49 protein-coding genes and 1 pseudogene (2 of these 50 running past the window's edge) are annotated in these 57,671 nt (G+C 62.8%); 38 read left to right on the forward strand and 12 right to left on the reverse strand.

Going from position 1 to position 57,671, the window contains the following annotated elements:
* On the reverse strand, window positions 1–522 hold the beginning of the coding sequence (locus BUS12_RS31385) for a sensor histidine kinase (RefSeq protein ID WP_074301213.1). It extends 975 nt beyond the left edge of the window; 522 of the gene's 1,497 nt are visible here — the first part of the coding sequence; the start codon lies at window positions 520–522; its stop codon lies beyond the left edge, outside the window.
* Window positions 523–679: 157 nt separating this feature from the next.
* Complete coding sequence (locus BUS12_RS31390; RefSeq protein WP_074262960.1) at window positions 680–1,366, reverse strand: response regulator transcription factor; 687 nt, start codon at window positions 1,364–1,366, stop codon at window positions 680–682.
* Between the two features lie 120 nt (window positions 1,367–1,486).
* Between BUS12_RS31390 and BUS12_RS31395 the strand changes: the two genes are divergently transcribed.
* Window positions 1,487–1,711, forward strand: coding sequence for a DUF3717 domain-containing protein (locus BUS12_RS31395; protein WP_074301214.1), 225 nt, complete (start codon window positions 1,487–1,489; stop codon window positions 1,709–1,711).
* Between the two features lie 79 nt (window positions 1,712–1,790).
* On the opposite strand, the pseudogene BUS12_RS31400 reads toward BUS12_RS31395, so the two are convergent.
* Together BUS12_RS31400 and phhA are read right to left on the reverse strand one after the other, a co-directional pair.
* Window positions 1,791–2,117: pseudogene (locus tag BUS12_RS31400) on the reverse strand (4a-hydroxytetrahydrobiopterin dehydratase); the annotation flags it as partial.
* A gap of 159 nt (window positions 2,118–2,276) precedes the next feature.
* Window positions 2,277–3,167: a phenylalanine 4-monooxygenase gene (phhA, locus tag BUS12_RS31405; protein ID WP_074301216.1), complete on the reverse strand. Its 891-nt coding sequence runs from the start codon at window positions 3,165–3,167 to the stop codon at window positions 2,277–2,279.
* A gap of 138 nt (window positions 3,168–3,305) precedes the next feature.
* Here phhA and BUS12_RS31410 point away from each other — a divergent pair, with 138 nt between their 5' ends.
* Entirely contained in the window at window positions 3,306–3,797 is a 492-nt protein-coding gene (locus BUS12_RS31410) for an Lrp/AsnC family transcriptional regulator (RefSeq protein ID WP_074301217.1), read from the forward strand.
* Window positions 3,798–3,818: 21 nt separating this feature from the next.
* On the opposite strand, the gene BUS12_RS31415 is transcribed toward BUS12_RS31410, so the two are convergent.
* Together BUS12_RS31415 and BUS12_RS31420 are read right to left on the reverse strand one after the other, a co-directional pair.
* A complete protein-coding gene (locus tag BUS12_RS31415; protein WP_074301218.1) occupies window positions 3,819–4,355 on the reverse strand; it encodes a class IV adenylate cyclase in 537 nt (178 codons plus the stop codon).
* A 212-nt stretch (window positions 4,356–4,567) separates the two neighbouring features.
* Window positions 4,568–5,467 (reverse strand): LysR family transcriptional regulator, encoded by a 900-nt coding sequence (locus BUS12_RS31420; protein ID WP_074301219.1) that lies wholly within the window; start codon window positions 5,465–5,467, stop codon window positions 4,568–4,570.
* A gap of 788 nt (window positions 5,468–6,255) precedes the next feature.
* Here BUS12_RS31420 and BUS12_RS31425 point away from each other — a divergent pair.
* The 27 genes from BUS12_RS31425 (at window position 6,256) to BUS12_RS31550 (ending at window position 35,717) form a co-directional block, all read left to right on the forward strand.
* Window positions 6,256–7,962 (forward strand): GMC family oxidoreductase, encoded by a 1,707-nt coding sequence (locus BUS12_RS31425; protein WP_074301220.1) that lies wholly within the window; start codon window positions 6,256–6,258, stop codon window positions 7,960–7,962.
* 243 nt (window positions 7,963–8,205) lie between these two features.
* Window positions 8,206–8,985, forward strand: a complete 780-nt coding sequence (locus tag BUS12_RS31430) for an ABC transporter ATP-binding protein (protein ID WP_074301221.1) — start codon at window positions 8,206–8,208, stop codon at window positions 8,983–8,985.
* The gene (locus BUS12_RS31435; RefSeq protein WP_074301222.1) at window positions 8,982–9,740 is read left to right on the forward strand and encodes an ABC transporter ATP-binding protein; all 759 of its coding nucleotides are present in this window, start codon (window positions 8,982–8,984) and stop codon (window positions 9,738–9,740) included. Before BUS12_RS31430 ends, BUS12_RS31435 begins: the two co-directional genes overlap by 4 nt.
* 49 nt (window positions 9,741–9,789) lie before the next feature.
* Complete coding sequence (locus BUS12_RS31440) at window positions 9,790–11,004, forward strand: ABC transporter substrate-binding protein (RefSeq protein ID WP_074301223.1); 1,215 nt, start codon at window positions 9,790–9,792, stop codon at window positions 11,002–11,004.
* Between the two features lie 153 nt (window positions 11,005–11,157).
* Complete coding sequence (locus BUS12_RS31445) at window positions 11,158–12,042, forward strand: branched-chain amino acid ABC transporter permease (RefSeq protein ID WP_074301224.1); 885 nt, start codon at window positions 11,158–11,160, stop codon at window positions 12,040–12,042.
* The gene (locus tag BUS12_RS31450) at window positions 12,042–13,013 is read left to right on the forward strand and encodes a branched-chain amino acid ABC transporter permease (RefSeq protein ID WP_074301225.1); all 972 of its coding nucleotides are present in this window, start codon (window positions 12,042–12,044) and stop codon (window positions 13,011–13,013) included. The genes BUS12_RS31445 and BUS12_RS31450 overlap by 1 nt, the downstream gene beginning before the upstream one ends.
* Before the next feature lie 185 nt (window positions 13,014–13,198).
* A complete protein-coding gene (locus BUS12_RS38505; protein WP_143788513.1) occupies window positions 13,199–13,522 on the forward strand; it encodes a hypothetical protein in 324 nt (107 codons plus the stop codon).
* Window positions 13,523–13,556: 34 nt separating this feature from the next.
* Window positions 13,557–14,723 carry an ABC transporter substrate-binding protein gene (locus BUS12_RS31455; protein WP_074301226.1) on the forward strand — a complete coding sequence of 389 codons (1,167 nt, stop codon included), beginning with the start codon at window positions 13,557–13,559 and terminating at the stop codon, window positions 14,721–14,723.
* A gap of 217 nt (window positions 14,724–14,940) precedes the next feature.
* Window positions 14,941–16,101 (forward strand): ABC transporter substrate-binding protein, encoded by a 1,161-nt coding sequence (locus tag BUS12_RS31460; protein ID WP_074301227.1) that lies wholly within the window; start codon window positions 14,941–14,943, stop codon window positions 16,099–16,101.
* Between the two features lie 181 nt (window positions 16,102–16,282).
* Window positions 16,283–17,338, forward strand: a complete 1,056-nt coding sequence (locus tag BUS12_RS31465; protein WP_074301228.1) for a branched-chain amino acid ABC transporter permease — start codon at window positions 16,283–16,285, stop codon at window positions 17,336–17,338.
* A gap of 4 nt (window positions 17,339–17,342) precedes the next feature.
* Window positions 17,343–19,127 (forward strand): branched-chain amino acid ABC transporter ATP-binding protein/permease, encoded by a 1,785-nt coding sequence (locus BUS12_RS31470; RefSeq protein ID WP_074301229.1) that lies wholly within the window; start codon window positions 17,343–17,345, stop codon window positions 19,125–19,127.
* 11 nt (window positions 19,128–19,138) lie between these two features.
* Window positions 19,139–19,891 (forward strand): ABC transporter ATP-binding protein, encoded by a 753-nt coding sequence (locus BUS12_RS31475; protein ID WP_171991761.1) that lies wholly within the window; start codon window positions 19,139–19,141, stop codon window positions 19,889–19,891.
* Window positions 19,892–20,065: 174 nt separating this feature from the next.
* On the forward strand, window positions 20,066–22,033 hold the full coding sequence (gene mnmG, locus BUS12_RS31480; RefSeq protein WP_074301230.1) for a tRNA uridine-5-carboxymethylaminomethyl(34) synthesis enzyme MnmG: 1,968 nt from the start codon (window positions 20,066–20,068) through the stop codon (window positions 22,031–22,033).
* Entirely contained in the window at window positions 22,030–22,725 is a 696-nt protein-coding gene (gene rsmG / locus BUS12_RS31485) for a 16S rRNA (guanine(527)-N(7))-methyltransferase RsmG (protein WP_074301231.1), read from the forward strand. Before mnmG ends, rsmG begins: the two co-directional genes overlap by 4 nt.
* A gap of 76 nt (window positions 22,726–22,801) precedes the next feature.
* Window positions 22,802–23,575, forward strand: coding sequence for a ParA family protein (locus tag BUS12_RS31490; protein ID WP_074301232.1), 774 nt, complete (start codon window positions 22,802–22,804; stop codon window positions 23,573–23,575).
* 38 nt (window positions 23,576–23,613) lie between these two features.
* On the forward strand, window positions 23,614–24,501 hold the full coding sequence (locus tag BUS12_RS31495; RefSeq protein ID WP_074301233.1) for a ParB/RepB/Spo0J family partition protein: 888 nt from the start codon (window positions 23,614–23,616) through the stop codon (window positions 24,499–24,501).
* A gap of 13 nt (window positions 24,502–24,514) precedes the next feature.
* Window positions 24,515–25,666: an SLC13 family permease gene (locus tag BUS12_RS31500; RefSeq protein WP_083640686.1), complete on the forward strand. Its 1,152-nt coding sequence runs from the start codon at window positions 24,515–24,517 to the stop codon at window positions 25,664–25,666.
* Between the two features lie 279 nt (window positions 25,667–25,945).
* A complete protein-coding gene (locus tag BUS12_RS31505) occupies window positions 25,946–26,488 on the forward strand; it encodes an ATP synthase subunit I (RefSeq protein ID WP_074301234.1) in 543 nt (180 codons plus the stop codon).
* 154 nt (window positions 26,489–26,642) lie between these two features.
* Entirely contained in the window at window positions 26,643–27,494 is an 852-nt protein-coding gene (gene atpB / locus BUS12_RS31510) for a F0F1 ATP synthase subunit A (protein ID WP_074301235.1), read from the forward strand.
* Window positions 27,495–27,588: 94 nt separating this feature from the next.
* A complete protein-coding gene (gene atpE / locus BUS12_RS31515; protein WP_007180033.1) occupies window positions 27,589–27,858 on the forward strand; it encodes a F0F1 ATP synthase subunit C in 270 nt (89 codons plus the stop codon).
* A gap of 138 nt (window positions 27,859–27,996) precedes the next feature.
* Complete coding sequence (locus BUS12_RS31520) at window positions 27,997–28,467, forward strand: F0F1 ATP synthase subunit B (RefSeq protein ID WP_074301236.1); 471 nt, start codon at window positions 27,997–27,999, stop codon at window positions 28,465–28,467.
* Window positions 28,468–28,469: 2 nt separating this feature from the next.
* Window positions 28,470–29,009, forward strand: a complete 540-nt coding sequence (locus BUS12_RS31525) for a F0F1 ATP synthase subunit delta (RefSeq protein ID WP_074301237.1) — start codon at window positions 28,470–28,472, stop codon at window positions 29,007–29,009.
* A gap of 58 nt (window positions 29,010–29,067) precedes the next feature.
* Window positions 29,068–30,609 carry a F0F1 ATP synthase subunit alpha gene (atpA, locus tag BUS12_RS31530; RefSeq protein WP_074301238.1) on the forward strand — a complete coding sequence of 514 codons (1,542 nt, stop codon included), beginning with the start codon at window positions 29,068–29,070 and terminating at the stop codon, window positions 30,607–30,609.
* 140 nt (window positions 30,610–30,749) lie between these two features.
* Complete coding sequence (gene atpG, locus BUS12_RS31535) at window positions 30,750–31,634, forward strand: F0F1 ATP synthase subunit gamma (RefSeq protein ID WP_074301239.1); 885 nt, start codon at window positions 30,750–30,752, stop codon at window positions 31,632–31,634.
* An 86-nt stretch (window positions 31,635–31,720) separates the two neighbouring features.
* On the forward strand, window positions 31,721–33,115 hold the full coding sequence (gene atpD, locus BUS12_RS31540) for a F0F1 ATP synthase subunit beta (protein WP_074301240.1): 1,395 nt from the start codon (window positions 31,721–31,723) through the stop codon (window positions 33,113–33,115).
* 195 nt (window positions 33,116–33,310) lie between these two features.
* Window positions 33,311–33,736, forward strand: coding sequence for a F0F1 ATP synthase subunit epsilon (locus BUS12_RS31545; protein ID WP_012434800.1), 426 nt, complete (start codon window positions 33,311–33,313; stop codon window positions 33,734–33,736).
* A 250-nt stretch (window positions 33,737–33,986) separates the two neighbouring features.
* Entirely contained in the window at window positions 33,987–35,717 is a 1,731-nt protein-coding gene (locus tag BUS12_RS31550; RefSeq protein ID WP_074301241.1) for an AMP-binding protein, read from the forward strand.
* 851 nt (window positions 35,718–36,568) lie between these two features.
* Here the strand turns inward: BUS12_RS31550 and BUS12_RS31555 are convergent.
* Entirely contained in the window at window positions 36,569–37,378 is an 810-nt protein-coding gene (locus BUS12_RS31555) for a transporter substrate-binding domain-containing protein (protein ID WP_074301242.1), read from the reverse strand.
* Window positions 37,379–37,568: 190 nt separating this feature from the next.
* Here BUS12_RS31555 and hemE point away from each other — a divergent pair, with 190 nt between their 5' ends.
* The 7 genes from hemE to BUS12_RS31600 all read left to right on the forward strand — a co-directional run bounded on the left by hemE (window position 37,569) and on the right by BUS12_RS31600 (window position 50,289).
* Window positions 37,569–38,681 carry a uroporphyrinogen decarboxylase gene (gene hemE / locus BUS12_RS31560; RefSeq protein ID WP_074301803.1) on the forward strand — a complete coding sequence of 371 codons (1,113 nt, stop codon included), beginning with the start codon at window positions 37,569–37,571 and terminating at the stop codon, window positions 38,679–38,681.
* 456 nt (window positions 38,682–39,137) lie between these two features.
* Entirely contained in the window at window positions 39,138–41,393 is a 2,256-nt protein-coding gene (locus BUS12_RS31565) for a primosomal protein N' (RefSeq protein WP_074301243.1), read from the forward strand.
* Window positions 41,394–41,594: 201 nt separating this feature from the next.
* Window positions 41,595–43,034, forward strand: coding sequence for a YeiH family protein (locus BUS12_RS31570; RefSeq protein ID WP_074301244.1), 1,440 nt, complete (start codon window positions 41,595–41,597; stop codon window positions 43,032–43,034).
* The gene (locus tag BUS12_RS31575) at window positions 43,031–43,270 is read left to right on the forward strand and encodes a hypothetical protein (RefSeq protein WP_074301245.1); all 240 of its coding nucleotides are present in this window, start codon (window positions 43,031–43,033) and stop codon (window positions 43,268–43,270) included. Before BUS12_RS31570 ends, BUS12_RS31575 begins: the two co-directional genes overlap by 4 nt.
* A 455-nt stretch (window positions 43,271–43,725) precedes the next feature.
* Complete coding sequence (gene putA, locus BUS12_RS31585) at window positions 43,726–47,676, forward strand: trifunctional transcriptional regulator/proline dehydrogenase/L-glutamate gamma-semialdehyde dehydrogenase (protein ID WP_074301247.1); 3,951 nt, start codon at window positions 43,726–43,728, stop codon at window positions 47,674–47,676.
* An 88-nt stretch (window positions 47,677–47,764) separates the two neighbouring features.
* A complete protein-coding gene (locus tag BUS12_RS31590) occupies window positions 47,765–48,913 on the forward strand; it encodes a branched-chain amino acid ABC transporter substrate-binding protein (protein ID WP_074301248.1) in 1,149 nt (382 codons plus the stop codon).
* A gap of 240 nt (window positions 48,914–49,153) precedes the next feature.
* Window positions 49,154–50,289, forward strand: a protein-coding gene (locus BUS12_RS31600; RefSeq protein WP_253190019.1) for an IS3 family transposase whose coding sequence is annotated in 2 segments (ribosomal slippage) — window positions 49,154–49,412 and window positions 49,412–50,289 — 1,137 coding nt in all. Because the reading frame shifts where the segments join, the coding sequence is not laid out codon by codon here.
* A 118-nt stretch (window positions 50,290–50,407) separates the two neighbouring features.
* Here the strand turns inward: BUS12_RS31600 and BUS12_RS31605 are convergent.
* Window positions 50,408–51,547, reverse strand: a complete 1,140-nt coding sequence (locus tag BUS12_RS31605; protein WP_074301249.1) for an IS481 family transposase — start codon at window positions 51,545–51,547, stop codon at window positions 50,408–50,410.
* A 173-nt stretch (window positions 51,548–51,720) separates the two neighbouring features.
* Between BUS12_RS31605 and BUS12_RS31610 the strand changes: the two genes are divergently transcribed.
* Both BUS12_RS31610 and BUS12_RS31615 read left to right on the forward strand, forming a co-directional pair.
* The gene (locus tag BUS12_RS31610) at window positions 51,721–52,095 is read left to right on the forward strand and encodes a hypothetical protein (RefSeq protein WP_083640689.1); all 375 of its coding nucleotides are present in this window, start codon (window positions 51,721–51,723) and stop codon (window positions 52,093–52,095) included.
* 8 nt (window positions 52,096–52,103) lie between these two features.
* Window positions 52,104–52,724, forward strand: a complete 621-nt coding sequence (locus BUS12_RS31615) for a hypothetical protein (RefSeq protein ID WP_074301805.1) — start codon at window positions 52,104–52,106, stop codon at window positions 52,722–52,724.
* Between the two features lie 65 nt (window positions 52,725–52,789).
* Here the strand turns inward: BUS12_RS31615 and BUS12_RS31620 are convergent, their stop codons facing one another.
* From BUS12_RS31620 to gcvP, 4 genes are all read right to left on the reverse strand, one after another.
* A complete protein-coding gene (locus BUS12_RS31620; RefSeq protein ID WP_074301806.1) occupies window positions 52,790–54,490 on the reverse strand; it encodes a thiamine pyrophosphate-binding protein in 1,701 nt (566 codons plus the stop codon).
* A gap of 174 nt (window positions 54,491–54,664) precedes the next feature.
* Window positions 54,665–56,053, reverse strand: a complete 1,389-nt coding sequence (locus BUS12_RS31625) for an L-serine ammonia-lyase (protein ID WP_074301250.1) — start codon at window positions 56,051–56,053, stop codon at window positions 54,665–54,667.
* A 30-nt stretch (window positions 56,054–56,083) separates the two neighbouring features.
* Window positions 56,084–57,175 (reverse strand): alginate lyase family protein, encoded by a 1,092-nt coding sequence (locus tag BUS12_RS31630; RefSeq protein ID WP_429307638.1) that lies wholly within the window; start codon window positions 57,173–57,175, stop codon window positions 56,084–56,086.
* A 166-nt stretch (window positions 57,176–57,341) separates the two neighbouring features.
* Window positions 57,342–57,671: the final stretch of an aminomethyl-transferring glycine dehydrogenase gene (gene gcvP, locus BUS12_RS31635; protein ID WP_074301252.1), read on the reverse strand. Its footprint extends 2,601 nt past the window's final position; 330 of the gene's 2,931 nt are visible here — the last part of the coding sequence; its start codon lies off the right edge, out of view; the stop codon is at window positions 57,342–57,344.

Consider the following 57,671-nt stretch of genomic DNA (forward strand, 5'->3'; position numbering starts at 1 on the left):
GGCAAGCAGCAACAGCAGCAGCGGCATCATGATCGCCACGAGGAACTCGGCGGCGATTTCAATGCGGTGCTCGACCGGCTGTCCCACCTCGACGACGATCGGATTGCCTTTGGGCTGGTCGACTCGCACTTGCGCGACGCGCATGGTGACGCCCGCGTGCTGCGTCTCGAACACGTAGGCGTAGTGCATGATGCGCACGTTCTTGCCCTGCAGCGGCAGCGACGGGTCGCCGGCGATTTCGGTTTCGCCGTCGCTGATCCGGTAGATGAGATGTTCGACCGGATCGGAGAACATGGCCTGGGCGAGCGGCCGCACGCTGCTCGACGCACTCGGGCCGGCAATCTGGATCTGCCGGGAAATGGCGGTGGCGAGGTCGGCCAGCGACCGGTCGACCACATGCTGCGTGTATTGCCACGCGAGCCAGTAGGCGATCAGGCCGCTCATCAACGCGAGCAGGGAAAGGGGGGCGGCCAGGCGGCGCAGCAGCGTGCGGCGCAGGCTATTCGCGGCCGGGTGGGGCATGGTCGAACGCGATCAAAGAGGCAAAGCGAGAGCGGCAATGGCGCCGCTAAAAGCCGCTGGATGACGGCACACGGCGCATCCATGCGATGAATGTGCGGTGCCGGCCCAGCGCCGTCAGGTCATCGGGCCGTCAGCGCGGCCCGAGCCTTCATGGCCATTATGCGGCCTGACGGATTTCCTGCAACAGGTAGCCGAAACCGCGCACCGTGACGATTTCGACGCGGCAGTTTTCGAGCTTTTTGCGTACGCGGTGCACGTAGACTTCGATCGCGGTGTCGCCGAGGTCGCCGCCGAAGTGCGTCAGGTGGTCCTGCAGTTGGGCCTTGCTGACCACGCGGCCGTGGCGCAGCAGCAGCATTTCGAGCACGGCGAATTCGCGCGGCGACAGTTCGAGCGGCTTGTCGTCATTGAAGATGCGGCGATCGACGCCCGACAGACGCACGCCGCCCAACGACACTTCCGGGCGCGGCATGTCGCCGTGCGGGCCGCTACGGCGCATCACGGCACGGATGCGCGCTTCGAGTTCAGCCGGTTCGAAGGGCTTCAGCATGTAGTCGTCGGCGCCGGAATTCAGGCCCTGGACGCGGTCGTTCAGTTCGTCGCGCGCGGTCAGCACGATCACAGGCGTGTGCCGGTTGCTCTGACGAAAGCGCGAGAGCAGCGTCATGCCGTCGATGCCGGGCAGACCCAGATCGAGGATCACGAGTTCGTGGCGGTTTTGCGTGAGGGCCTGTTCGGCGAAAATGCCGTCGTGGACCATGTCGACCGTGAAGCCGGCTTGTTCGAGACTGCTTTGGATGCCGCGTGCGATGGGGCGGTCATCTTCGATCAGAAGGAGTCGCATGGGTTTCGCTCAAGTACAATGGGTTTAGACGTTCGGGCTCGCGGTTCGCCGGGGCGCCTGCTGCACAGGATGCCGGGTGGCGTCGCCGTGGCTGCGCGACAGGGAGCAATCACGAAAGTCATGTCCGATATTTCGATCCACGAACTGGAAGCCGCGATCAACTTCTGGCGCGCCCGCTCACCTTCGAGCGGCGACGAACTCGTTCTGTGCAAGGAGGCAAGCGCGCTCTCCAAGCCGTATGCGCTGATGATTGTACAGCGTCAGACCGCGCTACCACCGGAAGGTTTGGATGCGACCGCACGGGAAGCGTGGAATTCTTACGTTCGCCTTAAGAATGGCCTGTAGAAGTGAAGGTTAGCGCCCTCCAATACCTGCAAAGCCCTTTCATGGTACTGCAAAGACAGTTTCCAGCGCACTTTGATACCTAGCCCTTCTGAGCGTCCTTGCCGGCCTGATCGATAAAACGGGCCAGTTTGATATCGCGTTCGGTGAGGCCGTTCGCCTCGTGCGTCGAGAGCGTGATTTCCACCTTGTTGTAGACGTTGAACCACTCCGGGTGATGGTCCATTTCCTGGGCCTTGATCGCGACCCGCGTCATGAAACCGAACGCCTCGTTGAAATCGGCAAACTTGAAATGCCGCTGGATCGCATCGCGGCCGGCGACGGCAACCCAGCCGTGAAGCTGCGCCAATTGCGTCGAACGTTCTTCGGAAGTCAGTTTGTGAATCATGGAAGTGCCTCGCTTGTCTGCTCGCTTGGATCGGCGCGCCGGGGTGCGTCCGTCTGGTTGACCGGCCGGCGCGTGCGGAGTGAAACGGCGCGCAAGGCGCGGACATGTGGCTATTTTTTCACGGATCGGGTCGCGCCGCTGCCGGGCGCGGCCTGACCCGAATCCGCCGGATCCGCCGGTTCAGACGTCGCCGTCGGTTTGCCAGCCTTGCTGGGTGCCGCGATTGATCACGCGATCGGACGCAAGCACGGCGCCTGCCGCGAACGGCGCGGCGTCGGCGAGTGTCGCGAGGAGCGGGCCGAGATCGGTGCGGGCCAGCTCGAACAGTTGCGCGAAATCGTCGAGCACGAAGTACGTCTTCTGAAACGTGTCGATCCGGTAGCGGGTCTGCATGACGCGCGCGAGGTCGAAGCCGAGCCGGTTGGGCGCCGCGCTTTCGAGGCTGTAGAGCGTCTCGCTCTTGCTCGACACAATCCCCGCCCCGTAGATCTGCACGCCGCTCGGGCTGGCCGCATCGCGGATCAGGCCGAACTCGACGGTGTACCAGTAGAGCCGCGCGAGCAGCGGCAGGGCGCCGACGTTATCCGCCGCCAGCGCCGCGCGGCCATAGGCCTGCATGTAGTCCGCGAATACCGGGTTGATCAGCAGCGGCACGTGGCCGAACAGGTCGTGGAAGCAGTCCGGTTCCTGCAGGTAATCGAGCTGGTCGGGACGGCGCATCCACCACGTGACCGGAAAGCGGCGGTTCGCCAGATGCTCGAAGAACACCTGCTCCGGCACCAGTCCCGGCACCGCGACGATCTCCCAGCCGGTTGCGGGCGTAAGCTGTGTGTTGATGGCGGCAAACGACGGCACATGCTCGCTCGAGAGATTCAGCCGCGCCACGCCGTCCAGAAACGCCTCGCAGACCCGGCCCTTCAGCAAAGCCGTCTGGCGTGTGTAGAGCTGCTTCCAGACTGCATGATCGACGGCGCCGTAAAGATGCAGCGGCTGGTCGAGGGTGAAGTCGGCGCGGGTGGCGAGGCCGGCGTCGAAGGGTTCCTGCAGGTTGACGGGGTTCGGACTGGACATGATGCTGCGCTCGTATGCGGTGTGTCGGTCCAGTCAGTGTAGAGCGGGTAAGCTGCGGAAAGGGCGCAAAGAGCGCGCCGATATACCGACATATGCAATAATCGTGCATCACAACGTAAATTGGTGCGGGGATCAATCATGCTGGAACTCGATCACTTCGATCTCGCGCTGCTGGAGGTGTTGCAGCGCTTCGGCCGGGCGACGCATCAGCAGCTCGGCGAGCAGGTGCCGCTCTCGCCGTCGCAGATCGGCCGGCGGCTGCAGCGGCTCGAACAGGTGGGCGTGGTGGACGGCTATCGGGTCGTGTTGCGCCCGGAGAAGCTCGGGCTTGGCGTGACCGCGTTCACCAGTCTCAAGCTCAAGCATCACGGCGACTCGATTATCGAACAGTTCCAGCAGCAGATCGACGTGCTGCCCGAGGTGCTGGAGTGCCACGCGGTGGTGGGGGATGCGGATTATCTGCTGCGCATTGTGGCGCCGGATCTGAATGCGCTGTCGTCGTTCGTGATGAAGAAGTTGATGCGGGTGCCGGGGGTGGACAGTGTGCGCTCGAACATCGTGTTGACCACGTTCAAGCGCAATGGGCCGTTGCCGTTGGGGCACCTCGCGCCCGGCGCCGCCGCTACCTGAAGCGGCGCCGATACATTTCACTCACGCCGCTTGCCGCGGCTCGCTGTCCGGGCTGAGCAGGTCCACATACGCAACGGCGACCAGATCCGTTTCCGGCACGCCCAGCTTCGCAAACATCGCGTGCGCTTCGGCGTGACCGCCTTCCTCGTCGTCGTCCTGGGCGAGGAGCACTTCCAGTTCGATAAAGTCACCGAGACCGTCCACCCGGTCGAGGTGAATCCGCGTGCGTCCGGTCGTGTAGACGTGGCGTTCCTTGGTGACGATGCCGCGCGTGGTCAGCGCGGTGGCGAGTAGCGCGTGCATGGCTTCCGGGTTGGTCACGGGGCTGCGCGTGTAGTAGGACGCCTTGGGGCCGTCGCGATCGTCGCGTTGATAGAAGATCAGTTCGGCCGGGGTACCGTCGTCGAACTGACGCAGCTTGAGGCGTCCGCGCGGCACATCGTAGAAGAAGTCCTGCTGGCGGAAGATCAGCGGAGCCTCGGGCGAAAGTTCGGCGGCGCGTTCGCGGAGTTGCTCGAATTGCTGTGCGCGGGCTTTGATTTCGATGTTGCGTGCCATGTCAGGCTCCTCGGGAAGGATGGATTGTCGGCGGCTTCAGAGGCATGTGACAGGGGCGAAGCGCGCCAGGAAGGACAAACTCGAACGAAACTCAAACAAAGGCGGGCGCAAACCAGACGCGCGAACCTCGAATCTAGCAAAAAGCGCGTGACGGTGGTGTTAAGCCGCCTGTGATTGTTTGCCGCGTGCGGCGGCGCTGTCATGAGTGCGGCTCATATCGCCCACTGCTGCTCGATGAGCCTGAGGGCCGCGGCGATTGCCGGATCGTTCTGGCGAGCGGCCAGCGTGACGAAGCTCAACTGGGTCGGCACGGTGACGCCTTCGACGATGGTGAGCGCGTGGGCGTGGGCTTCGGCGATGGCGGTGGCGTCGCGCGCGAGGGTGAGGCCGACACCGGATTTGACCAGATCGAGCATGGACGGCTCCTGATCGACCTCGGCCACTTTGACGGGCTTGACGCCGGCTTCGGCGAAGCGCCGCGACAGCAGCCGATGATGCGCGGAGGCGGGCGGCGTCCAGATCCAGGGCAGGGCGGCGAGGGAGCGCCAGTCGCGCGCGCCTTTGACGCGGTCTTTCCAGCCGGCGGGCGCGAGCACGCGGTACTGGAAGTGGGTCAGCGTGAGCGCGTGAAAGGCGGCGCCGTCACGGGTATCGTCTTCTGATGGCTGGCCGATGTAGTAACCCACGTCGAGTTCGCCGGCGCGGATCTGCTCGAGGACCCAGCCGGACATGCCGTGGCGCAAGGCGGTTTCGATATGCGGCCAGGTTTCGACGAGTTGTTTGAGGAAGCCGCCGAGGCGGAGGAATTCCGGATCGAGGATGGTGCCGATGCGCAGCGTGCCGCGGACCTCGTGGCGCAGCGATGCGGCGGCGCGGTGGACGTCGTTGGCGGCGCTGAGCGCGCGTTCGGCATGTGGGAGGAGCGCCTGGCCGTCGCGCGTTAGGGTTAGTCCGTGGGAGGTTCGTGTGAATAGGGTTAGGACCAGGGTTTCCTGCAGGTGCTTGATTTGTAGGCTGACCGCCGGTTGGGTCAGGTGTAGTTGCGCCGCCGCGCGGGTGAGGTTGCCCTCTTTGGCGACTGTGACGAAGGCTCGGAGCAGGGTTAGGTCCATCTTCTGATATTAGCGCGGCTTATGGGGTGGTTGAGCATTACTCATTGGATTTGGGTGGTGTTGGAGCTTAGGCTTGGGTTTTTGCCTGCGGCGCTTTTTGGTTGTTGTTCTTGGGGGGTTGGCCTTTCCTTGCATTCTTAGTGGTCTATTAGTGTCGCCCCTGTGCGGGGCGGCACTTACTTTCTTTGCCGCCGCAAAGAAAGTAAGCAAAGAAAGCGGGCTCACACCGCCAGCCCATAGTGAGCCACCCCCCCGTGTGATCACGAAGTGGTCCGAGACAAGATGGTCTCTCGCATCACCCGCGAAAGTGACACAGCAGTCATTCATCCCGCCCGCGCACTGCGTGCGCGGCGGAAGGGTCTGCTAGTGGTGGGATGCGGGTGTGAACGCCTGGAGTATGTGTAAAGAATGTTTGGATGCCTAATCATGCAAGACGCGGGACGAGCGAGCTGAAGATCCGTTATGCCTGACGGCGGGGCGCGAAGCGCGACGCTGGAGCGGATGACGGCTTTGTCACGAACGGGTGTGGTGCGAGGGCGGGTCTTGTGTTGGGCCGTTTCCCGAAGCATGTTGAGATGTCTCACTACGGGCTAGCGGTGTGAGCCCGCTTTCTTTGCTTACTTTCTTTGCGGCGGCAAAGAAAGTAAGTGCCGCCCCGCACAGGGGCGAAGCTAATAGACCGCTAAGAATGCAAGGAAAGGCCAACACCCCAAGAGCAACAACCAAAGCGCCGCAGGCAAAAACCCAAAGCCCCCGCCGCAGGCAAACAGACGAAGGAGACAAACCAAATGAACAAAAACAGCAACGAAACCCAGCGAACGCTGGAAGGCGAATTCGACTACATAGTAGTGGGCGCGGGCACAGCAGGCTGCGTACTAGCCAACCGCCTGACGGAGGACCCCGAAGTCACCGTACTTCTACTGGAAGCCGGCGGCAAGGACGACTACCACTGGATCCACGTCCCGGTAGGGTATTTATACTGCATCGGCAACCCCCGCACAGACTGGCTCTACAAAACGCGAGAAGAACCCGGCCTGAACGGCCGCTCCCTCTCATATCCGCGCGGCAAAGTGCTAGGCGGCAGCTCATCCATCAACGGCATGATCTACATGCGCGGCCAGCGCGAAGACTACGACGAATGGGCCCGCGTCACCAATGACACCGCCTGGTCCTGGAACAACGTCCTCCCCATCTTCAAACGCAGCGAGGACTACCACGGCGGCGCCAACGAATCGCACGGCGCAGGCGGTCCCTGGCGCGTCGAAAAACAACGCCTCAAATGGAAAATCCTCGAAACCTTCGCACAAGCCGCGCAGCAAACCGGCATCCCCGCCACCGACGACTTCAATCGCGGTAACAACAGCGGCGTCGGCTACTTCGACGTCAACCAGAAACGCGGCATCCGCTGGAATGCCTCCAAAGCCTTTCTGCGTCCCGCGCTCAATCGCCCCAATCTCACCATCATCACCGGCGCCGTCACGCAGCGCGTCGTGTTCGACGGCCGCCGTTGCTCTGGGGTCGAATATCGCGGCAATGACACCGATTATTTCGCCAAAGCCCGTTGTGAAGTTATCCTCAGTTCCGGTGCGGTCAACTCGCCGCAACTACTCGAGCTCTCCGGTATCGGCAACGGCGCGCATCTGCAAAACCTTGGCATACCGGTCGTGCAGGATCTGCGCGGCGTCGGTGAGAATCTCCAGGACCATCTGCAGTTGCGCATGGCGTACAAGGTCGAGGGCGTCCGCACCCTCAACACCGCCTCCGCGCACTGGTGGGGCAAGCTCATGATCGGTCTGCAGTACGCGCTGTTCCAGAGCGGACCGATGTCGATGGCGCCCTCCCAACTCGGCGCGTTTGCGAAATCGGATCCCGATGATCGCTCGCTCACCCGCCCCGATCTCGAGTATCACGTGCAACCGCTTTCGCTCGATCGCTTCGGCGAGCCGTTGCATCGCTTCAACGCGTTCACGGCGTCGGTGTGCCAGTTGCGTCCCACCTCGCGCGGCAGCATCCACATCGTCTCCCCCGAGCCGCACGTGGCGCCGCTGATCGCACCCAACTATCTGTCCACCGATTACGACCGCCACGTCGCAGCCAATGCGATGCGCTTGACACGGAGCATTGCCGCCGCGCCCGCACTGGCCCCGTATCGGCCGCAGGAGATTCTGCCAGGCATCGAGTTTCAGACCGAAGAAGAACTGCAGCAGGCAGCCGGCAAAGTCGGCACCACCATCTTCCATCCCGTCGGCACCTGCCGGATGGGCACCGCGGACGATCCCGCCGCCGTCGTCGATCACCGTCTGCGCGTGATCGGTGTCGAGGGTTTGCGCGTAGTCGATGCGTCGGTGATGCCCACCATCACCTCGGGCAACACCAACTCCCCCACGCTGATGATCGCCGAGCGCGCAAGCGACATGATTCGCGAGGATCGCCGCGCACGTCTTGCGGGTCAGGCGTCGCAGGTACGTCCGGCGTCGTCGATGTCCATTGCGTGACACGCAGGCCCGATGCGCGCCGCAGCCCGCCGGCGCGCATCGCAGACTAAGTGCAAATCCCAATGAATGCGCTGCATCATTGGCGCGACAATGGCGCGATGCTGCGTGGCTCGCCCTGGATTACCGTCCGTAATGGGTGCACCACGCCAACGATCGGCACGGGGGTGTCGTCGCCATCACACGTCGCGCAGCCTCTGGCGCGGAAGATCGTAGTGCTTCGCCTCACTTCGCATGGAAGGGAACATGATTCTCGGCGACACGATTCTCGAAACGCGCGGACTAACGAGAGAGTTCAAGGGCTTTGTCGCCGTCAACGGCGTCAACCTGCGCGTACGCCGTGGCTCGATTCATGCGCTGATCGGCCCGAACGGCGCCGGTAAAACCACCTGCTTCAATCTGCTGACCAAATTCCTCGTGCCCACCGCAGGGCAGATCGTCTACAACGGCATCGACATTACCCGCGAACGGCCGGCACAAATCGCCCGGCGCGGCATCATCCGCTCGTTTCAGATTTCCGCCGTGTTTCCGCATCTGACGGCATTGCAGAACGTGCGCATCGGTTTGCAGCGCGCGTTGGGCACCGCTTTTCATTTCTGGAAAAGCGAGCGTTCGCTGCATCAACTCGATGACCGCGCCATGGATCTGCTCACGCAGGTCGGTTTGACCGATTTCGCCGACGTGCTGACGGTCGAACTGTCCTATGGCCGCAAGCGCGCCCTCGAAATTGCCACCACGCTCGCGATGGAGCCCGAACTGATGCTGCTCGACGAGCCCACCCAGGGCATGGGCCACGAAGACGTGGATCGCGTGACCGCGCTGATCAAGAAGGTCTCGAGCGGCCGCACCATCCTGATGGTCGAGCACAACATGAATGTGATTGCCGGCATCTCCGACACGATCACGGTCCTGCAACGCGGCGAGGTGCTCGCCGAAGGTACGTACGGCGAAGTATCGAAAAGCCCGCTCGTGATGCAGGCCTATATGGGCAGTGCCGATGCCGCGCTCAGCGGAGCGCACGCATGAACACGATTGCGGAGCGCGAGAATGTCGAGGTCAGCGGTGTGGCCGGCGCGGAGCCCGCGCTGGAGATCGCGGGCCTGCAGGCGTGGTACGGCGAATCCCATATATTGCATGGCGTCGACCTGACCGTGAACCGCGGCGAAGTGGTCACCTTGCTGGGCCGCAACGGCGCCGGCAGGACCACCACACTGCGCGCCATCATGGGGCTCACCGGGCGGCGCACCGGCTCGATTCGCGTCGGCGGCCGCGAGACCATCGACATGCCGACCCATCGCATCGCGCATTGCGGCATTGGCTACTGTCCCGAGGAGCGCGGTATTTTTTCGAGCCTCTCATGTGAGGAGAACCTTCTGCTGCCGCCGCCGGTCGGTGACGCCGCGCACATGATGTCGCTGGAGGAGATCTACTCGATGTTCCCGAATCTGCAGGAGCGCCGGGCGAGCCAGGGCACGCGGCTGTCGGGGGGCGAGCAACAGATGCTCGCCGTGGCGCGCATCCTGCGCACCGGCGCCAGCCTGTTGCTGCTCGACGAAATCTCCGAGGGCCTGGCACCGGTCATCGTGCAGGCGCTCGCGCGCATGATCATGACGCTCAAGACGCGCGGCTACACGATCGTGATGGTCGAACAGAATTTCCGCTTCGCCGCGCCGCTGGCCGACCGCTTCTATGTGATGGAGCATGGCGGCATCGTCGAACACTTCTGCGCGGGCGAACTCGCAAGCAAGATGCCGACGCTGCACGACCTGCTCGGCGTATAAATGCCCGATTGCCTCTGATAACCACAAGCCAGGAAACAAGGAGACCGCAATGAAAATCAAAACACTCGCGCGACTGTCGGCATTCTGCTTTGCAGCCGCGGCCAGCGCCGCGCTGACGATGGGCAGCGCGCGGGCCGACGACAGCACGGTCAAGATCGGCTATATCACCGACATGTCCGGCCTCTACGCCGATATCGACGGTCCTGGCGGCCTCGAAGCCATCCGCATGGCGATCGCCGACTTCGGCGGCAAGGTCAACGGCAAGCCGATCGAGCTGGTCTACGCCGACCACCAGAACAAGGCGGACATCGCCGCATCGCGAGCGCGCGAATGGTTCGACCGCGATGGTGTCGAGGTGCTGATCGGCGGCACCAATTCGGCGACGGGTCTGTCGATGAGCCAGGTGGCGGGCGAAAAGCACAAGGTCTATATCAACGTCGGCGCCGGCGCAGATACCTTGACCAACGAGCAATGCACGCCCTACACGATCCACTATGCGTACGACACGACGGCGCTCGCGAAGGGCACGGGCGCGGAGGTGACGAAGCAGGGCGGCAAAACGTGGTACTTCCTGACGGCTGATTACGCGTTCGGCAAGGCGCTGGAGACGGCGACCGCGAACGTGGTGAAGGCCAACGGCGGCCAGGTGCTCGGCGACGTGCATCATCCGCTGTCGGCTTCGGATTTCTCCTCGTTCCTGCTACAGGCGCAGGCGTCGAAGGCGCAGGTGCTGGGCCTCGCGAACGCCGGTGGCGACACCATCAACTCGATCAAGGCGGCGAAGGAATTCGGCATTACGAAGACCATGAAGCTCGCGGCGCTGCTGATCTTTATCGACGACATCCACAGCCTCGGGCTCGAAACGACGCAAGGCCTGGTGCTGACCGATAGCTGGTACTGGAACAGGAACGAGACTACGCGCAAGTGGGCTGAGCGTTACTTCGACAAGACGAGGAAGATGCCGTCGAGCCTGCAGGCAGCCGACTACTCGGCTGTCACGACCTATCTGAAGGCGGTGCAGGCGGTCGGCTCGACGGATCCGGACAAGGTCATGGCCCAGTTGAAGAAGACCAGGATCGACGACTTCTATGCCAAGGGCTACATCCGCGCGGACGGCAGCATGATTCACGACATGTATCTGATGCAGGTGAAGACGCCGGCTGAATCGAAAGAACCGTGGGACTACTACAAGATCACGGCGACCATTCCGGGCGAGCAGGCGTTCACGACCAAGGCGGAAACCCGCTGCGCGCTGTGGAAATAAGCGCGGGCTGATATCCCGTCTGTCTGCGGCCGGTGCCGCAGACAGAGAGCCGGGTCACCACGCTGTGCGCGGGCCGAATTGGGGGGCCGCACGCAGCCGGACAGTGCGCATGTCGATCTCACCTTGACGATGGGTTAAGGGCTAAGGCGTTCAATGGAAATCTTTGGCATTCCGCTCTCGGCGATGCTGAGCCAGTTGCTGTTGGGACTCGTGAACGGCTCGTTCTACGCGACCCTGAGCCTGGGTCTCGCGATCATCTTCGGTCTCCTCAACGTGATCAACTTCGCGCACGGCGCGTTGTTCATGCTGGGCGCGATGCTGACGTGGATGGGGCTGTCGTATTTCAATCTGCCGTACTGGGTGATGCTGGTGCTCGCGCCGTTGATTGTCGGCGTGTTCGGCATTCTTATCGAGCGTTCGATGCTGCGCTGGCTCTACAAGCTCGATCATCTGTATGGCCTGTTGCTGACCTTCGGTCTGACGCTGGTCGTCGAAGGCGTGTTTCGCTCCATCTACGGTTCGTCGGGGCAGCCCTACGACGTACCCGAGGCGCTGTCCGGCGCCACCAATCTCGGCTTCATGTTCCTGCCGAACTACCGTGCGTGGGTGGTGGTGGCATCGCTCGTGGTTTGCTTCGCCACCTGGTTCGTGATCGAGAAGACACGCCTTGGCGCCTATCTGCGCGCCGGTACGGAGAACCCGAAACTGGTGGAGGCGTTCGGCGTCAACGTGCCGTTGATGATTACGCTCACCTACGGCTTCGGCGTCGCCCTGGCCGCTTTTGCGGGTGTGCTGGCGGCGCCCGTGATCCAGGTCTCGCCGCTGATGGGGCAGCCGATGATCATCACCGTGTTCGCGGTGGTCGTGATCGGCGGGATGGGCTCGATCATGGGTTCGATTCTGACCGGACTGATGCTCGGCGTGGTCGAAGGCTTCACGCGGGTGTTCTACCCCGAAGCCTCGGCGACGGTCGTCTTTGTCATCATGGCGCTGGTGCTGCTGGTGCGCCCGGCGGGTCTTTTCGGCAAGGAAAAATGATGCAAAGGAAAGCGCTTTACGGCCTGCTGCTGCTCCTGCTGATCGCGGTGCCGTTCATCGGCATCTATCCGCTGTTCGTCATGAAGGTGCTGTGCTTCGCGCTGTTTGCGGCGGCCTTCAACCTGCTGATCGGCTATACCGGACTGTTGTCGTTCGGTCATGCGATGTTTCTGGGCATGGCCGGTTACACCACCGGCTACGCCATCCAGACCTTCGGCTACTCACCGGAACTGGGCGTGCTGGCGGGCACCGCTGCGGCGACGCTGCTCGGGCTGGTGGTCGGCCTGTTCGCGATCCGGCGCCAGGGCATCTACTTCGCCATGGTGACGCTCGCGCTCGCGCAGATGGTCTACTTCGTGTTTCTGCAGGCGCCGTTCACGCATGGCGAGGATGGCCTGCAAGGCGTGCCGCGCGGCAAGCTGTTCGGCATGCTCGATCTCTCGTCGGACCTCACGCTGTACTACGTCGTGCTGGTGGTGATGGTGCTGATGTTCCTGCTGATCGTGCGCATCGTTCATTCGCCGTTCGGGCAGGTGCTGGTGGCGATCAAGGAGAACGGGCCGCGGGCGGTGTCGCTCGGCTATGACACCGATCGCTTCAAGTTGCTGGCCTTCGTGTTGTCGGCGGGGATTGCCGGCCTGGCGGGGTCGCTGAAGGTGCTGGTGCTGGGCTTCGAAACCTTGAGCGACGCGTACTGGACCATGTCGGGGCTGGTGATCCTGATGACGCTCGTCGGCGGCATGGGCACCTTGTTTGGCCCGCTGCTCGGCGCGGCGCTGATCGTCGCACTCGAGGACCGGCTGGGCGATATCGGCGGTGCGCTCGCGTCGGCAACCGGGCTGCAGTGGTTCAACTCGCTGGGCGAATCGGCCACCATCGTCACGGGGCTGATCTTTATCGCGTGCGTGCTGGCGTTTCGGCGCGGCATTGTCGGCGAGATCGTGGCGCGAGTCCGGCCGTTGCGCGCATAGCGGGCACGCAGTCTGAAAGTACTTCGGTGTCCGATATAAATGGACGAGGGAAAGCCGTCGCGGCTTCGCTCAGAGGGCTGCATCGCGATGTTTCAAACGTGCCCCAATTCAGTGCTGCGATGCACCACTAGGGTAAATGCTAGTTGTCCAGAAAGGAGCGGTTGTTTAATCTTCACCCAGTTCTGATGAACACCGAATTTGCAGGTGGAGAACGAGGAGACAATGAGGCACTCAGTGCCCAGACGAAAGCGCTGTTGGATATGGATCCAACAGCGCTTTTTATTTGTACTTTCATAAAGTCGTCTTCTCTCTTTTCGCGCTTTTTTCTTCACCTTTTCCAGTGGCTTTTCAGCCGCTTTTCTTCTGCAGACCGATCCTCATTTTCTGGCGCCGGCCGGCGCGTTTTGGCCCCTGCCGGGGCTTGCAAAACGCTTGCCGCAGGCCGCTGGCGTCCGCTACACTCGCCGTTCACCGACCGCTGGGTCGGGGTTTTAAATCAGCAGATTTAATTCAAACGCGTAACGGGGCAGCAAGAGGAGCGGGATGAATTCGGCATTGCGTTGGATGAGTGCGGCATTGATTGCGACGGGCGTATCGGCGGTGTGGAGCGGCCATGCGTTTGCAGACGTGAAAATCGGCGTAACGGTGTCGGCGACAGGGCCGGCCGCATCGCTCGGCATTCCGGAAAAGAACACCATCGCATTGCTGCCGAAAGAAGTGGCAGGGCAGAAAATCGATTACATCGTACTCGACGACGCCACGGATTCCACCCAGGCCGTCAAGAACGCCCGCAAGCTCACCAGCGAAGACCACGTCGACGCGCTGCTCGGCTCGACCGTCGTGCCGAATTCGCTCGCCATGATCGACGTGGCCGCCGAAACCTCGACGCCGATGATCTCCATGGCCGCGGCCGCCTCGATCGTCGAACCGATGGACGCGAAGCGCGCCTGGGTCTTCAAGACGCCGCAGAACGACATCCTGATGGCCACTGCAATCGCCCAGCACATGGCCGATCACGGCGTGAAGACGGTGGCCTTTATCGGCTTCGCGGACGCATACGGTGAGAGCTGGTTCAAGGAATTCGGCAAGGCCGCCGATCTGGCGAAGATCAGGATTGTCGCCAACGAGCGCTTCGCGCGCACCGATGCGTCTGTCACGGGCCAGGTGTTGAAGATGATGTCGCAGAACCCGGATGCGGTGCTGATCGCGGGTGCCGGTACACCGGCGGCGCTGCCGCAGAAGACGCTGAAAGAGCGCGGCTACAAGGGCAAGTATTATCAGACGCACGGCGTCGCGAACAACGACTTCCTGCGCGTGTGCGGCAAGGATTGCGACGGTACCTATTTGCCGGCGGGGCCGCTGCTGGTGGCTGATCAACTGCCTGACTCGAACCCGGTGAAGAAGAGTGCGCTCGCCTATAAGCACGCGTACGAGGCGGCGTATGGTGTCGGCTCGATATCGACCTTCGGCGGTCACGCGTGGGATGCGGGCCTGTTGCTGCAGAAGGCGATTCCTTTGGCACTGCAAAAAGGCCAGCCTGGCACCCAGGCGTTTCGCGAAGCGCTGCGCGCCGCACTCGAAGGCACCAAGGATTTACCGGCTTCGCACGGTATCTTCAACATGAGCGCGAACGACCACTCCGGTCTCGATCAGCGGGCGCGCGTGATGGTGGAGATTGTCGACGGCAAGTGGAAGCTGGCCGGCGACTGAGCCAAGGGCGCATAGCGAAACGGATCCGGACAAAGGCGCGTGCAGTTGACGCGCCTTTTTTGTTGCTTGCGCGGCAGTGCAGATTGACGTGACAGGTAGACGTGCCGGGCCGGCAGGGAAAACCATGCTTGGCACACCTGAACCTGGTCAATAGATTCAGACACTCGGCCCGCGAGCCGGATAATCGATAAACAGATCAAGCGTTTGGAGACAGGCAATGAAAAAGACAAGGCAGTGGATCGGCACGGCTCTCGCATTGACGTTGGCATGCGGCGCGAGCGCGGCGCTGGCGCAGGTGAAGATCGGCGTGACGTTGTCGACGACGGGACCGGCCGCATCGCTCGGGATTCCTGAGAAGAACACCATCGCGTTGCTGCCGCAGGAGATCGGCGGCAAGAGCGTGCAATACATCGTGCTCGATGACGCCTCCGACACCAGCAAGGCCGTGCAGAACACGCACAAGCTGATCGACGAAGACCACGTCGACGCGATCATTGGTTCGACCGTCACGCCGAATTCACTGGCGATGCTCGACGTGATCTCGGAGGGCAAGACGCCGATGATTTCGCTGGCCGCGTCGGCCGCGATCATCGCGCCGATGGATGCGAAGCGCGCATGGGCCTTCAAGACGCCGCAAAACGACAGCCTGATGGCCGACGCGATTGCGGGTTCCATGGAGAAGCACGGCATCAAGACGGTCGGCTTCATCGGTTTCGCGGATGCTTATGGCGAGAACTGGTACAGCGTCTTCAATGCCGCGGCGGCGGCGCATCATCTGAAGCTGGTCGCCAATGAGCGCTACGCCCGCACGGATGCCTCGGTCACGGGCCAGGTGCTGAAGACGATGGCGGCGAACCCGGACGCGGTGCTGATTGCCGGCTCGGGGACGCCCGCGGCGCTGCCGGCCAAATCGCTGAAAGAGCGTGGCTACAAGGGCGCGATCTATCAGACCCATGGCGTGGCGAACAACGATTTCCTGCGCGTGTGCGGCAAGGATTGCGAAGGCGAGTTGCTGCCGGCCGGCCCGATTCTCGTAGCGGACCAGTTGCCGGATTCGAACCCGGTGAAGCAGTCGTCCGAGGCCTACAAGAACGCGTATGAGAAGGCGTATGGCGTGGGCTCGGTGGCGACCTTCGGCGGTCATGCATGGGATGCCGGCCAGATGCTGCAGCGGGCGATTCCGGAGGCGCTCAAGAAGGCTCAGCCGGGCACCCCGGCGTTCCGTGAAGCGCTGCGTGACGCGCTTGCCAACATCAAGGAGTTGCCGCTTTCGCACGGCATCATGAACACCTCCGCGACCGACCACAACGGCCTCGATCAGCGCGCTCGCGTGATCGTGCAGATCGTCGACGGCAAGTGGAAGCTGCAGAACGAATAACGCAGGAAAGCGGACGGTACGCGCCTCTCGCGCATCCAGCGTGCGGTGGCTGACGCCGCGCCGCCATTCTGGTCGATGACAATGCCTGTATCCGCCGCGCCGGGCTCCGGCGCGGCGCTTGTGTTTGGCAGTCGGTTTCCCGGTTTCAGTTTCGATTTTCGACGTTTCAGGACGAGGAAGTATGGATCTATCTATTGCGGCGATCCTCGCGCAGGACGGCATCACCACCGGAGCGATTTACGCGCTGCTCGCGCTGGCGCTGGTGTTGGTGTTTTCCGTGACGCGGGTCATCTTTATCCCGCAGGGCGAGTTTGTCTCCTACGGTGCGCTGACGCTGGCAGCCCTGCAGTCGCAGAAATTTCCGGCGACCTGCTGGCTGCTGATGGCGATGGGGGTGGCGTGTTTCGTGGTCGAGACAGCGGGCCTCGTGCGGCATCCGGAACGGCGCGCGCATGCGGCGCGCACGCTGGCGGTACTGGCGGGGAAGTATCTGCTGTTTCCGGGCGCGGTGTATGTCGTGACGCATGGGCTGTTCGCGCATCCCCTGCCAATGCTGGCGCAGATTGCGCTGACGCTGCTGATCGTGATTCCGATGGGCCCGTTCGTGTACCGGCTGGCCTTCGAGCCGATCGCCGAAGGCACGACGCTCCTGCTGCTGATCGTCGCGGTCGCAGTGCATTTCGCGATGGTCGGCCTCGGACTGGTGATGTTCGGCGCGGAGGGCTCGCGCACCAACGCGTTCTCCGACGCGACCTTCAACCTCGGCAGCCTGTCCATCTCCGGGCAGAGCCTGTGGGTGCTGGGGACGGCTGTGGTGCTGATCGCGGCGCTCTATCTGTATTTCGACCGCTCGATTTCGGGCAAGGCGTTGCGCGCGACCTCGGTCAACCGGGTTGGAGCACGGCTGGTCGGCATCGGCACGACCCAGGCCGGCAGGCTCGCGTTCACGCTGGCTGCGGGGCTCGGCGCGCTGTGCGGCATCCTCGTCGCACCCCTGACCACCATCTACTACGACTCGGGCTTCCTGATCGGTTTAAAGGGCTTCGTGGGGGCCATCATCGGCGGTCTGGTCAGTTACCCGCTGGCGGCAGCGGGTTCGATACTGGTAGGCCTGCTGGAGTCGTATTCGTCGTTCTGGGCGAGTGCCTATAAGGAAGTGATCGTGTTCACGCTGATCATCCCGGTGCTGCTGTGGCGTAGTCTCGCCAGCCCGCATGCGGAAGAGGACGAGGAGTGACACGATGAAACGCATCCTGCAAAGCAAGTTCTTCTGGCTGTTCCTCGTCGTGATGTTCGCGCTGCCGGTGTTGCCGCAGCCGCTTCACGTGCCCGAGTACTGGGTGACGCTGCTCAATTACATCGGCCTGTACGCGATCGTGGCGATCGGCCTGGTCCTGCTGACCGGCATCGGCGGCATGACGAGCTTTGGTCAGGCGGCGTTCGTCGGCGTGGGCGCCTATACGACCGCCTTCCTGACGACGCAGTACGGCGTGTCGCCGTGGCTCGCGCTGATAGTCGGGGTGGTGCTGACAGCGCTGATTGCGCTGATGCTCGGCGCCGTGACGATGCGTCTGTCAGGGCACTTCCTGCCGCTCGGCACTATCGCCTGGGGGCTGGCGCTGTTCTATCTGTTCGGCAACCTCGACATCCTCGGCAAGTACGACGGCATCAACGGCATCCCGGTGCTTAACGTGTTCGGCATCAATCTGGAATCGGGCCGCCATATCTATTACCTGATCTGGGTGGTGGTGATCGGGGCGGTGGTGTCCGTTCAGAATCTGCTTAATAGTCGGCCGGGGCGGGCGATCCGTGCCTTGCGCGGCGGCGGCGCGATGGCGGAAGCCATGGGTGTCAATACGGCGTGGATGCGTGTGGTGATCTTTATCTACGCGGCCGTGCTGGCGTCGATCTCCGGCTTCCTTTACGCGCATCTGCAACGCTCGGTGAATCCGACGCCGTTCGGTCTGAACCACGGCATCGAATTCCTGTTCATGGCGGTGGTGGGCGGGGTCTCGCATGTGTGGGGCGCGGTGCTCGGGGCGGCGATCCTGACTATCCTGCAGGACTATCTGCAGACGCTACTGCCCAAACTGCTAGGGGAGAGCGGCAACTTTGAAGTGATTGTGTTCGGCGTGCTGATGGTCTTGTTGCTGCAGTACGCGCGCCAGGGCGTGTGGCCGTTCGTGGCGCGCTTCTTTCCGCGCGGGCCGCGTGCCCACGTGCCGGAGCAGGCGGAGCCGTTGCCGCAGCGCAGCAAGCCCGCAGCCGGTGAAACGCTTCTGACCGTGGATAAGGCGCGCAAGCAGTTCGGCGGCCTGGTGGCCGTGAACGACGTCAGCTTCGAGGTGAAGGCGGGGCAGATCATCGGGCTGATCGGACCGAACGGCGCCGGTAAATCGACCACCTTCAATCTGGTCACGGGTGTGCTGCGGGCGACCAGCGGCGAGATCGCGTTTCGCGGCGAGCGGATCGATGCGCTCACTTCACGTGAAATCGTCAAACGCGGGATTGGCCGCACGTTCCAGCACGTCAAGCTGCTGCCGGGCATGAGCGTGCTGGAAAACGTCGCGATCGGCGCGCATTTGCGCGGGCACGCGGGCGTGTGGCGTAGCGTGGCAAGGCTGAACGGCGCGGAAGAAGGGCGCCTGATGGCGGAAGCCGCCCGGCAGATCCGTCGCGTGGGGCTGGAAGAGCATATGTACGACGAGGCCGGAAGCCTCGCGCTGGGCAAGCAGCGGATTCTCGAAATCGCGCGGGCGCTGTGCTGCGATCCGACGCTGCTGCTGCTCGACGAGCCGGCTGCGGGTCTGCGTTATCAGGAGAAGCAGCAGCTCGCCGATCTGCTGCGCAAGCTCAAGGAAGAGGGGATGAGCGTGCTGCTGGTCGAGCACGACATGGATTTCGTGATGAACCTGACCGACCGGCTGGTGGTGATGGAGTTTGGCACGCGGATCGCGGAAGGTTTGCCGCAGGACGTACAGCAGGATCCGGCGGTGCTCGAGGCGTATCTGGGTGGGGTGGACTGATGAGAACGATGATGAATTCCGCAATGCCGATCCTCGACGTGGAGGGCCTGTCGGTCCGCTACGGCAAGGTCGAGGCGCTGCACGGCGCCAGTATCAAGGTGCGGCCGGGGCAGATCGTGTCTGTGATCGGTCCGAACGGCGCGGGCAAGTCCACGCTACTCAACGCCATCATGGGCGCGTTGCCGGTGAGCGGCCATGCGAAGGGCGCGATTGTCTATCAGAGCGAGGATGTCAGCGCGGTGCCGGTGGAAAAGCGGGTGGCGCTAGGCATGTGTCTCGTCCCCGAGAAGCGGGAGTTGTTTGCGACGATGAGCGTCGAAGACAACCTGGTGCTCGGCGCCTACCGACGCAAGCGGGCAGGGGAGCGCAACTTCCTGGACCAGCTTGAACCGGTGTTCACTTTGTTTCCGCGCCTGAAGGAGCGTCGCAAGCAGGCGGCAGGGACGCTATCCGGCGGCGAGCGGCAAATGCTGGCGGTGGGGCGGGCGCTGATGGGCAAGCCCGAATTGCTGATGTTGGACGAGCCGAGCCTGGGCCTCGCGCCGCTGATCGTGAAAGAGATTTTTCACATCATCAGCGCGCTGCGTCAGACAGGTGTCGCGACCTTGCTGATCGAGCAAAATGCCCGCGCGGCCCTGCAGATTTCGGACTATGGCTACGTGCTGGAGACCGGCGAGCTGGCGCTGGAGGGTCCGGCCGTGGAGTTGGCGCAGAATCCTCGCGTGATCGAAACGTATCTCGGTTTGACGAAGAAGGTGGCGTAAAGCCTTTGGCCTCAAGGGTTTGCGAGTGATCGAGCGGTGTGTTTCACGTGAAACACACCGCTTTTTTTATCGCCTTGGCCAAACGGACGAATTCGGGCCAAAACCGAACCCGCTATAATTCGCCCATACATTTTCCTTAGAAGGTTCACGCGGTGTCCCGGCGTGAGATCCGCGATGCTTTATCCCACTGAATTTGACGTAATCGTCGTCGGCGGCGGCCACGCCGGCACCGAAGCCGCTTTGGCTTCCGCGCGCATGGGCAACAAGACGCTCCTGCTGACGCACAACATCGAAACCCTCGGCCAGATGAGCTGCAATCCGTCGATCGGCGGTATTGGCAAAGGCCATCTGGTGAAGGAAGTCGATGCGCTGGGCGGCGCGATGGCGGCGGCCACGGACGAGGGCGGCATCCAGTTTCGCATCCTGAATTCGTCGAAAGGCCCAGCCGTGCGGGCGACCCGCGCGCAGGCCGACCGCCTGCTGTACAAGCAGGCCATCCGGCACCGTCTCGAAAATCAGCCAAATCTCTGGCTGTTCCAGCAGGCGGTGGACGACCTGATGGTGGAGGGCGATCGGGTAGTGGGCGCGGTGACGCAGGTGGGAATTCGCTTCCGCTCGCGTGCTGTCGTGCTGACGGCCGGGACCTTCCTGGACGGCAAGATTCACGTGGGTCTGAACAACTACACGGGTGGTCGCGCAGGCGATCCGGCTGCGGTGTCGCTGTCGGCACGCCTCAAGGAACTGAAGCTGCCGCAAGGCCGGCTGAAGACCGGCACGCCGCCTCGAATCGACGGCCGCACGATCGATTTCTCCAAGCTCGAAGAGCAGCCGGGCGATCTGGACCCGGTGCCGGTGTTCTCGTTCCTCGGTCGCGTCGAGCAGCATCCACGTCAGGTGCCGTGCTGGGTCACGCATACCAACGAGCGCACGCACGACATCATCCGCGGCGGACTCGACCGGTCGCCGATGTATACGGGCGTCATCGAAGGGGTGGGGCCGCGCTATTGCCCGTCGATTGAGGACAAGATTCACCGCTTTGCGTCGAAGGAGTCACATCAGATCTTCCTTGAACCCGAAGGCCTGACCACGAACGAGTTCTACCCGAACGGGATTTCCACGAGCCTGCCATTCGACGTGCAATTGGAATTGGTGCGCTCGATGGTGGGTCTTGAGCATGCGCACATCCTGCGTCCGGGGTATGCGATCGAGTACGACTATTTCGATCCGCGTGGACTGAAAGCGTCGCTGGAAACCAAGGTGATCAACGGGCTGTTCTTTGCCGGCCAGATCAACGGTACGACCGGTTACGAAGAGGCTGCGGCGCAAGGGCTGCTGGCCGGGATCAACGCGGGTCTGCATGTGCAGGGCCGCGAAGCATGGTGCCCGCGCCGCGATCAGGCTTACCTCGGCGTGCTGGTCGACGATCTGGTGACGCGTGGTGTCTCCGAGCCGTATCGCATGTTTACCAGCCGGGCAGAATATCGCCTGAGCCTGCGCGAAGACAACGCGGATATGCGTCTGACGGAAGTTGGGCGCGAGCTCGGCGTCGTGGACGACGTGCGTTGGGAAGCCTTTAGCCGTAAGCGCGAGGCTGTTTCACGTGAAACAGAGCGCCTCCGCACGACGTGGGTGAATCCGAAGACGTTGCCCGCTGAAGAGGCGACGGCATTGCTCGGTAAGGCGATCGATCACGAGTACAGCCTCGCCGATCTGCTGCGTCGTCCGGGTGTGACGTACGACGGCGTGTGCGGTTTGCGCGACGGCGCCTGCGCACCGGCCGAAGCCTTGGCTGAAGACGACGTTCTGCTGGCTCAGATCAAGGAGCAGATCGAGATCGGCATCAAGTATCAGGGCTATATCGAGCGTCAGGCCGGGGAAATCGAGCGCAACGAATCCCACGAGAACACACGCCTGCCCGAAGGACTGGACTATGCCGAAGTACGCGGACTGTCGTTCGAGGCCCGCCAGAAGCTGACCCAGTTCCGGCCGGAAACGATCGGCCAGGCATCGCGCATCTCCGGGATCACGCCGGCGGCGATTTCGCTGCTGATGGTTCACCTGAAGCGTGGCCTTGGCCGGCGCTCGAGCAAACCCGCCGGTGCGGCCGACAGCGGCACCGACTCCACGCCGGTGACGCAATGACGGCACGGCAGAAGGGATTTGGCGGCGCGGATAGCAGGGAAGCGCTGGGTGCATTGCTCAATGAGGGCGTCGAGGAGTTGGGCCTCGATCTGAGCGACGCCCAACTCGACAAACTGCTCGACTACGTCGCATTGCTCGCCAAGTGGAATGCCGTATACAACCTCACGGCGATCCGCGACCCGCGGCAAATGCTGATCCAGCACATTCTCGATTCGCTTTCGATCGTGCCGCATCTCGCGAGCCTGGGGCCGTCGTCGGCGCTCGACGTCGGCTCGGGTGGCGGCCTGCCCGGCATCGTGCTGGCGATCGTCTTGCCGGACTGGACGGTCACGCTCAACGACATCGTCCACAAAAAGACGGCGTTCCAGGCGCAGGCCAAAGCGGAACTCGGTCTCACCAATCTCTCGGTAGTGACCGGCCGCGTCGAAACACTGAAGCCTGGCGTGGAAGTGCCGGCAAAGTTTGATGTAATCGTCTCGCGTGCATTCGCAGAGCTCGCGGATTTCGTTACACTGGCCCGTCATCTGGTTGCCGGGCAGGGCGCGATCTGGGCCATGAAGGGCGTGCGCCCCGATGGCGAGATCGAACGCCTGCCTGCGGGCTCCCACGCGAAACAGATCATCCGGCTCAAGGTGCCGTCGCTCGAGGCTGAGCGCCACCTGGTTGAGGTGGTGCTGGACGCCGGCAGCTAAGCCCCACGAAGCACAGCAGACACCAGACACAAGCGCATTCCAACTCATCCAGGCAGCAAAAAGGGACACACCAACGATGGCAAAAATCTTCTGCGTTGCGAACCAGAAGGGCGGCGTCGGGAAGACGACGACAGCAGTCAATCTTGCCGCGAGCCTCGCATCGCAGGGACAGCGTGTCCTTCTCATCGATCTGGATCCGCAGGGTAACGCCACCATGGGCAGCGGCGTCGACAAGGCCGCCTGCGCGAATACCATCTATGAAGTGCTGGTGGACGGCGTGGCGGTGGCGGATGCGCGTGTGCGGCCTGAGGCGGTTTCGTACGATGTCGTGCCGGCCAACCGCGAACTGGCGGGCGCTGAGGTCGAGCTGGTGAACGTGCAGAATCGCGAGCGTCAGTTGAAGGATGCGCTGGCGCTGGTGGAGGGCGAGTACGACTTCGTACTGATCGACTGTCCGCCGGCTCTGTCGTTGCTGACACTCAATGGTCTGTGTGCCGCCCATGGCGTGGTGATCCCGATGCAGTGCGAGTACTTCGCGCTCGAAGGGCTGTCGGACCTGGTCAACACCATCAAGCAGGTGCACGCGAACCTGAATCGCGATCTGAAGGTCATCGGGCTGCTGCGCGTCATGTTCGATCCGCGCATCACGCTGCAACAGCAGGTGTCCGACCAGTTGAAAGAGCATTTCGGCGACAAGGTATTTGACGTCGTCATTCCGCGCAATGTGCGCCTTGCCGAGGCGCCTAGCTATGGATTGCCGGGCGTGGTGTTCGACCGTGCGTCGCGCGGCGCGCAGGCGTACGTGCAATTTGGCGCGGAAATGATTGAGCGAGTGCGCGCGATCATCTGACGCGTGGCGAGGCACCCCAAGCTGATCGAGGAAGCACGATGAATGCAGTAGCACGAAAGAAGGGATTGGGCCGGGGGCTGGAAGCCTTGCTCGGCGGCAGCGCGGATATCACCGAGGCGGTGAAGATCGAAGGCGCGCCGAACGTCTTGCCGCTCGGCAAGCTGCAGGCCGGCAAGTACCAGCCGCGCACGCGTATGGACGAAGGCGCGCTGCAGGAGCTGGCGGCCAGCATTCGCGCGCAAGGGCTGATGCAACCGATCCTCGTGCGGCCGGTTTCGGCGGACAAGTACGAAATCATCGCCGGCGAGCGGCGTTTCCGCGCCGCGCGTCTGGCCGGTCTGGACGAGGTGCCGGTGCTGGTGCGGGATGTGCCCGACCAGGCCGCTGCCGCGATGGCGCTGATCGAGAACATCCAGCGCGAAGATCTGAATCCGCTGGAAGAAGCGCAGGGCATCCAGCGTCTGCTCGACGAATTCAGCTTTACGCACGAGCAGGCGGCGGAATCGGTGGGGCGCTCGCGCAGTGCCGTGTCGAACCTGCTGCGTCTGTTGAATCTGGCAGCGCCGGTGCAGACGATGCTGCTCGCGGGCGATCTCGACATGGGGCATGCCCGTGCACTGCTGGCGGTCGACCCCGCCACGCAGATCACGCTTGCCAACCAGGTGGTCAACAAGCGGATGTCGGTGCGCGAAACCGAAAAACTGGTGACCACGACCACCAAGGTGGCGCCGGCGGTGAAGGCGAAGGCAAACAACGACGGTGGCCGCGATACCCGGCGCCTCGAAGAGGAACTGTCGGATCTGCTGGCTGCCACGGTCAGGATCAAGCTCGGCCGCCGCGGGCGCGGCCAGGTGCTGGTGGACTTCGGCGACCTCGACGCGCTCGAAGGTATCCTCGCGCGGCTGCGCGGCAACGCCACAGCCTGATCGACGCTTCCCAGTGACGGTTGCCGAGCGCGAGTCCCACACCGCCAAAAGAAGTCCGCTGCGCAAGCTGATCGCCTTTGCGACGAACGAGCCTGTTCTCTCGGTCCTCGTCGTCGCGCTGATCGCGCTGCAGTGTCTGCACCCGCGCCCGTGGCTCACGCTGCCGGGCCTCGTCGACTGGCAGACCGTCCTGACACTGGCAGGACTCCTGATCTTGACGAAGGCCATCGAATTGTCAGGATTCCTGATATGGCTGGCGCACCGCGTGATTCATTCCATCCACTCGGAACGGGCCCTCGCATTTTTGCTGATCGGCCTGGCGGCGGTGTTGTCGATGCTGCTGACCAACGACGTCGCGCTGTTCGTGGTCGTGCCACTCGCGTTGTCCCTGCACGAACTCACACCGCTGCCGCTCAAGCGCCTTGTGATTTTCATCGCGCTGTCGGTGAACGCCGGCTCGATCCTCACGCCGCTCGGCAATCCGCAAAACCTGTTTCTCTGGCAGACCAGCGGTGTGTCTTTTGGCGGTTTCGTCTGGGGGCTGGCGCCACTGTGCGCCGCGTTGATGGCGATGCTCTACGTCATGGCGGCGGCCAGCTTCCGCGCGAAGCCGCTCGATCTGTCCAAAGACACGGAGGCGCACCGCGTCGACCGCGTGCTGGTTGGCGTCGCGGTGCTGTTGTTCGTGGCGTTCGTGCTGCTCGCCGATTCGCACCATGCCGGCATCGGACTCGCGGGCGTCATGGCGGGCTTCCTGATCTGGCGCCGCGAGATCGTGTTGAAGATCGACTGGTTGCTGCTGCTGATCTTCGTCTTCATGTTCATCGTGTTGCGCAGCGTCGCGGCCCTGCCGTGGGTGCACGCGACGGTCGGCCAACTGGGGTTGGCGACCCCGCTGCGCGCTTTTGCCGCAGGGGCGATTCTTTCGCAAGGCATCAGCAATGTTCCGGCTGCAATCATGCTCGCGGAGTTCACCAAAGACTGGCGCGCGCTCGCCTATGGTGTGAGCGTGGGGGGCTTCGGCATCGCCATCGGCTCGCTGGCGAATCTGATCGCGGTGCGTCTCTCAAAAGAGCGCGGCATGTGGCTGCCGTTTCACCTTTACGCCGTGCCGTTCTGGCTGATCGGCGGGGCCGTTGGCGGCTGGCTGCTGTTGCATATTTGATACGGACGCCGCAGCATCCGCGTGCTAGTGTTCCGGCCCGGATCGGGTCAATTCAAGAGGCATTTTTCGCGATCCCCCGGCAGCCTTACAGTTGACGTCCATTGGGGTCGGAAAGCGGCTTTCCCGCATCATGGAGCGCCTTTTCACGCGGGTTATTGAACGGCCTAAAGTCTTGAATTGCCTGCAACTATCGCTTACAATCGCCCGGATTTAATTGCACGGCAACCCCGTAAGCGTCGCGTAAGCTGGCGGACGGAACTAGACTTTCGGAACACAGCGATGGCGGTCAAAACGTCGAATCAGGCGCCGAAGAATGGGCACGACGAAGACCGCGCAGAACGCCCGTTTTCCGCTGCGTCCGGTCGGCCCGTTACACCGGACCCTGAGTGGGATGCCGAGCAACACGATAACAATATCGTTCCGCTCACGCGGGCTGAGGCAGAAAAACTGTTCGGTCCGAATGTGAGTCGTCCATCGCGGGTCACGCCTTTCAAGGTCGTGGCGGCGCAAATGGTTTTGTCCCTGGGTGCGACGCTGGTGTGGTGGCTGTTCTACAAGCCGCCGGGCGCTGCTGCGCTGTCCGCGTTCCTGGGGGGAGCGATTTGCTGGGTGCCGGGCGCATTGTTCGCGGCACGCCTAAGAACACTGAGCGGCGCCGAAACAGTCATGAGCTGGATGATCGGCGAAGCGCTCAAGATGGGGACAACGATCGCGATGTTTGTAGCCATCGCTTTCTGGTATCACGACGTACGCTGGGTGCCGCTGCTCGTGACCTACCTCGTTGCATTGAAGACGTACTGGATCGCGCTCGCCTGGCGGTGAGCGGTGAAGTAACGCAAAAAATACTGGCTGGCGCGCGGCGTCGGCAAAAAGGCGCGCGGGTAAGACATCACTCGCGCCGGCGTGTTCCCGCAATAGACTATTGCGGCGGGAACGGCCCGGACTGATTTTCGACAATTTGGGTGGCATTAACGATATGGCAGCTAGCGAAGGAACGCGCGCGATGGATCCGTCCGAGTACATCGCGCACCACTTGCAGAACTTTTCTACCGCGCACCAGACGTCGATTTTCGATATCCACGTCTGGAATCTGGACACCCTGTTCTGGTCGATCGTTTGCGGCCTGCTCACCATCTTCATCCTGCATCTCGCTGCCCGTAAAGCGACCTCCGGCGTGCCGGGCCGCTTCCAGTGCGCGATCGAAATGCTGGTCGAGATGGTCGAAGATCAATCGAAGTCGATGATCCACGGCAGCCGTACCTTCATTGCTCCGCTCGCCCTGTTCGTGTTCGTCTGGGTTGCCCTGATGAACTCGCTCGACTTCATCCCCGTCGACCTGCCGGGTCGCGTGATCGGCTGGCTGGGCCTCTCGGAAGTCATCCCGCACCACCGCATCGTTCCGACGGCCGACCTCAACGGCACGATCGGCATCGCGCTCGGCGTGTTCGTGCTGATGATTTACTACAACTTCAAGATCAAGGGCGTCGGCGGTTTCGTGCATGAACTGCTGTCCGCTCCGTTCGGCGCGCATCCGCTGCTGTGGATCCCGAACCTGGCACTGAACATCATCGAGTTCGTCGCGAAAACGGTTTCCCTCGGCATGCGGCTGTTCGGCAACATGTATGCGGGCGAACTGCTGTTCCTGCTGATTGCCCTCCTGGGCAGCATCTGGAGCTTCGGCGCGGACACGACGGTGCTTGGCTTCATCGGCCACGTGATCGCCGGCAGCGTGTGGGCCATCTTCCACATTCTGATCGTGCTGCTGCAGGCGTTCATTTTCATGATGCTGACGCTGGTGTACCTCGGCCAGGCACACGACAAGCACTAACCTGCGCTGTCGAACCACGAATTGCTTTAGCTTTTTAGTTTTTTAAATCCTAGTTCCAACCAGTTCCAAAAAGACTTTTCACAAAGGAGTGATCATGCAAGCTTTCATCGCCAACATCCAGGGTCTGACCGCCATCGGTATCGGCATCATCATCGGCCTGGGTGCAATCGGCGCCTGTATCGGTATCGGCCTGATGGGCGGCAAGTACATTGAGGCATGCGCTCGTCAGCCGGAACTGATGAACCCGCTGCAAACCAAGATGTTCCTGCTGGCTGGTCTGATCGATGCGGCGTTCCTGATTGGCGTTGGTGTGGCAATGCTGTTTGCGTTCGCGAACCCGCTGCTGTCGAAGCTGGCAGGCTGAGGTTCCTCGGAAGTTTGCGCCTGAGCTATAACTGGTAAAGGCGCAGGGCGGAACGGGCACTTAGGCGCTGATCGAATACAGAATCGATGAGCGCCTTGCCGTTTCACTTTCCGAACTAGCAACGTTTAAGGAAACACCGTGAATCTCAACGCAACCCTGTTTGCGCAAATGGTCGTGTTCCTGATCCTCGCGTGGTTCACGATGAAGTTCGTGTGGCCTCCGTTGATCAACGCTCTCGACGAGCGCGCGAAGAAGATCGCCGACGGTCTGTCTGCTGCTGAAAAGGGCAAGGCGGAACTGGAAGCCGCGCACAAGCGCGTCGACCAGGAACTGGCACAGGCACGCAACGACGGCCAGCAACGCATTGCTGACGCCGAAAAGCGCGCAGTGACCCTCGCTGACGAAATCAAGGCTCAGGCGCAAGCTGAAGCCGCCCGCATTCTCGCGCAAGCGAAGGCCGACGCCGAGCAACAAGTCGTCAAGGCGCGTGAAGCGCTGCGCGGCGAAGTCGCCGTCCTCGCCGTCAAGGGCGCCGAACAGATCCTGAAGCGCGAAGTCGACCAGGCAGCTCACGCTGACCTGCTGAATCAACTGAAAGCCGAGCTCTGATCATGGCCGAACTTGCAACCATCGCCCGTCCGTACGCAGAAGCGCTGTTTGGCGTGGCCGAAGCTGGTGACATCGCCGCCTGGTCCACGCTCGTGCAGGAGCTGGCACAGGTTGCGCGTCTGCCCGAAGTGCTGTCGATCGCTACGAGCCCAAAAGTAAGCCGCGCCCAGGTCAGCGAACTGCTGCTGGCCGCGGTCAAGTCGCCGCTCAAGGACAATGCGCAAGCGAAGAATCTGGTGCATATGCTGGTGGACAACCACCGTCTGCCACTGCTGCCGGAAATCGCTACGCAGTTCGAAGAGCTGAAGAACGCCCGCGAAGGGGCGGCCGATGCGCTGATCGTCAGCGCATTCCCGCTCGAAGGCGAGCAGTTGAACGAACTCGTCGCAAGTCTCGAACACAAGTTCAAGCGCAAGCTGAAGCCGGTGATCGAGGTCGACTCGTCGCTGATCGGCGGCGTGCGCGTGACGGTCGGCGATGAAGTGCTCGATACCTCGGTCCGCGCGCGGCTTGCCAGCATGCAGACGGCTCTGACGGCCTGAAGCGCCGAAAGCGCTGAAGCGGCTGGCACGCAACAGAATTGACTATCAGGAGCGAATAATGCAACTCAATCCCTCTGAGATCAGCGAGCTGATCAAGAGCCGGATCCAGGGCCTTGAAGCGAGCGCAGACGTTCGCAACCAGGGCACCGTGATCTCCGTGACCGACGGTATCGTGCGTATCCACGGCCTGTCGGAAGTGATGCAGGGCGAAATGCTCGAATTCCCGGGCAACACCTACGGTCTCGCGCTGAACCTCGAGCGCGACTCGGTCGGCGCCGTGATTCTGGGCGAATACGAACACATTTCGGAAGGCGACATCGTCAAGACGACGGGCCGCATCCTCGAAGTGCCGGTGGGTCCGGAACTGCTCGGCCGCGTGGTCGACGCACTCGGCAACCCGATCGACGGCAAAGGCCCGATCAACGCGAAGCACACCGACGCAATCGAAAAGATCGCACCGGGCGTGATCTGGCGTAAGTCGGTGTCGGAGCCGGTCCAGACCGGCCTGAAGTCGATCGACGCGATGGTGCCGGTCGGCCGCGGCCAGCGCGAGCTGATCATTGGCGACCGCCAGTGCGGCAAGACGGCCGTGGCTGTCGACACGATCATCAACCAGAAGGGCAAGAACCTCTTCTGTATCTACGTCGCGATCGGCCAGAAGGCTTCGTCGATCATGAACGTGGTGCGCAAGCTGGAAGAAACCGGCGCGCTGGAATACACGATCGTCGTGGCCGCTTCGGCTTCGGAATCGGCTGCGATGCAATACCTCGCACCGTACGCCGGCTGCTCGATGGGCGAATACTTCCGCGACCGTGGCCAAGATGCACTGATCGTTTATGACGACTTGACCAAGCAGGCCTGGGCATACCGTCAGATCTCGCTGCTGCTGCGCCGCCCGCCGGGCCGTGAAGCTTACCCGGGCGACGTGTTCTATCTGCACTCGCGTCTGCTGGAACGTGCGGCTCGCGTCTCGGAAGAGTACGTCGAGAAGTTCACGAACGGCGAAGTGAAGGGCAAGAGCGGTTCGCTGACGGCACTGCCGGTCATTGAAACGCAAGCGGGCGACGTGACCGCATTCGTTCCGACGAACGTGATCTCGATTACCGACGGCCAGATCTTCCTGGAAACCGACCTCTTCAACGCAGGTATCCGCCCGGCAATTAACGCCGGCGTGTCGGTGTCGCGTGTGGGCGGTGCGGCTCAGACCAAGGTGGTGAAGAAGCTGTCGGGCGGTATCCGTACCGACCTCGCGCAGTACCGTGAACTGGCTGCATTCGCCCAGTTCGCCTCGGACCTCGACGAAGCCACCCGCAAGCAGCTCGAACGCGGCCGCCGCGTGACGGAACTGCTGAAGCAGCCGCAGTATCAACCGCTGCAAGTATGGGAACTGGCCGTTGCGCTGTTCGCTGCGAACAACGGTTACCTCGACGACCTCGAAGTCGCACAAGTGCTGCCGTTCGAAAAGGGCCTGCGTGACTACCTGAAGTCGAAGCACGCTGACCTGATCAAGCGCATCGAAGATACCAAGGAACTCTCGAAGGACGACGACGGCCTGCTGCATACGGCTATCAAAGACTTCAAGAAGTCCGGCGCTTATTGATCCGCGAGTGACCCGCAAGGCATAAACGGACCTTGAAGCGGCGCGGGCCGCATGTGAATGCCCCCGCGCTGCTTCGATCGCTTTGCATGGGACCCGAGTCACCGCTAAAGCGGTCACTCGGGCCGACAAAGGAGCAAGCAATGGCTGGAATGAAGGAAATTCGCGGCAAGATCAAGAGCGTGCAAAACACGCGCAAGATCACGAAAGCGATGGAGATGGTGGCCGCATCGAAGATGCGCCGCGCTCAGGAGCGCATGCGCGCTGCTCGCCCGTATGCCGACAAGGTCCGCGACATCGCTGCACACATGAGCCGTTCAAACCCTGAGTATCGTCACCCGTTCATGGTGTCGAACGAAGGCGCGAAGACGGCCGGCATGATCCTCGTCACGACCGACAAGGGTCTGTGCGGCGGCATGAATACGAACGTACTGCGCGCGGCGCTGCAGAAGTTCAAGGAGCTGGAAGGCCAGGGCAAGACCGTCGAAGCAACGGCGATCGGCACCAAGGGTCTCGGTTTTCTGAACCGCCTGCGCGCGAAGGTTGCGTCGAACGTCGTGCATCTGGGCGACACGCCGCACCTCGAGAAGTTGATCGGCGCGGTGAAAGTGCAGCTCGACATGTACTCGGAAGGCAAGATTTCCGCGGTGTACCTGGCGTACACGCGCTTCGTCAATACGATGAAGCAGGAAGCGGTGATCGAGCAACTGCTGCCGCTGTCGGCAGACCAGTTCGAGCGCAAGGAAGACGAGGGCACGACCCCGAGCACGTCGTGGGACTACATCTACGAGCCGGATGCCCAGGCGGTGGTGGACGAGTTGCTCGTGCGTTATGTGGAAGCGCTGGTTTATCAGGCCGTCGCGGAAAACATGGCGTCGGAGCAGTCGGCACGGATGGTCGCGATGAAGGCCGCTTCGGACAACGCGAAGACGGTCATCAACGAACTGCAGCTCGTGTACAACAAGAGCCGCCAGGCCGCGATCACGAAAGAACTGTCGGAAATCGTCGGTGGCGCTGCGGCGGTCTGACCATCATGGTCAGGCGCGCCTTTGGGCAAGCGCTACGAAACTGCGCCTTTGCGCGAGTGAAGAATTGAGTATCTAAAGGAAAAGCGATGAGTACTACTGCTTTGGTAGAAGGCAAGATCGTACAGTGCATCGGCGCGGTGATCGACGTGGAATTCCCGCGTGAACACATGCCGAAGATTTACGACGCGCTCATTCTCGACGGTTCGGAACTGACCCTCGAAGTTCAGCAGCAGCTGGGCGACGGCGTCGTGCGGACCATCTGTCTGGGTGCATCCGACGGCCTGCGCCGCGGCACGACGGTGAAGAACACCGGCAAGCCGATCAGCGTGCCGGTTGGCAAGCCGACGCTCGGCCGGATCATGGACGTGCTGGGTCGCCCGATCGACGAAGCCGGCCCGATCAACTCGGACGTGACGCGCGGTATTCACCAGAAGGCGCCGGCGTTCGACGAACTGTCGCCGTCGACCGAACTGCTCGAAACGGGTATCAAGGTGATCGACCTGATCTGCCCGTTCGCAAAGGGCGGTAAGGTTGGCCTGTTCGGTGGCGCCGGTGTGGGCAAGACCGTGAACATGATGGAACTGATCAACAACATCGCCAAGGAACACGGTGGCTATTCCGTGTTCGCCGGTGTTGGCGAGCGTACCCGCGAAGGGAACGACTTCTATCATGAAATGAAGGACTCGAACGTTCTCGACAAGGTCGCGCTGGTGTACGGCCAGATGAACGAGCCGCCGGGCAACCGTCTGCGCGTCGCGCTGACTGGTCTGACGATGGCTGAGCACTTCCGTGACGAAGGCCTCGACGTGCTGTTCTTCGTCGACAACATCTACCGTTTCACGCTGGCAGGCACGGAAGTGTCGGCACTGCTCGGCCGTATGCCGTCGGCAGTGGGCTATCAGCCGACGTTGGCTGAAGAAATGGGCAAGCTGCAAGAGCGGATTACGTCGACCAAGACCGGCTCGATCACGTCGGTGCAGGCCGTGTACGTCCCTGCGGATGACTTGACCGACCCGTCGCCGGCTACGACCTTCGGCCACCTTGACGCAACCGTCGTGTTGTCGCGTGACATCGCCTCGCTGGGGATCTACCCGGCGGTCGACCCGCTCGATTCGACCTCGCGTCAGATCGACCCGAACGTGATCGGCGAAGAGCACTACGCCATCACGCGCGGCGTGCAGCAAACGCTGCAGCGCTACAAGGAACTGCGCGACATTATCGCGATTCTGGGCATGGACGAACTGGCGCCGGAAGACAAGCTCGCCGTGGCGCGCGCTCGTAAGATCCAGCGTTTCCTGTCGCAGCCGTTCCACGTCGCTGAAGTGTTCACGGGCTCGCCGGGCAAGTACGTGCCGCTGAAGGAAACGATCCGTGGCTTCAAGATGATCGTGGGCGGTGAGTGCGATCATCTGCCGGAGCAGGCGTTCTACATGGTCGGCACGATCGACGAAGCCTTCGAAAAGGCCAAGAAGATCCAGTAAAGGTCGGGTGTAGGCAATCAGGCGCGGCGAGTCGCACCGCTGAATATGTAACACGTGATTTATCGCGCCTCTCACTACGCTCAACCGAGCCTTGCATGGGACGAGAGTAACCGCTAAAGCGCTAACTCTCGTCGAGCTTTGCATGGGACCCGGGTAAGCGCTAAAGCGCTAATTCGGGTCGACACAGGAGTCGATATGGCAACCATTAAAGTAGACGTCGTCAGCGCGGAAGAGCAGATATTCTCGGGTCAGGCGAAATTCGTGGCGCTGCCGGGCGAAGCGGGCGAGCTCGGCATTCTGCCGGGTCACACGCCGCTCATTACGCGGATTCGTCCGGGTGCGGTGCGTATCGAAGCTGAAAACGGCGAAGAAGAGTTTGTGTTCGTCGCCGGCGGCATTCTCGAAATCCAGCCGGGCGCAGTGACGGTTCTCGCCGACACGGCAATCCGCGGTAAGGATCTCGACGAAGCCAAGGCCGAAGACGCACGCAAGCGCGCGGAAGAAGCGCTGCAGAACACCGGTTCGAACCTCGAATACGCAACCGCTCAGGCGGAACTCGCGTATGCGACGGCTCAGCTCGCGGCGATTCAGCGTCTGCGCAAGCTGCGCGGTCAGAATTAAGCAGCAAGCAGCAAAGAAAAAGCAGCCTGACCGGCTGCTTTTTTGTCGACATTGCTTGACGTTTACGGAAAGGGAAACAGAATCATCGCCTTGATGTGGCCGAAGCAGTTGATGCAGCTGACGAGGTTGAAGCAGTCGAAGCAGGAAAGCACCTGCGGGTAAGACTTGATGCCTTGCCGTTATCCGCCGGGGCACAATCGGTTTCGAAGTCATTCCAACAGAGCACGCATTCGTTTCCGGAGACACCGCCATGGCAACGCAAGCGTCAGGTGAAGGCGCCCTCATTGAACCGAAGGACGGTCTGTCCTACGTGCGCGGCTCGACCGCTATCCCGTTGAGCGATGCGACCGTCGGACGATTCCTGTGCGATACCGCGCGACGTTTCGCCGACCGGCCCGCCGTGGTGTTCCGCGAGCAAGGGATTCGCTGGACGTGGCAGGTGTTTTTGCAGGAAGTCGACGTGCTCGCCACCGGTTTGCTGGCACAGGGTATCGGCAAGGGCGATCGTGTCGGCATCTGGTCGCCGAACCGGGTCGAGTGGCTGATGACGCAATTCGCCACCGCGCGCATCGGCGCCGTGCTGGTGAACATCAACCCGGCCTATCGGCTGGCCGAACTCGAGTACGCGCTGAACAAGGTGGCTTGCAAGGCCATCATTGCCGCCGAGCGCTTCAAGTCGTCGATGTACCTGGAGATGCTGCAAGAACTGGCGCCCGAGCTTGCCACAGCAACGCCCGGCGATCTGCACGCCGCTCGCCTGGCGGATCTGCGGGTCGTCATTCGCATGGGCGATACCGCGACGCCGGGCATGTTGAGCTTCTCCGATGTGATCGAGCAGGGCCGCACGACGCTTGACCCGGCGAAGCTCGAAGCGATCGGCGCCGCCCTGTCGGCCGACGATCCGATCAACATCCAGTTCACGAGCGGCACCACCGGCAATCCGAAGGGCGCCACGCTCACGCATCGCAACGTCGTCAACAACGCCCGCTATATCGCGATGGCGATGCGTCTCTCGGAACAGGATGGCCTCTGCATCCCCGTGCCGCTCTATCACTGCTTCGGGATGGTGCTCGCGGTGCTGGCCTGCGTATCGGTCGGTGCGAATATGGTGTTCCCGGGCGAGGCCTTCGACCCCGTTGCTACGCTGGCCGCGGTCGCCGAGGAAAAATGCACGGCATTGCATGGCGTACCGACCATGTTCATCGCCGAACTGGATCGCCCCGAGTTTGCGCGCTTCGATCTCACACGCCTGCGGACCGGCATCATGGCCGGCTCGCCATGCCCGATCGAGACGATGAAAAAGGTCGTATCGAAGATGCACCTGGCCGAAATCACGATTGCCTACGGCATGACGGAGACAAGCCCGGTGTCGTTCCAAAGCTCGACCACGGATCCTCTGGACAAGCGCACTTCAACGGTGGGGCGCGTCCAGCCGCATCTGGAAGTCAAGGTGATCGACGCGCTGGGCAATATCGTGCCGGTCGGCGAGACGGGCGAGCTGTGCACGAAGGGTTACTCGGTGATGCGGGGCTATTGGGGCGATGAAGCGAAAACGCGTGAAAGTATCGTGGATGGCTGGATGCACACCGGCGACCTCGCGACCATCGATGCCGATGGCTACTGCAACATCGTCGGCCGCCTCAAGGACATGCTGATTCGCGGCGGCGAGAACATCTATCCCCGCGAGATCGAGGAGTTTCTGTTCCGTCATCCGAAGATCCAGAGCGTGCAGGTGTTCGGCGTGCCGGACGCGAAATACGGCGAGGAAGTGTGCGCGTGGATCGTGCTGCGCGCCGGCGAACAGGCAAGCGCCGAAGAGGTGCAGGACTTCTGTCGCGGCCAGATCGCCCACTACAAAATCCCGAAGTACATCCGCTTCGTCGACGAACTGCCCATGACGGTCACCGGCAAGGTGCAGAAGTTCGTGATGCGCGAATGCATGATTCAGGAATTGAAGGTGAAGGAAGACAAGACGGCCTGATCGAGGTGGCCTGAAACGGCTGCGGGCGTCGCGTACCGTGTACGCGACGCCCGCAGGGGTTCGACCTTGGAGTAGCGAATCGTCTGCGAAGCCGGGTCTGGAAACAACCCTTGCGAGGCCCGTCTGGGCAGCGCGCAAACGTTTGGCTAAAGAAAAAAAAAGCGGGCCTGGAGCCCGCTAAAAACCACACGCTACGGGGTTAGCGCGAGGAGACCATTGGAGGAACCGACTGGGCAGACGCTTTACGCGTTGACCACGGCGCCAACAGGGATGCCCCTTTACAGGGCTTCGGCGTGCTGCCGACCGGCAAGTGCATCGTATCCGCTCACACCACGCACCCAGCCACATCCGTGTTGAAACCGTTGAAAGGCATTGTGGGCGAATAACTCAGGCAACGCGGTAACAAAGTGTTTCAGGTTGTAACGCCCGCCAGATAAGGCTCTTGGGGATTTTTTGCCATTGAAAGCTGTTTAAAACGTATTTCTTACCGATACTCCTGGCGATTGTTATACAGGTGCGATTGATGCTATCCGAGATGCATCGTGCACCGCTTCTGATTCAGTTTTCACTGCATGAAAACATGGTCTGCCCGCGCAATGGTCGTCGGATCGCCGTGTCTATAGGCCGATACGGCTCTAATAAGCTGAGCGATCGTGAGACGAACAGCCGCACGTCGCTGCAGCGCATCGTTGAGCGCAATCGCGTCGTCAGGGTGGTTGGCCTGTCAGACCAGCCGTCGCGAGCGCGCCGTTCTGTATCGGCTTACGTGCAGAGGGTCGGTTACATGATTGTCCCGACCCGCCCGCGTACCGCACCTGCCGTGCAACCCCCGGGCGTGCGGCCCTAAGCGATTACTTCAACCACTTGTCCGAGATCGCCTGGTATTCCCCCGTGGCCTGCGCGAGGTGCAACCACTGATCGACATACTGCTGGAACACCACGTCGCCGCGGGGTAGCAGCCATGCTTTCTCGCCGTATTGGAACGGCTTGTCGGGGTGGACGGAGCACAGCCCCGGGTTGAGCTTCTGCTGCAATAGCGTCTCCGAAGCGTCCGTCACCATCACATCCGCCTTGCCGGCCAGGATCTGCTTGAAGATGGTCACGTTGTCCGGATAGACGGTGAGGTTCGCGTGCGGGAAGTACTGCCTCGCGAAGCGCTCGTTCGTGCCGCCCGGGTTGACGATGACCCGGGTCGCGGGCTGGTCGATCTCGGCAACCGTCTGGTACTTGTTCACGTCATCGCAGCGAGCAATGGGCGTCTTGCCGTCGACCATGTAAGGCTGGGTAAAAAACGCGTGCTTCTGTCTCTCAAGGCTCGGTGAAACGCCGCCCACACCGATGTCGCACTTCGCCACGAAGTCGTTCATCAGGTTCGACCACGAGGTTTTCACGTACTCGACTTTCACGCCGAGCGACCGGGCGAGCGACTCGGTCATATCGATGTCGATGCCCTCGAACTGGCCGTCGCCCTTGTAGAACGAATACGGCTTGTAGTCGCCGGTCGTGCAGGCGCGCAGCGTGCCGCGCGCCAGAATCTCATCGAGCCGCGACGGGGCCATTGCGGCGGCGGCGCCGGCAGGGGCCGTTGGCGTTTGCGCGTTGGCCATGCCGGCAGCCGTGCACAACAGCGCCCCGACCAGGATCCATGCAGCTTTGTTCATCGGCTCTCCTCGAACACCGTAACTGTTTGGTAAGGCTGCTGATCATAGCCCGGCAACCGGCCGTTGAACATTAGCCGAAAGGCCTAGGCCAAGCGGCCGCCGCGCAACGCTATCGCCGGGATCAATGAAGATGCAGGATGGGTCCCGCTGCGTCCGGTAAAATGCCCCTTTGCCTTCAGTCGCAAGCAACGTGGCCCATAACCTCCTCAACGACACCTTCCTGCGCGCGCTGCTGCGCCAGCCGACCGACTACACGCCGATCTGGCTGATGCGTCAGGCGGGCCGCTACCTGCCCGAATACAACGCAACGCGCAGCCGTGCCGGCAGCTTCCTCAGCCTGGCGAAGAGTCCGGCCTATGCGACTGAAGTCACGCTGCAGCCGCTCGAGCGTTACCCGCTCGACGCGGCCATCCTGTTCTCAGACATTCTCACGGTGCCCGATGCAATGGGCCTTGGGCTGGATTTCGTGGCCGGCGAGGGGCCGCAGTTTGCCCGCCCGGTGCGCACCGAAGCGGACGTCGCACGCCTCGCTGTGCCCGACATCGACGCCACGCTGCGCTACGTCACCGACGCCGTGCGCGAAATCCGCAAGGCGCTCACCGACGCGCAAGGCCGCCAGCGCGTGCCGCTGATCGGCTTCTCGGGCAGTCCGTGGACGCTGGCCTGCTACATGGTCGAAGGCGCCGGTTCGTCCGATTTCCGCACGGTGAAGTCCATGCTGTATGCGCGCCCGGATCTGATGCAGTGCATTCTCGAGGTGAACGCGCAAAGCGTGGCGGCCTACCTGAACGCGCAGATCGAAGCCGGCGCGCAAGCCGTGATGATTTTCGACAGTTGGGGTGGCGCACTGGCCGACGGCATCTTCCAACGCTTTTCGCTGCACTACATCGAGCAGGTGGTGAGCCAGCTCAAGCGCACTCACGACGGGGAAAAGGTGCCGGTGATCACCTTCACGAAGGGGGGCGGCCCGTGGCTCGAAGACATCGCGGCTAGCGGTGTCGACGCGGTCGGGCTCGACTGGACGGTCAACCTCGCCAAGGCGCGCGAGCGCGTCGGCGACCGGGTGGCGCTGCAGGGCAACCTCGATCCGTCGGTGCTGTTCGCGCCGCCCTCGGCGATTCGCATGGAAGCGCGTGCCGTGCTCGACAGTTTCGGCAATCATCCCGGCCACATCTTCAATCTCGGCCATGGCATCTCGCAATTCACGCCGCCGGAACATGTCGCCGAACTGGTCGACGAAGTGCATCGGCACAGCCGTGCTATTCGCGCTGCTGGAGCAGGCGGAACCACGCTGGCTACGTGACGGTTTTGTTGCAGTGCGGCGAGCTGGGCTCTCGGGCTAAGGTAAAAATAGTGTTAACCGGGCCGTCAGATGGCGCTTCCGCCGTTGTCAAGACTTGACTTATGCACACTTATCACGCTGCGGCGCGGTAGAGGCTTTCATCGCAGCATTGTCCTTGCAAGTTGTGTGCGCATTTGATCAAGTCCTTGACTGGCAAGGGTTTCCACGGGGCGGAAGGAATTGTGCGAAAACCCACACAAGGCCGCAGTGGCGCGGTTTTCCGGCCTTCCGGGCGGAGTTCTCAACAAAGTTATCCACAGGACGCGCGGGTCAACAGCAATTGTTCAGTCGAATCCAAAACTTAGCGCGGAAAGTGAAGTTTTACTTTAACTTCGCCGCGTACGCCGCCGCTTCACGGCACGTCACGCCGCTCGCCGCGCCGCGTCTGCCGACCCCGATCGCGATTCCGAATCCAATTTGAGCCCCGTCTTCGTCCGCGTCGCGCTGGATCATCCACTGCCGACCCTGTTCGACTATCGCTGCGACGCGACCGAGCCGCCGCAGCCGGGTACGCTCGTCAGCGTGCCGTTCGGCAGGCGTCAGGTGGTGGGTCTCGTCTGCGAAGTGACCGCTCACAGTGACGTCCCCGCGGACAAGCTGCGCGCCGTGGATGCGATCTGCGAGGCCTGTCCACCGCTATCGGACGAATGGCTGGCGCTCGCCGCCTTTGCCGCGGACTACTACCAGCGGGGTCTCGGCGAAGTCGCCTTGCCGGCTTTGCCGCAAGCGCTGCGCGACCCATCGCGCTGGGCGCGGCTGCTGGCGCCGCAGGAGCGCTACAGTCTGCTGCCGGCCGGCCGCGCGGCGCTGCCCGACGCCTTGCCGGCACGCGCGAGCGCCTTGCGGCGCCTCGCTCAGGCGCTGATCGAAGCGGACGCGCTGCTGGCTGCCGACGCGCGCGTGATCCACCCGAAAGCCGTCGCGACACTCGATGCATGGCAGGCCGAAGGCTGGGTAGCGCTGGAGGTGACCGAAGCGGCCGCATTGGGCGCGGCACCGTCAGTGTGCGACGGCGCGCAAGCCGTCTCGCCCACCCTGCCGACTCTCACCGACGAACAGGCCGCCGCCGTCGAGGCGATCCGCGACGCCGACGGCTTCGCTCCCTTCCTGCTGCACGGCGTGACCGGCAGCGGCAAGACCGAGGTCTATTTGCGCGCGCTCGCCGCCATTCTCGCGGCGCGGCCCGATGCTCAGGCGCTCGTCCTCGTCCCCGAAATCAATCTCACGCCGCAATTCGAGGCTGCGTTTCGCGCACGTTTCGCGGCGCTCAACGGCACTTCGATCGTCACCTTGCACAGCGGTCTCGCGGAGGGCGAACGGGCGCGCAACTGGTTTGCAGCGCACAGCGGCCGTGCGCGGATCGTGCTCGGCACGCGGCTCGCGATACTCGCGTCGCTGCCGAAGCTGGCCATCATCGTGGTCGACGAGGAGCACGATCCCGCTTACAAGCAGCAGGAAGGGTTGCGCTACTCGGCGCGCGATCTGGCCATCTGGCGCGCCAAGCAACTGGGCTTGCCGGTGGTGCTCGGCTCGGCGACGCCGTCGCTCGAAAGCTGGTGGCAGGCCGACCAGGGGCGCTACACGCGCTTGACGCTGTCGCGCCGCGCGGTCGCCGAAGCGGTGTTGCCCACGGTCAAGCTGATCGATCTCGAAGAAGAGCGACGGCGTGGACGGGCTTCGGTGGAAGGCCTGTCGGGGCCGTTGATTGCCGCCTTGAAAACGCGCCTGGAAAAGGGCGAGCAGAGCCTCGTGTTTCTGAACCGCCGCGGCTACGCGCCGCAACTGGCCTGCGACGCCTGCGGCTGGGTGGCCGGTTGCCCGCGCTGCAGCGCCTACGTCGTGCTGCACAAGCCCGAGCGCGCGCTGCGTTGCCATCATTGCGGCTGGGAGGCGCGCATCCCGCGCTCGTGCCCGGATTGCGGCAACGTCGACATCGCGCCGCTCGGGCGCGGCACGCAGCGTGTCGAGGAAACGCTGGCAACCGCCGTGCCGGGTGCGCGTGTGCTGCGCATCGACGCCGACAGCACGCGCCGCAAAGGCAGCGCGCAGGCGCTGTTCTCCGATGTGCACGCGGGCGACGTCGACATCCTGGTGGGCACGCAGATGATCGCCAAGGGCCACGATTTTCAGCGCGTTTCGCTGGTGGGCGTGCTCAATGCGGATACCGCGCTGTTCTCGCACGACTTCCGCGCGAGCGAGCGCCTGTTCGCCCAGCTGATGCAGGTGAGCGGCCGTGCCGGACGCGCCGGACTGCCCGGCGAAGTGCTGGTGCAGACGCGTTATCCGCGGCATGCGCTGTATCACGCGCTGGCGCGGCACGACTACGTGGGTTTCGCCAACTCGACGCTCGCCGAGCGCCGCGACGCCCATCTGCCGCCGTTCGTCTATCAGGCCTTGCTGCGCGCCGAAGGGCGCACGCTCGAGGCGGCGCTCGCTTTCCTGCAGCAGGCCGCCGCGGCGCTGGCGGAGATGCCGTCCGCCGGGCGGGTCACCGTCTACGACGCCGTGCCGCTCACCATCGTCAAGGTGATGCATGTGCATCGCGCGCAACTGCTGATCGAGAGTGCGTCGCGTGGCGCGCTGCAAGCCACGCTGCGGGCGTGGCAGCCGATCTTGCGCACCTTGAAGGGCGTGTTGCGCTGGAATCTCGAAGTCGACCCGCTCGACATCTGAAGTCCCACCGCGGCCTGACTCTGGGCCCAGCCGCGCCCGCCGTCCCGGCCAGCGTGCAAATCCCTTTCAGTCATATTCATAGAGCGAAAGGTCGTTTCAGTTCTGAAAGCCGGTCGTCTATATTTCGCCGAATCGGCGCAGTTTTAACAACAATCCCAACTTCTCCCGCGCCGACGCACCTCAACTCTCGGGGCTTTTGCGATGAGCGATACCAATCACAGCCTGCCGGCGGGCGCAGCACCGGCCAAATCCGATCCTAAGCATGACACGGCCAGCCAACGTGGCGGCGGCCTGTTCGCCACCGAAGACTGGTGGGCCGTCTGGATCGGCCTGCTGGTGATCGTCGTCGCGTGGGCGTTGTTCGCCTCGGGCAGCAGCATCAAATGGCTCGCCGTTGCGCCGGCGAAATGGTCGGACCCGGGCGCAGTCGTCCAGGATCTGGTCAAGCATCTGTCGAACTATGCCGCGTTGTTCGTCGTGTTCGCGGTGCTGTTCGGCGTGAGCCTCGCCGCCTTGAAGCAGCGGCTCGCACATTTTCTGCCGTCGTTCCTGATCCTGTTCGTCGCGTCGATCCTGATTTTTGCGCTCGGCGCCTGGGTCAACGCCTCGAAGTACAACCTCGAGCCGCCGCTGGTTGCACTCGCGCTCGGCCTGGTGATCTCGAACGTGTTCCGTCTGCCTGAGTGGTTCTCCGCCGGGTTGCGCGTCGAGTTTTATATCAAGGTGGGTATCGTGCTGCTCGGCGCGACGCTGCCGTTCACCCTGCTGGTCTGGGCCGGTCCGGTTGCGGTCGGGCAGGCGAGCATCGTCTCGCTGGTGACGTTCTTCGTGATCTTCTTTGCCGGCAAGGCGTTTGGCCTCGACCGCCGGTTTGCCGCAGTGCTCGGCGTGGGCGGCGCGGTGTGCGGCGTCTCGGCGGCGATTGCGATTGCAGGCGCCGTGCGCGCTAAACGAGAGCAGGCTTCGGTGGCGATCACGCTGGTGATCCTGTGGGCCATTGTGATGATTTTCGTGTTGCCGTTCGCGTCGCGCTCGCTCGGGTTGTCGACGGCGGTGGCCGGCGCCTGGATCGGCACCTCGGAGTTCGCGGATGCCGCCGGTATCGCCGCCGCCCAGGCCTACGGCGACTTCGCCAAGCACGCAGGCGGTGCGATCGCCGGTGCGCCCGAAGCCTCGCTGCAGGCGTTCACGCTGATGAAAGTGGTGGGCCGCGATATCTGGATCGGCATCTGGGCCTTCGTGCTGGCGATCGTCGCAAGCACCCGCTGGGAGACCGAGGACAGCGGCGTCAAAGCCAAGACCAACGCAGGCGAGATCTGGGCGCGCTTTCCGAAATTCGTGATCGGCTTCGTGATCGCGTCGGCGCTCGTGACGTGGATCGCGAGCCACTATTCGCTGGCGGATTACCGCAAGGTGGTGACACCGGAGTTCGTCGCGCCGATTACCGCGCTGCGCACCTGGGCGTTCATTTTCTGCTTTCTGAGCATTGGTTTGACGACGCGGTTGCGCCTGCTGAGCGCCACCGGACTGAAGCCGTTCCTCGCGTTCACGGCCGGCGTGGTCGTCAATATCGCCATCGGCTACGCGCTGTCCGCGCACGTGTTCGCATCGTATTGGAATAGCTTGGGACAGGGATCGTGACTGCCCCGGCGGAACGCGCGGACGCGGCGAAGCAGGCACTGCGCGCGTGCCGGCCAAGCTGCGCCGGTTGCCGGTACCGCGCTGACGATCGACACACGCTGGAGCAGAGCATCCCGGGCCTCGTGGTGTTCAGTTCAGGGTTTGGCGCGAGCGTGGCGGCAAGCCGGCTCTGCCGCCTGCACGACCAGCTCGTCTCGCCGGACGACGCCTGCAGCCAGTTCGTGGCGCGGGCCTGAGCCCGCGCTTACTCCCGGACCGCGCCGCGTGCGCCGTTCGGCGAACGTCGCTCGTCCGCCGTTTCTCTTGCGACCGAACACGTCGCACCGCGAATGAAGAGGACTGCGCACATCGCGCACATCGTCCAGATTCCTGCCACTACCAGCCACTTTTCCATTTCCGCTACCCCGTAAGCCCCGTACTGTGCGCTAACGCGCATTCTTAACCTGTATAACGGCGCGATTCCGATTTCGATAAGGGTCGCCAGAAAAGAAATTCGTAGGGGAAAGTACTGATGCCACCGGGGTTTGCCCCGATGCGCCGCTACCCGCCGCAAACCCCGGTCATACAAGGCTTGAACAATGGTGCAACCATGCCTTTTGGATGGTTGCACCTTTTTATTGGGAGGCGTACGATTCGGCCAACTTTTTAGTCTTTGGCCGGCGCGGGTTGGCTGGCATATGAAGAAGGAAACATGGCTAGCACCACCCTCGGCGTCAAGGTTGACGACCTCCTGCGTTCCCGGCTGAAAGATGCCGCCACCCGTCTCGAACGCACTCCGCACTGGCTGATCAAGCAGGCGATCTTCGCGTATCTCGAACGAATCGAGCACGGTCAATTGCCGGCGGAGCTGTCCGGCGTGCATGGTTCGGCGGATATGGCCGACGGTGCAACCGTCGAGTCCGAAGAGGACGGTGCGTCGCACCCGTTCCTCGATTTTGCGCAGAACGTGCAACCGCAATCGGTGCTGCGCGCGGCGATCACTGCGGCATACCGCCGTCCCGAGCCGGAATGCGTGCCGTTCCTGCTCGGCCAGGCGCGTCTGCCGGCCAACCTCGCCAATGACGTGGACGCGATGGCGAGCAAGCTGGTCGAAACGCTGCGCGGCAAGAGCAAGGGTGGCGGCGTCGAAGGGTTGATCCACGAATTTTCGCTGTCGAGCCAGGAAGGCGTGGCGCTGATGTGTCTCGCCGAAGCGCTGCTGCGGATTCCCGATCGCGCCACCCGCGACGCGCTGATCCGCGACAAGATCAGCAAGGGCGACTGGAAATCGCACGTCGGCCAGGCGCCGTCGCTGTTCGTCAATGCCGCCACATGGGGGCTGATGATCACCGGCAAGCTGGTGACGACCAATAGCGAAACGAGTCTGTCGTCGGCGTTGACGCGCCTGATCGGCAAGGGCGGCGAGCCGCTGATCCGCAAGGGCGTCGATATGGCGATGCGCCTGATGGGCGAACAGTTCGTCACCGGCGAGAACATCTCCGAGGCGCTCGCCAACAGCCGCAAGTTCGAGGCGCGCGGCTTCCGCTACTCCTACGACATGCTCGGCGAAGCGGCCACCACCGAAGCGGATGCGCAGCGCTACTACGCGTCGTACGAGCAGGCGATCCACGCCATCGGCAAGGCCGCCGGCGGCCGCGGCATCTATGAAGGCCCAGGCATTTCGATCAAGCTCTCGGCGCTGCATGCACGCTATTCGCGCTCGCAGCAGGAACGCACGATGAGCGAGTTGCTGCCGCGCGTGCGTTCGCTTGCGATCCTTGCGCGCCGCTACGACATCGGCTTGAACATCGACGCCGAAGAGGCGGACCGCCTCGAAATCTCGCTGGATCTGCTCGAAGCGCTGTGCTTCGATCAGGATCTGGCGGGCTGGAACGGCATCGGCTTCGTGGTGCAGGCGTATCAGAAGCGCTGCCCGTTCGTGATCGACTACATCGTCGATCTGGCGCGCCGCAGCCGTCACCGCATCATGGTGCGCCTCGTGAAGGGCGCCTACTGGGACACCGAGATCAAGCGCGCCCAGGTGGACGGCCTCGAAGGCTATCCGGTCTACACGCGCAAGATCTACACGGACGTTTCGTACCTCGCCTGCGCGAAGAAGCTGCTCGGCGCGCCGGACGCGGTGTATCCGCAGTTCGCGACGCACAACGCGCATACGCTCTCGGCGATCTATCACCTCGCGGGTCAGAACTACTATCCCGGCCAGTACGAGTTCCAGTGTCTGCACGGCATGGGTGAACCGCTGTATGAAGAAGTCACCGGCCCGCTGTCTGCTGGAAAGCTGAACCGTCCGTGCCGCGTGTATGCGCCGGTCGGCACGCATGAGACGCTGCTGGCGTATCTGGTGCGGCGTCTGCTGGAAAACGGTGCGAATACGTCGTTCGTGAACCGCATCGCGGATGAAAACGTCGCGATCAAGGATCTGGTCGCCGACCCGGTCGAAGAAGCGTCGAAGATCGTGCCGCTCGGCGCGCCGCACGCGAAGATTCCGCTGCCGCGCAATCTGTACGGCGCGGAGCGCGTCAATTCGATGGGCCTCGATCTGTCGAACGAACATCGGCTGGCGTCGCTGTCGTCGGCCTTGCTGGCGAGCGCGCATCATCCGTGGCGCGCCGCGCCGATGCTCGAAGACAACGAAATCGCCGTGGGCACCTCGCGCGATGTGCGCAATCCGGCCGACCATCGCGACCTCGTCGGCACCGTCGTCGAAGCCACTTCGGAACACGTGAGCGCCGCGCTTTCGCACGCCGTAGCCGCTGCGCCGATCTGGCAAGCGACGCCGGTCGAAGCGCGCGCCGATTGCCTCGCCCGCGCCGCCGATCTGCTCGAAGCGCAGATGCATACGCTGATGGGCCTCGTGGTGCGCGAAGCGGGCAAGTCGCTACCGAACGCGGTGGCGGAAATCCGCGAAGCGATCGACTTTCTGCGCTACTACTCGGCGCAGATCCGCACCGAGTTCTCGAACGACACACATCGTCCGCTCGGTCCGGTGGTCTGTATCAGCCCGTGGAATTTCCCGCTGGCCATCTTCATGGGCCAGGTGGCGGCAGCGCTCGCGGCCGGCAACACGGTGCTGGCGAAGCCGGCGGAACAGACGCCGCTGATCGCCGCGCAAGCGGTGCGCATCCTGCGCGAAGCCGGCGTGCCGGCCGGCGCGGTGCAACTGCTGCCGGGCGACGGCGAAACCGTCGGTGCGGCGCTGGTGGCCGATGCCCGCACGCGGGCGGTGATGTTCACCGGCTCGACCGAAGTCGCGCGCCTCATCAACAAGACGCTCTCGAATCGTCTGGACGCCGACGGCAGGCCGATTCCGCTGATCGCCGAAACCGGCGGCCAGAACGCGATGATCGTCGATTCGTCGGCGCTCGCCGAGCAGGTGGTGGCGGACGTGCTGAACTCGGCGTTCGACTCGGCCGGTCAACGCTGTTCCGCGCTGCGCGTGCTGTGTCTGCAGGACGACGTCGCCGACCGCACGCTGGAAATGCTGACCGGCGCGATGCGCGAACTGGCGGTGGGCAACCCGGATCGCCTGTCGATCGACGTGGGCCCGGTGATCGACGTCGAAGCGAAGCGCGGTATCGACGCGCACATCGCGGCGATGCGCGAGAAGGGCCGCAAGGTCGAGCAACTGCCGATGCCGGAAGGGGGCGCCCAGGGCACCTTCGTGCCGCCGACGCTGATCGAGCTCGACAGCATCGACGAACTGAAGCGCGAAGTGTTCGGTCCGGTGCTGCACGTGGTGCGCTATCGCCGCAGCGCGCTCGACAAGCTGCTGGAACAGATCCGCGCGACGGGTTATGGCCTGACGCTCGGCATCCACACGCGGATCGACGAGACCATCGCGCATGTGATCAGCCGCGCGCACGTGGGCAATATCTATGTGAACCGCAATGTGGTGGGCGCGGTGGTGGGGGTGCAACCGTTCGGCGGCGAAGGCCTGTCCGGCACGGGTCCGAAGGCAGGCGGCGCGCTGTATCTGCAGCGGCTTCTCGCCACGCGTCCGGCGGGTCTGCCGAAAACGCTGGCGCAGTTGCTGGTGACGGATGCACCACAAGCGGGCCTAAACGGTGATAATCGCAGCGACAATCCGGCCTCGGCGCTGACGGTCTTGCGCGACTGGCTGATCGGCGAGCGTGAGGCGGCACTCGCGGCGCGTTGCGACGGCTACCTGTCGCAAGGCCTGGCGGGTGCGACGGCGGTGTTGCCCGGACCGACCGGCGAGCGCAACACCTACACGCTGGGCGCGCGCGGCACGGTGCTGTGCGTGGCGTCGACGGCGAGCGGTGCGCGCGTGCAGTTCGCCGCGGCGCTGGCTACCGGCAATCGCGCGTTGTTCGAAGGCGCGGCCGGCGAGCAACTGGTGTCGGCGCTGCCGGCAGCGCTCAAGACGTACGCGAGCGTGAAGAAGGGCGGCGACATGCCGTTCGACGCCGTGCTGTTCGAAGGCGATAGCGACGAGCTGCTGGCGCTGGTGAAGGAAGTGGCCAAGCGTGCGGGTCCCATCGTCTCGGTGCAGGGAGTGGCGGCGCGGGCGCTGGAAAGCGGCGACGAGGATTACGCGCTCGAACGTCTCCTGACGGAACGTTCGGTCAGCGTGAATACGGCAGCAGCGGGCGGCAATGCGAATTTGATGACGATCGGTTGAGCGAACCTTTAACGGTCGATTCAATAAAACGGAAGCGGTACGGCGACCCCGAAACCGCTCCACTCACACCTGGTACCAAGGAGAAGCTATGCAACACAAGATGAAACAGCTGGCTGGCGCGACGCTCGTCGCAGCCATGTCACTGGCGGGGGCGGCACACGCACAGCAGGTCGAAGACGTGAAGGTGGGTTTTGCTGGTCCGATGACGGGCGCACAGGCTCACTACGGCAAGGACTTCCAGAACGGCATCACGCTGGCTGTGGAAGAAATGAACGCCACGAAGCCGGTGATCGGCGGCAAGCCGGTGCGCTTCGTGCTGGACTCGGCGGACGACCAGGCTGACCCGCGCACCGGTACGACCGTTGCGCAGAAGCTGGTGGACGACGGCATCAAGGGCATGCTCGGCCACTTCAACTCGGGCACGACGATCCCGGCTTCGCGCATCTACGCGAACGCGGGCATCCCCGAAATCGCCATGGCGACGGCGCCTGAATACACGCAACAAGGCTTCAAGACCACGTTCCGGATGATGACGTCCGATACGCAGCAAGGTTCGGTCGCGGGCACGTTCGCGGTGAAGAGCCTGGGTATGAAGAAGATCGCGATTGTCGATGACCGTACGGCTTATGGCCAGGGTCTGGCTGATCAGTTTGAGAAGGCTGCCAAGGCTTCCGGCGCTACGATCGTCGATCGTGAATTCACTAACGATAAGGCTGTCGACTTTAAGTCGATTCTCACCAAGCTGAAGTCGGTGAATCCGGATCTGATCTATTACGGTGGTGCCGATTCGCAAGCCGCGCCGATGGTCAAGCAGATGAAGACGCTCGGCATCAAGGCTCCGCTGATGGGCGGCGAGATGGTGCATACGCCTACCTTCCTTTCGCTGGCGGGTGATGCGGCTAATGGGACGGTGGCTTCGCTTGCTGGCCTGCCGCTGGATCAGATGCCCGGTGGCGCTGACTACGTCGCCAAGTACAAGAAGCGCTTCAACGAAGATGTGCAGACGTACTCGCCTTATGCCTATGACGGCGCTATGGCTATGTTCGATGCTATGAAGAAAGCTAACTCCACCGATCCGGCCAAGTATCTGCCGCTGCTCGCCAAGACCGATATGCCCGCTGTTACTACCACTCATCTGGAGTATGACGGCAAGGGTGATCTTAAGAATGGTGGGATCACGCTTTATAAGGTTGTCGATGGGAAGTGGACTACTTTGCAGAGTGTTGGTGGGAAGTAAGTTGTTTTTTGCCTGACGGCGCCTGGTGGTGGCTCTTTTTGTCGCTCTTTGAGCCGTTGGCTGTTGGTTGATAACGCTCCGCGGGTTTTTTGGCTCGTGGGGCGTTTTCTTTTTTTCTGTTTTGGCTTTTCCTTGATTTCTTAGTGGTCTATTGGCGTCGCCCCTGTGCGGGGCGGCACTGTAGTGGTCCAATGACTCTGGACACCTCTAAAGGGGATAATTCTCCAACCGAGGTGAGAAATGAGCAGACGGAACATAACTGACGAATTCAAGGCAGAAGCGGTGCAGCTGGTGGTTGCGCAGGGCTACTCGTTCGCGAAGGCCAGCGAAGCGCTAGGTGTTGGCGATACGGCGTTGCGGCGGTGGGTGGCGCAGTGGCGCGCCGAGCAGGTCCAGCCGCCGCGCACGCAGGTGCAGGTCAAAGCTGACCAGCGGCGTATCCGGGAGCTTGAGGCGCGGGTGGTCGAGCTTGAACGTGAGCGCGACATACTAAAAAAGTCCACGGCCTTCTTCGTCAAGGAACTGGATCGCTCCTCGAAGTGATCCGTTCGCTGAAGAAGGCCTGGCCGGTGAGTCTGATGTGCAGGTTGCTGAAGGTGCCGCGAAGCAGCTACTACGCGTTCGCGGGACGGGTTTGCAAGCCGGCAGCTTCACCCGCGCTACTCAGAACTGTGCGCCAGATCCACAGCGAGAGCCGCAGCAGTTACGGCAGTCGCAGGATGGCGCGGGCGCTGCAGCAGCAAGGTCACGCGATCGGACGCTACCGGGCCCGTTCGCTGATGCGCGAGGCGCAACTGGCGGTGGCGCGACGGCGAACGCACCGCTATCGCAAGGCCGAAGGTGAAGCACTGGTGGCGCCCAACCTGCTGGAGCGCAAGTTCGAGCCGGGTGCGATCAACCGGGTATGGGCCGGTGACATTACGTATGTGAGAACGCGGCAGGGCTGGTCCTATCTGGCGATCGTGATGGATCTGCATTCGCGTCGCATCGTGGGCTGGGCGTTTGCCTTGCAGGCGGATACCGAGCTGGTGATCCAGGCGCTACAGCAGGCCCGCAGCAGCCGGCGCCCAGCCCCCGGACTGATGTTCCACTCCGACCAGGGCTGCCAGTACACCAGCGAACGCTTCGTGAGTGATCTGAAGGCAAACGGGATGGTGCAGAGCATGAGCCGAAAGGGAAACTGCTGGGACAACGCGGTGGTCGAGCGCTTCTTCAGAAGCCTGAAGAGTGAATGGATCGGAGAACAGGAGTACTGCAGTCACGAACAGGCCCAGCGCGATATCGCGGGTTACGTGGCTGACTTTTACAACTACCGGCGCATCCATTCGGCGGCCAATGATTCGCCACCGGCGCGTTATGAGGCTTCTATTTACTGAAAACCCCTTTGTGGGTGTCCAAAGGGGCTTGACCACTACACACTTACTTTCTTTGCCGCCGTGTACAGACTGGAGACATGGTTGACACATGTACGAGGACATCGTTGACACATCATGGTCAGCGTTTTGCTCCTCCGAGGTCAAGTTTTGCAACGCGATGATGGGCAAACCAGAACTCGATAACGCCGTCTTCGTCGGGTTTCGGACGTGCGGCGACCGGCAGGCCTTTAAGCGCGATTGACAGGCGCACAGCCTCCCCGCGGAAGCGGACCAGACCGTTTGAGTTGACCCGCAGGACCTCGTCGTGTGGACCGTATTGCGGCTCCGGCAAATGATCAGGCATCGTCCGTGGGCTGGGCCGGTAACGCGTGAGCGGTGTCGCCAGGTCAAGGGCTTCATGCGGGCGCTCGGTGTTGTACACACTGCGCCAGCGCTCCAGTTCCTGCTGCACGTGTGCGTGGGTGGTGAACGTGTAGCGCTGCAGCACCTCGGCCTTCAGCGAGCGGTGAAACCGTTCGTCCTTGCCGTTGGTCTGCGGATGATAGGGACGGCTGTAACTCACCCGTATGCCCAGCCTGATCATCCATACAGCGAGCTCGGTCACCTGTCCCGGCGCGCTGGGAGAGCCCCACGGCGCACCGTTGTCGACATTGATGCGTGCGGGTAGTCCATAGCACCGGAATGCCCTGTCCAGTTCGGCCTGCACGACCTGCGTGGTGGTGCGTGCGCAGGCGGCCAGCACGATGTTAAAGCGCGAATGATCGTCCAGCACCGTGAGCGGATAGCAGCGGCCTCCTTCGAGCGTCGGGAAATCGCCCTTGAAGTCCATCTGCCAGAGTGCATTCGGATGCTCGTGCTCGAAGCGCTGCCAGGGCTCGCGCTGCGCGGATTCGCGCGGATCGATCAAACCATGACGCCGGAGGATTTCCGTTACCGTGGCGGGCGCTGGAACGTCGGCAAAGCCCATGTCCTGCAGCCGTCGGGCGATCTTGCGCCCACCCCAGCCGTGCGCCTGACGCAAGGCGATCACGGCCTGGGCGACCTGATCCGATGAGCGGGCGGGGCTGCAATGCGGGCGACGGGAACGGTCGGCCAGACCGTCCTCGCCTTGCGTCTTGTGGCGTTCAAGCCATTTGTAGCCGGTCTGGCGGCTGATGTTGAAGCGCCGGCACAACTCGCTGAAAGGCACTGTCTGCACAGCGGCCAGACAAACGAATTCCTGTCTGAGACTCATGGTGTCTTTTACGTTCCAGGGCATGGATGGGTCCGGGCGTTCGATTGCCCGAAAGTGTCAACCATGTCCCCGTACACCTGTCAGCTATGTCTCCAGTCTGTACACCGCCGCAAAGAAAGTAAGCAAAGAAAGCGGGCTCACACCGCTAGCCCGTAGTGAGCCATCTTTGTTCGTTATCCTTAGTGGTACGAGACGAGATGCGTTCTCGCATCTCGTGCGTTCGTGACTCAGCGCTCATTCGTTCCAACGTCGCGCTTCGCGCTTCGTCGGGCGGCATAACCCTTTTTTCCGCCGCTGCACTTCGTGCGCGGCTGCCCCCCATTAGCCATTCGGATGACTCGTCGGTCCGTCAAAAGTCCTCAACCGATGTCAAAAACCTGCTGGCCTCGGGGAACGTGACGCCGGAGTTCGTCGAACGCGTCATCGTCAAAAGCGATGGGACCGAGCACGTATCGTCGCCGCATCACAGGTTTGCGGAGATCGACGTTCACGTGGTCGCGTCAAGTGGCTGGTACGTGAAGTTCTACTTCATCGGTAATCCAGACACCATGTTTGTTAGCGTTCGTCAGTGAGCAAAACCGTGAACACAAAACTGTATGAAGAAGGTGAGAAGAGCAAGGCAATCTGCTCCAGTTGCCAGCAGATCGTCACCTCCACCTTCGCCCGGCGCGATGTGCCGTTTAGCGACGGCAACGGCGAAGTGAAGAACATCCTCGTCTCTGTCTGCGACCTCTGCGATCAAGTCGTCGCCATCCCCGGGCAGTCCACGCCGGCAATTCGCGAAGCACGGCAGAAGGTTGTGAAGCCCATCGAGGCACAACTGCCCGCCATCTATCTGGATATGCTCGACCTCGCCGCGTTCACCGTCGACAGCACAAACTCAACCGAATTTCGCAAGGTTCTGATGGTCTTCTATCTGCATCGCTTCGCCTCCGGCGAGTACCCCAGGGAGCGCTTGCTGAAGGCACACCGTACGGCCGTCGAGCGCTTCAAGGAGGAGCGCGGTGCCGCGCGCAGGCGCCTCTCCATGAAGGTGTCGCTGCGTATCGCCGACGACATCAAGACGCTCGTCGACAATACGTCCATGAGTCAGACGGAAGTGATCAAGTCCGTGATCTATCAGATTCAGACAGACGTCGTCGAGGCCCGCAAGCCAGCTTTGCTGAAGGAACTCAGCGCCTTGTCCGCGATTTCCGCCTAGCAGCAGTTCGTCGTCAGCGCGTTGGGCGGTCCCGGCCAGCAAGACCACCCCGTCGTCGCCGGCTTCTATTCACCCCGCAGCTTGCGGCCCTGCTCCCGAATCTGCTCCAAGGTCGCACCAGGCGTACTCGCTTCCTGCGGCATGCGAATTTCGATCACCGCTGCGCGCTTCGCCGCGAGCGATCGCTCGAGCGCCGGCAGGAAATCCTCCGTGCGCTCCACCGTCTCGCCATGCGCGCCAAACGACCGCGCGAACGCCGCGAAATCCGGATTGGTCAGGCCCGTGCCATGCACACGGTTCGGATAGTGCCGCTCCTGGTGCATGCGGATCGTGCCGAAGTGGCTGTTGTTCACCACGATGAATAGCACATGCAGGTCGTACTGCATCGCCGTCGCCAGCTCCTGAGCAGACATCATGAAGCAGCCGTCGCCGGCCAGCGCCACCACCGCACGCTGTGGGTAAAGCGACTTCGCCGCAATCGCCGCCGGCACACCGTATCCCATCGCGCCGCTGGTCGGCGCAAGTTGCGAGCGGAAATGCCGATACGAGAAATGCCGGTGCAGCCACGTCGCGTAATTGCCCGCGCCGTTGGTCAGGATCGCGTCGTCGGGCAAGTGCGCGCGTAGTTGCTGGATCACTTCGCCCATCTGCACGTCGCCGGGAATCGGCCGCGGCGTGCGCCAGTCGAGATAGGCGCGGTGCGCCGCCTCCGCGCTTCCCGCCCATGCCGGTTTTCCAGTGGGAGGCTGCAACGCGGCCAGAAGCGAGGCGAGTTCGGGCATCCCCGAGACGATCGGCAGATCCGCCGAATACACGCGGCCCAATTCCTCCGCGCCTTGATGCACGTGGACCAAGGTCTGCTTCGTCTTCGGAATGTCGAGCAGCGTGTAGCCGCCGGTCGTCGCTTCGCCGAGACGCGGGCCCAATGCAAGCAGCAAGTCCGCATCGCGGATACGTTTCGCCAGCGCGGGGTTAATGCCGAGCCCGACATCGCCTGCGTAATTCGGGTGTTCGTTATCGAGCGTGTCCTGGAAGCGGAACGCGAGGCCAATCGGCAACTGCCAGTTCTCGATGAAGCGCTGCAGATCCGCGCAGGCTTCGGGTGTCCAGCCGCTGCCGCCGGCAATCACCATCGGCCGCTGGGCGCCTTCCAGCAGTTGCCGTAGTTGCGTCATCTGCGTGGCCGAGGGCGAGGCGGCCACACGGTGATACGCCGGCGCGCCCGGTACCACAGGGCACACGTCGCTCAGCACGTCTTCCGGCAACGACAACACAACCGGGCCCGGTCGTCCTGAGGTCGCGGTGTGGAACGCGTGGCTAAGATATTCGGGAATCCGCTTCGGATCGTCGATCTGCGCGACCCACTTGGCCATCTGGCCGAACATGCGTCGATAGTCGATTTCCTGGAAGGCCTCGCGGTCCAGATGCTCGCGTGCGCATTGGCCGATCAGCAGGATCATCGGCGTCGAGTCCTGGAATGCGGTGTGTACGCCAATCGAGGCATGCGTCGCGCCAGGTCCACGCGTGACGAGTGCCACGCCCGGGCGGCCGGTCAGCTTGCCGATCGCTTCGGCCATGTTGGCCGCGGCCGCTTCGTGCCGGCAGACGACGGTCTGGATACGCTCGGTCTCGTCGTGCAGCGAGTCGAGTACGGCAAGGAAACTCTCGCCGGGGACGCAGAAAACACGTTCGACACCATGGGTCAGCAGGGCATCGACTACAAGGCGCGCACCAGTGGTGGTGGCGGAATCATTCGGCAGCGGCATTGCGATGAAGCCTCCAGTCGGGTCGGTCGGCTGGTCGGCCATGGGGTGGCCGACGGGCTTCGACAGCTTACGCCGAGTGGGCGACTGGTGTCACGAGGACGGGCGATGCCGCAGCGCATCAACGGCGAGGCGCGGGAGGGCGTTGTTAGCCGCCCGCCCTCGCGCCACGCGACCTCAGCACTCGACGATATTCACCGCCAGGCCGCCGCGCGAAGTTTCCTTGTACTTGGTCTTCATATCGGCGCCCGTCTCGCGCATCGTCTTGATGACCGAGTCCAGAGAAACATAGTGACTGCCGTCGCCACGCAGCGCCATCCGCGCCGCATTGACCGCCTTCACCGAGGCCATCGCATTACGTTCGATGCACGGAATCTGCACCATGCCGCCCACCGGATCGCAGGTCAGCCCCAGGTTGTGTTCCATGCCGATTTCCGCGGCGTTCTCCACCTGCTCCGGTGTGCCGCCCATCACGGCAGCGAGCGCGCCCGCGGCCATCGAACAGGCCACGCCCACCTCGCCCTGGCAGCCCACTTCCGCGCCCGAAATCGAGGCATTCAGCTTGTACAGAATGCCGATGGCCGCCGCTGTCATCAGAAAATCGATCACGCCTTGCTGGTTCGAACCCGGCATGAAACGCGTGTAGTAATGCAGCACCGCAGGGATGATGCCGGCCGCGCCGTTGGTCGGCGCGGTGACCACCCGTCCACCGGCCGCATTCTCTTCATTGACGGCGATTGCGTAGAGATTGATCCAGTCCACCATCGACAGCGGATCGCGCAACGCCAGCTCCGGATTGCCGGACAAGGAGCGATACAACTGCGGTGCGCGCCGCTTCACCTGGAACGGCCCGGGCAGCGTGCCGTCCGCATCCGGATTGCCGATGCCGCAACCGCGCGCGACGCACGACTGCATCACGTCCCAGATTTTCAGGAGGCCGCTGCGCGTTTCCTCTTCGGTATGCCACACGCGCTCGTTTTCCCACATCAGTTGCGCGATGCTCTTGCCGGTCGCCTTGCACAGCGCAAGCAACTCGTTGCCGCTGCGAAACGGATGCGGCAACTGATCGACGGCGCTCAGCACCTTGGTATTCGGCGCGCCCGCTGTGACGACAAACCCGCCGCCTACCGACAGATACGTCGCCGCACGCAGCGTCTCACCCTGCGCGTCGAACGCGTGCAGCTTCAGTCCGTTCGGATGCTCGGCAAGCGCCTGACGATAAAACGAAATGTGATCCTTCTGCACGAACGGCACCGGGTGCGTGCCGAGCAGCGCCAGCGAGCGCGAGGTGCGCACCGTTTCCAGACGTTGCGCGATCGTCTCGGGATCGACGGTATCCGGCGCATCGCCCATCAGGCCGAGCATCACACCGCGATCCGTTCCGTGGCCCTTGCCGGTTGCGCCGAGCGAGCCGTACAGATCGACCTTCACGGAAGACGTGGCCGCCAGCAGTCCGTCGCGTTCGAGCCCCTGGACAAACATCAGCGCCGCGCGCATCGGCCCGACCGTATGCGAACTGGACGGACCAATGCCGATTTTGAAGAGGTCGAACACACTGACTGCCATTACTGCTCCTGCAAAAAGAAAATATCGGGTTTACCGCGCCGGCAGCGGCAGGCACACGGCCAGCCATGCGGGCGGGTTGGGCGCCAGATGCAGCGCGACTGGCGCATAGCGGCCATCCAGCCGCGCAGCCAGGTTAAACAGTTCCGTCGCGTTCTTCGGATCCCACTGACCCGAATAGCCCGGCAAGCCGGCTTCGCGACGTTTTGCATCGAACGGAACGTCCGAATGCACAAATTCGTCATGCGTCTTCGTGCCCAATGCGTAGGGCGTCAACCAGTTCAGCGCGGCGCCCAGCGTCGCACCGTTGGTGGCCTTCTCCGGCAACCAGTTGCGGTTGTGACGGCGAGCGGCCAGCGCCGCGGTCACGAGCGGCTGCAAGTCGTAGGTCACGTAATGCAGCGCATCGCGTTCCTTGAAATCGATCGTCGAACCATCTGGTTCGATGTTGTCGCCAATGTGCTCCACAAACAGACGCTGCGCCGCGTTGATCATCTTGCGGTTGTCGAGCGTGAAGGCAGCCATCGCAATCAGCTTGATGCGGTGACTCTGCCAGTTGTTGCGAAACGTGCCGGTCAAGGGGCGCGGCTGCGCGTCGATCTGCTCGATGTAACCGTTGCCAAGTTTCGTCAGAAACGCCATTGCCGCGTTGCGGGTCTTCACCGGCAAGGCGCTCGCCGTCATGTCGTAGGCGAGGATCAAACCTTCGAAGCGGGTTTCGTCGATCGGGTTGAAGCTCGGCTCGTAGATGGTGACCCATGCGTACAGCAGACGGTCGACCAGCTTCAGATAGCGATCGTCACTGGTGGCGCGCCAGGCGAGCGCGGCGTCGCGCAGCAGGTCGAGATCCTTTTCCGCTTCGACGCTCTGGTCGTAGATGCCCTCGTGCGGCAGCGTGCCTTCGGTATGCAACTTCGACACCGCGTGGGCCGGGTCGTTCAGATGCGCTTCCACATTGCTGACGAGCGCCTTGACGCCAGGATCGGCATTGGTGCGCTCGCTCGTTTGCAGCGCAGGCGCCGCACAGAAATTCATCGCGGCGCGGGCCTGCCGCGCCGGCAGCATGATGGCGCTGCATACCAGCAGCAGCGCCAGCGGGGTTCCCGCTGCCTGCCATGACGGCATGCGCCCTGAATGGCTCCGGCTTTGCATCATTAGCACCTTTCGCACCATGCGAAACTCCTTCGTTGGGCTGATTCGGTGTGTGATGTTAGCCGTTCCCGGGCACGAACGACAGGACCGCACACTGCCCTCAGGCGGTGCGCGGTTCAGGACAGCGGCTGAAGCGGCGTTACGCGTAATCCGCGATCGGCACGCAGGAGCAGAACAGATTGCGGTCGCCATACACGTTGTCCGCACGGCCGACCGGCGGCCAGTACTTCTTCGCGATCAGCGACGGCAGCGGATACGCCGCGGTTTCACGCGGGTAAGCATGCTTCCAGTCGTCGGCAATCACCACGGCTGCGGTGTGCGGCGCGTGCTTGAGCGGATTGTCTTCGCGGTCCAGACGGCCTTCCTCGACGGCGCGGATCTCCTCGCGGATCGCCGTCATCGCTTCAATGAAGCGGTCAAGTTCTTCCTTCGATTCCGATTCGGTCGGCTCGACCATCAGCGTGCCCGG

Origin of the sequence: Paraburkholderia phenazinium, from assembly GCF_900142845.1 — a bacterium.
GTDB lineage: Bacteria > Pseudomonadota > Gammaproteobacteria > Burkholderiales > Burkholderiaceae > Paraburkholderia > Paraburkholderia phenazinium_A.

Bases quoted from the DNA above. Each gene is read 5' to 3' on its own strand.
- putA (WP_074301247.1), top strand. From the start codon at position 43,726: ATGGCTAGCACCACCCTCGGCGTCAAGGTTGACGACCTCCTGCGTTCC.
- BUS12_RS31610 (WP_083640689.1), top strand. From the start codon at position 51,721: ATGCGTTCTCGCATCTCGTGCGTTCGTGACTCAGCGCTCATTCGTTCC.
- rsmG (WP_074301231.1), top strand. From the start codon at position 22,030: ATGACGGCACGGCAGAAGGGATTTGGCGGCGCGGATAGCAGGGAAGCG.
- BUS12_RS31410 (WP_074301217.1), top strand. From the start codon at position 3,306: ATGCTGGAACTCGATCACTTCGATCTCGCGCTGCTGGAGGTGTTGCAG.
- BUS12_RS31620 (WP_074301806.1), bottom strand. From the start codon at position 54,490: ATGCCGCTGCCGAATGATTCCGCCACCACCACTGGTGCGCGCCTTGTA.
- BUS12_RS31630 (WP_429307638.1), bottom strand. From the start codon at position 57,175: ATGCCGTCATGGCAGGCAGCGGGAACCCCGCTGGCGCTGCTGCTGGTA.
- BUS12_RS31625 (WP_074301250.1), bottom strand. From the start codon at position 56,053: ATGGCAGTCAGTGTGTTCGACCTCTTCAAAATCGGCATTGGTCCGTCC.
- atpE (WP_007180033.1), top strand. From the start codon at position 27,589: ATGCAAGCTTTCATCGCCAACATCCAGGGTCTGACCGCCATCGGTATC.
- phhA (WP_074301216.1), bottom strand. From the start codon at position 3,167: ATGTCCAGTCCGAACCCCGTCAACCTGCAGGAACCCTTCGACGCCGGC.
- BUS12_RS31465 (WP_074301228.1), top strand. From the start codon at position 16,283: ATGGATCTATCTATTGCGGCGATCCTCGCGCAGGACGGCATCACCACC.
- BUS12_RS31505 (WP_074301234.1), top strand. From the start codon at position 25,946: ATGGCGGTCAAAACGTCGAATCAGGCGCCGAAGAATGGGCACGACGAA.
- BUS12_RS31605 (WP_074301249.1), bottom strand. From the start codon at position 51,547: ATGCCCTGGAACGTAAAAGACACCATGAGTCTCAGACAGGAATTCGTT.
- BUS12_RS31475 (WP_171991761.1), top strand. From the start codon at position 19,139: ATGAATTCCGCAATGCCGATCCTCGACGTGGAGGGCCTGTCGGTCCGC.
- mnmG (WP_074301230.1), top strand. From the start codon at position 20,066: ATGCTTTATCCCACTGAATTTGACGTAATCGTCGTCGGCGGCGGCCAC.
- BUS12_RS31415 (WP_074301218.1), bottom strand. From the start codon at position 4,355: ATGGCACGCAACATCGAAATCAAAGCCCGCGCACAGCAATTCGAGCAA.
- BUS12_RS31445 (WP_074301224.1), top strand. From the start codon at position 11,158: ATGGAAATCTTTGGCATTCCGCTCTCGGCGATGCTGAGCCAGTTGCTG.
- BUS12_RS31525 (WP_074301237.1), top strand. From the start codon at position 28,470: ATGGCCGAACTTGCAACCATCGCCCGTCCGTACGCAGAAGCGCTGTTT.
- BUS12_RS31490 (WP_074301232.1), top strand. From the start codon at position 22,802: ATGGCAAAAATCTTCTGCGTTGCGAACCAGAAGGGCGGCGTCGGGAAG.
- BUS12_RS31440 (WP_074301223.1), top strand. From the start codon at position 9,790: ATGAAAATCAAAACACTCGCGCGACTGTCGGCATTCTGCTTTGCAGCC.
- BUS12_RS31420 (WP_074301219.1), bottom strand. From the start codon at position 5,467: ATGGACCTAACCCTGCTCCGAGCCTTCGTCACAGTCGCCAAAGAGGGC.
- BUS12_RS31395 (WP_074301214.1), top strand. From the start codon at position 1,487: ATGTCCGATATTTCGATCCACGAACTGGAAGCCGCGATCAACTTCTGG.
- BUS12_RS31430 (WP_074301221.1), top strand. From the start codon at position 8,206: ATGATTCTCGGCGACACGATTCTCGAAACGCGCGGACTAACGAGAGAG.
- atpG (WP_074301239.1), top strand. From the start codon at position 30,750: ATGGCTGGAATGAAGGAAATTCGCGGCAAGATCAAGAGCGTGCAAAAC.
- BUS12_RS31455 (WP_074301226.1), top strand. From the start codon at position 13,557: ATGAATTCGGCATTGCGTTGGATGAGTGCGGCATTGATTGCGACGGGC.
- BUS12_RS31460 (WP_074301227.1), top strand. From the start codon at position 14,941: ATGAAAAAGACAAGGCAGTGGATCGGCACGGCTCTCGCATTGACGTTG.
- BUS12_RS31545 (WP_012434800.1), top strand. From the start codon at position 33,311: ATGGCAACCATTAAAGTAGACGTCGTCAGCGCGGAAGAGCAGATATTC.
- atpA (WP_074301238.1), top strand. From the start codon at position 29,068: ATGCAACTCAATCCCTCTGAGATCAGCGAGCTGATCAAGAGCCGGATC.
- BUS12_RS31450 (WP_074301225.1), top strand. From the start codon at position 12,042: ATGCAAAGGAAAGCGCTTTACGGCCTGCTGCTGCTCCTGCTGATCGCG.
- BUS12_RS38505 (WP_143788513.1), top strand. From the start codon at position 13,199: ATGAACACCGAATTTGCAGGTGGAGAACGAGGAGACAATGAGGCACTC.
- BUS12_RS31435 (WP_074301222.1), top strand. From the start codon at position 8,982: ATGAACACGATTGCGGAGCGCGAGAATGTCGAGGTCAGCGGTGTGGCC.
- BUS12_RS31495 (WP_074301233.1), top strand. From the start codon at position 23,614: ATGAATGCAGTAGCACGAAAGAAGGGATTGGGCCGGGGGCTGGAAGCC.
- atpD (WP_074301240.1), top strand. From the start codon at position 31,721: ATGAGTACTACTGCTTTGGTAGAAGGCAAGATCGTACAGTGCATCGGC.
- BUS12_RS31570 (WP_074301244.1), top strand. From the start codon at position 41,595: ATGAGCGATACCAATCACAGCCTGCCGGCGGGCGCAGCACCGGCCAAA.
- BUS12_RS31425 (WP_074301220.1), top strand. From the start codon at position 6,256: ATGAACAAAAACAGCAACGAAACCCAGCGAACGCTGGAAGGCGAATTC.
- BUS12_RS31550 (WP_074301241.1), top strand. From the start codon at position 33,987: ATGGCAACGCAAGCGTCAGGTGAAGGCGCCCTCATTGAACCGAAGGAC.
- BUS12_RS31590 (WP_074301248.1), top strand. From the start codon at position 47,765: ATGCAACACAAGATGAAACAGCTGGCTGGCGCGACGCTCGTCGCAGCC.
- BUS12_RS31555 (WP_074301242.1), bottom strand. From the start codon at position 37,378: ATGAACAAAGCTGCATGGATCCTGGTCGGGGCGCTGTTGTGCACGGCT.
- BUS12_RS31390 (WP_074262960.1), bottom strand. From the start codon at position 1,366: ATGCGACTCCTTCTGATCGAAGATGACCGCCCCATCGCACGCGGCATC.
- atpB (WP_074301235.1), top strand. From the start codon at position 26,643: ATGGCAGCTAGCGAAGGAACGCGCGCGATGGATCCGTCCGAGTACATC.
- BUS12_RS31470 (WP_074301229.1), top strand. From the start codon at position 17,343: ATGAAACGCATCCTGCAAAGCAAGTTCTTCTGGCTGTTCCTCGTCGTG.